The organism is Bradyrhizobium sp. Unk1, from assembly GCF_059512345.1.
Genome location: NZ_JCAMOP010000017.1, coordinates 1 through 57,671, shown reverse-complemented (window position 1 = coordinate 57,671; position 57,671 = coordinate 1). Strand labels below are relative to the sequence as shown.

At 64.6% G+C, this 57,671-nt stretch carries 45 protein-coding genes (1 of these 45 running past the window's edge); 30 read left to right on the top strand and 15 right to left on the bottom strand.

From position 1 onward, the window contains the following. From AC5ZFO_RS22540 to AC5ZFO_RS22525, 4 genes are all read right to left on the bottom strand, one after another. Window positions 1-840 carry the 5' portion of an ABC transporter ATP-binding protein gene (locus tag AC5ZFO_RS22540; RefSeq protein ID WP_282520526.1) on the bottom strand. The gene continues 780 nt to the left of window position 1, outside the view, so only the first 840 of its 1,620 coding nucleotides appear in the window; it begins with the start codon at window positions 838-840; its stop codon lies off the left edge, out of view. 2 nt (window positions 841-842) lie between these two features. Then, window positions 843-1,682: an ABC transporter permease gene (locus AC5ZFO_RS22535; RefSeq protein WP_282520451.1), complete on the bottom strand. Its 840-nt coding sequence runs from the start codon at window positions 1,680-1,682 to the stop codon at window positions 843-845. Beyond that, window positions 1,679-2,650: an ABC transporter permease gene (locus tag AC5ZFO_RS22530; protein ID WP_282520452.1), complete on the bottom strand. Its 972-nt coding sequence runs from the start codon at window positions 2,648-2,650 to the stop codon at window positions 1,679-1,681. Before AC5ZFO_RS22530 ends, AC5ZFO_RS22535 begins: the two co-directional genes overlap by 4 nt. A 276-nt stretch (window positions 2,651-2,926) precedes the next feature. Then, window positions 2,927-4,477: an ABC transporter substrate-binding protein gene (locus AC5ZFO_RS22525; protein WP_282520453.1), complete on the bottom strand. Its 1,551-nt coding sequence runs from the start codon at window positions 4,475-4,477 to the stop codon at window positions 2,927-2,929. A gap of 215 nt (window positions 4,478-4,692) precedes the next feature. Between AC5ZFO_RS22525 and AC5ZFO_RS22520 the strand changes: the two genes are divergently transcribed. From AC5ZFO_RS22520 to AC5ZFO_RS22510, 3 genes are all read left to right on the top strand, one after another. Continuing rightward, window positions 4,693-5,331 (top strand): TetR/AcrR family transcriptional regulator, encoded by a 639-nt coding sequence (locus AC5ZFO_RS22520; RefSeq protein ID WP_282520454.1) that lies wholly within the window; start codon window positions 4,693-4,695, stop codon window positions 5,329-5,331. 253 nt (window positions 5,332-5,584) lie between these two features. Then, complete coding sequence (locus AC5ZFO_RS22515; protein ID WP_496122557.1) at window positions 5,585-6,247, top strand: DUF3313 domain-containing protein; 663 nt, start codon at window positions 5,585-5,587, stop codon at window positions 6,245-6,247. Between the two features lie 32 nt (window positions 6,248-6,279). Beyond that, window positions 6,280-6,849: a DUF2147 domain-containing protein gene (locus tag AC5ZFO_RS22510; RefSeq protein ID WP_282520456.1), complete on the top strand. Its 570-nt coding sequence runs from the start codon at window positions 6,280-6,282 to the stop codon at window positions 6,847-6,849. A gap of 165 nt (window positions 6,850-7,014) precedes the next feature. Here AC5ZFO_RS22510 and AC5ZFO_RS22505 read toward each other — a convergent pair whose 3' ends face one another. Next, a complete protein-coding gene (locus tag AC5ZFO_RS22505) occupies window positions 7,015-8,565 on the bottom strand; it encodes a winged helix-turn-helix domain-containing tetratricopeptide repeat protein (RefSeq protein ID WP_282520457.1) in 1,551 nt (516 codons plus the stop codon). A gap of 133 nt (window positions 8,566-8,698) precedes the next feature. Here AC5ZFO_RS22505 and mddA point away from each other — a divergent pair, with 133 nt between their 5' ends. Continuing rightward, a complete protein-coding gene (gene mddA / locus AC5ZFO_RS22500; protein ID WP_282520458.1) occupies window positions 8,699-9,487 on the top strand; it encodes a methanethiol S-methyltransferase in 789 nt (262 codons plus the stop codon). Window positions 9,488-9,693: 206 nt separating this feature from the next. After that, window positions 9,694-10,116, top strand: a complete 423-nt coding sequence (locus tag AC5ZFO_RS22495; protein ID WP_282520459.1) for a GFA family protein — start codon at window positions 9,694-9,696, stop codon at window positions 10,114-10,116. 183 nt (window positions 10,117-10,299) lie between these two features. Here AC5ZFO_RS22495 and AC5ZFO_RS22490 read toward each other — a convergent pair whose 3' ends face one another. Then, complete coding sequence (locus tag AC5ZFO_RS22490) at window positions 10,300-11,859, bottom strand: winged helix-turn-helix domain-containing protein (protein WP_282520460.1); 1,560 nt, start codon at window positions 11,857-11,859, stop codon at window positions 10,300-10,302. A gap of 403 nt (window positions 11,860-12,262) precedes the next feature. On the opposite strand from AC5ZFO_RS22490, the gene pcaB reads away from it, so the two are divergent. Together pcaB and AC5ZFO_RS22480 are read left to right on the top strand one after the other, a co-directional pair. After that, window positions 12,263-13,624 carry a 3-carboxy-cis,cis-muconate cycloisomerase gene (gene pcaB, locus AC5ZFO_RS22485; RefSeq protein WP_282520461.1) on the top strand — a complete coding sequence of 454 codons (1,362 nt, stop codon included), beginning with the start codon at window positions 12,263-12,265 and terminating at the stop codon, window positions 13,622-13,624. A 113-nt stretch (window positions 13,625-13,737) separates the two neighbouring features. Further along, window positions 13,738-14,994: an aminopeptidase gene (locus tag AC5ZFO_RS22480; RefSeq protein ID WP_282520462.1), complete on the top strand. Its 1,257-nt coding sequence runs from the start codon at window positions 13,738-13,740 to the stop codon at window positions 14,992-14,994. A 13-nt stretch (window positions 14,995-15,007) separates the two neighbouring features. Here AC5ZFO_RS22480 and AC5ZFO_RS22475 read toward each other — a convergent pair whose 3' ends face one another. Then, a complete protein-coding gene (locus AC5ZFO_RS22475) occupies window positions 15,008-15,562 on the bottom strand; it encodes a hypothetical protein (RefSeq protein WP_282520463.1) in 555 nt (184 codons plus the stop codon). A 239-nt stretch (window positions 15,563-15,801) separates the two neighbouring features. On the opposite strand from AC5ZFO_RS22475, the gene AC5ZFO_RS22470 reads away from it, so the two are divergent. Further along, entirely contained in the window at window positions 15,802-16,257 is a 456-nt protein-coding gene (locus tag AC5ZFO_RS22470; RefSeq protein ID WP_282520464.1) for a cupin domain-containing protein, read from the top strand. 80 nt (window positions 16,258-16,337) lie between these two features. On the opposite strand, the gene AC5ZFO_RS22465 is transcribed toward AC5ZFO_RS22470, so the two are convergent. The 5 genes from AC5ZFO_RS22465 to AC5ZFO_RS22445 all read right to left on the bottom strand — a co-directional run bounded on the left by AC5ZFO_RS22465 (window position 16,338) and on the right by AC5ZFO_RS22445 (window position 21,282). Then, on the bottom strand, window positions 16,338-17,390 hold the full coding sequence (locus AC5ZFO_RS22465; RefSeq protein WP_282520465.1) for an amidohydrolase family protein: 1,053 nt from the start codon (window positions 17,388-17,390) through the stop codon (window positions 16,338-16,340). Window positions 17,391-17,501: 111 nt separating this feature from the next. Further along, the gene (locus AC5ZFO_RS22460; RefSeq protein ID WP_282520466.1) at window positions 17,502-18,023 is read right to left on the bottom strand and encodes a hypothetical protein; all 522 of its coding nucleotides are present in this window, start codon (window positions 18,021-18,023) and stop codon (window positions 17,502-17,504) included. A 65-nt stretch (window positions 18,024-18,088) separates the two neighbouring features. Continuing rightward, on the bottom strand, window positions 18,089-18,904 hold the full coding sequence (locus AC5ZFO_RS22455; protein ID WP_071916860.1) for an MBL fold metallo-hydrolase: 816 nt from the start codon (window positions 18,902-18,904) through the stop codon (window positions 18,089-18,091). 105 nt (window positions 18,905-19,009) lie between these two features. Further along, the gene (locus AC5ZFO_RS22450; RefSeq protein WP_496122556.1) at window positions 19,010-20,536 is read right to left on the bottom strand and encodes a permease; all 1,527 of its coding nucleotides are present in this window, start codon (window positions 20,534-20,536) and stop codon (window positions 19,010-19,012) included. Continuing rightward, the gene (locus AC5ZFO_RS22445; RefSeq protein WP_282520527.1) at window positions 20,533-21,282 is read right to left on the bottom strand and encodes an ABC transporter ATP-binding protein; all 750 of its coding nucleotides are present in this window, start codon (window positions 21,280-21,282) and stop codon (window positions 20,533-20,535) included. The genes AC5ZFO_RS22450 and AC5ZFO_RS22445 overlap by 4 nt, the downstream gene beginning before the upstream one ends. Window positions 21,283-21,545: 263 nt before the next feature. Here AC5ZFO_RS22445 and AC5ZFO_RS22440 point away from each other — a divergent pair, with 263 nt between their 5' ends. The 6 genes from AC5ZFO_RS22440 (at window position 21,546) to AC5ZFO_RS22415 (ending at window position 28,335) form a co-directional block, all read left to right on the top strand. Then, window positions 21,546-22,421 (top strand): branched-chain amino acid ABC transporter permease, encoded by an 876-nt coding sequence (locus AC5ZFO_RS22440; protein ID WP_282520468.1) that lies wholly within the window; start codon window positions 21,546-21,548, stop codon window positions 22,419-22,421. Window positions 22,422-22,426: 5 nt separating this feature from the next. After that, window positions 22,427-23,578, top strand: a complete 1,152-nt coding sequence (locus AC5ZFO_RS22435; protein WP_085398852.1) for a branched-chain amino acid ABC transporter permease — start codon at window positions 22,427-22,429, stop codon at window positions 23,576-23,578. After that, entirely contained in the window at window positions 23,575-24,333 is a 759-nt protein-coding gene (locus AC5ZFO_RS22430) for an ABC transporter ATP-binding protein (RefSeq protein ID WP_282520469.1), read from the top strand. The genes AC5ZFO_RS22435 and AC5ZFO_RS22430 overlap by 4 nt, the downstream gene beginning before the upstream one ends. A 3-nt stretch (window positions 24,334-24,336) precedes the next feature. Beyond that, entirely contained in the window at window positions 24,337-25,125 is a 789-nt protein-coding gene (locus AC5ZFO_RS22425) for an ABC transporter ATP-binding protein (RefSeq protein ID WP_282520470.1), read from the top strand. 90 nt (window positions 25,126-25,215) lie between these two features. Beyond that, complete coding sequence (locus AC5ZFO_RS22420) at window positions 25,216-27,054, top strand: AMP-dependent synthetase/ligase (RefSeq protein WP_282520471.1); 1,839 nt, start codon at window positions 25,216-25,218, stop codon at window positions 27,052-27,054. An 81-nt stretch (window positions 27,055-27,135) separates the two neighbouring features. Further along, window positions 27,136-28,335: an ABC transporter substrate-binding protein gene (locus AC5ZFO_RS22415; RefSeq protein ID WP_282520472.1), complete on the top strand. Its 1,200-nt coding sequence runs from the start codon at window positions 27,136-27,138 to the stop codon at window positions 28,333-28,335. A 173-nt stretch (window positions 28,336-28,508) separates the two neighbouring features. On the opposite strand, the gene AC5ZFO_RS22410 is transcribed toward AC5ZFO_RS22415, so the two are convergent. Both AC5ZFO_RS22410 and AC5ZFO_RS22405 read right to left on the bottom strand, forming a co-directional pair. Beyond that, window positions 28,509-29,633: a lysozyme inhibitor LprI family protein gene (locus tag AC5ZFO_RS22410; RefSeq protein WP_496122555.1), complete on the bottom strand. Its 1,125-nt coding sequence runs from the start codon at window positions 29,631-29,633 to the stop codon at window positions 28,509-28,511. Window positions 29,634-29,812: 179 nt separating this feature from the next. Next, the gene (locus AC5ZFO_RS22405; protein ID WP_282520474.1) at window positions 29,813-30,544 is read right to left on the bottom strand and encodes a transglutaminase-like cysteine peptidase; all 732 of its coding nucleotides are present in this window, start codon (window positions 30,542-30,544) and stop codon (window positions 29,813-29,815) included. A 620-nt stretch (window positions 30,545-31,164) separates the two neighbouring features. On the opposite strand from AC5ZFO_RS22405, the gene AC5ZFO_RS22400 reads away from it, so the two are divergent. Both AC5ZFO_RS22400 and AC5ZFO_RS22395 read left to right on the top strand, forming a co-directional pair. After that, the gene (locus AC5ZFO_RS22400; protein WP_496122554.1) at window positions 31,165-38,094 is read left to right on the top strand and encodes a VCBS domain-containing protein; all 6,930 of its coding nucleotides are present in this window, start codon (window positions 31,165-31,167) and stop codon (window positions 38,092-38,094) included. Between the two features lie 76 nt (window positions 38,095-38,170). Next, window positions 38,171-40,402, top strand: a complete 2,232-nt coding sequence (locus AC5ZFO_RS22395) for a CHASE2 domain-containing protein (RefSeq protein WP_282520476.1) — start codon at window positions 38,171-38,173, stop codon at window positions 40,400-40,402. 216 nt (window positions 40,403-40,618) lie between these two features. Here AC5ZFO_RS22395 and AC5ZFO_RS22390 read toward each other — a convergent pair whose 3' ends face one another. Next, window positions 40,619-42,214, bottom strand: a complete 1,596-nt coding sequence (locus AC5ZFO_RS22390; protein WP_496122553.1) for an ABC transporter substrate-binding protein — start codon at window positions 42,212-42,214, stop codon at window positions 40,619-40,621. A gap of 200 nt (window positions 42,215-42,414) precedes the next feature. Between AC5ZFO_RS22390 and AC5ZFO_RS22385 the strand changes: the two genes are divergently transcribed. The 14 genes from AC5ZFO_RS22385 to AC5ZFO_RS22320 form a co-directional block, all read left to right on the top strand. Continuing rightward, window positions 42,415-44,070, top strand: a complete 1,656-nt coding sequence (locus AC5ZFO_RS22385; RefSeq protein WP_282520478.1) for an ABC transporter substrate-binding protein — start codon at window positions 42,415-42,417, stop codon at window positions 44,068-44,070. A 253-nt stretch (window positions 44,071-44,323) separates the two neighbouring features. Next, window positions 44,324-45,277: an ABC transporter permease gene (locus tag AC5ZFO_RS22380; RefSeq protein ID WP_014498430.1), complete on the top strand. Its 954-nt coding sequence runs from the start codon at window positions 44,324-44,326 to the stop codon at window positions 45,275-45,277. 3 nt (window positions 45,278-45,280) lie between these two features. Beyond that, window positions 45,281-46,183, top strand: coding sequence for an ABC transporter permease (locus AC5ZFO_RS22375; protein ID WP_282520479.1), 903 nt, complete (start codon window positions 45,281-45,283; stop codon window positions 46,181-46,183). Between the two features lie 3 nt (window positions 46,184-46,186). Beyond that, on the top strand, window positions 46,187-47,248 hold the full coding sequence (locus AC5ZFO_RS22370) for an ABC transporter ATP-binding protein (RefSeq protein WP_282520480.1): 1,062 nt from the start codon (window positions 46,187-46,189) through the stop codon (window positions 47,246-47,248). Further along, entirely contained in the window at window positions 47,245-47,442 is a 198-nt protein-coding gene (locus AC5ZFO_RS22365) for a hypothetical protein (RefSeq protein ID WP_071916846.1), read from the top strand. Before AC5ZFO_RS22370 ends, AC5ZFO_RS22365 begins: the two co-directional genes overlap by 4 nt. Then, complete coding sequence (locus tag AC5ZFO_RS22360; RefSeq protein WP_496122552.1) at window positions 47,439-48,854, top strand: amidase; 1,416 nt, start codon at window positions 47,439-47,441, stop codon at window positions 48,852-48,854. Before AC5ZFO_RS22365 ends, AC5ZFO_RS22360 begins: the two co-directional genes overlap by 4 nt. Next, window positions 48,851-49,825: an ABC transporter ATP-binding protein gene (locus AC5ZFO_RS22355; protein WP_282520482.1), complete on the top strand. Its 975-nt coding sequence runs from the start codon at window positions 48,851-48,853 to the stop codon at window positions 49,823-49,825. Before AC5ZFO_RS22360 ends, AC5ZFO_RS22355 begins: the two co-directional genes overlap by 4 nt. A gap of 417 nt (window positions 49,826-50,242) precedes the next feature. Beyond that, window positions 50,243-50,512, top strand: a complete 270-nt coding sequence (locus AC5ZFO_RS22350; protein WP_282520483.1) for a GlsB/YeaQ/YmgE family stress response membrane protein — start codon at window positions 50,243-50,245, stop codon at window positions 50,510-50,512. A gap of 261 nt (window positions 50,513-50,773) precedes the next feature. After that, a complete protein-coding gene (locus tag AC5ZFO_RS22345; protein ID WP_282520484.1) occupies window positions 50,774-52,522 on the top strand; it encodes a type I secretion system permease/ATPase in 1,749 nt (582 codons plus the stop codon). Next, window positions 52,519-53,853: an HlyD family type I secretion periplasmic adaptor subunit gene (locus AC5ZFO_RS22340; protein ID WP_282520485.1), complete on the top strand. Its 1,335-nt coding sequence runs from the start codon at window positions 52,519-52,521 to the stop codon at window positions 53,851-53,853. The genes AC5ZFO_RS22345 and AC5ZFO_RS22340 overlap by 4 nt, the downstream gene beginning before the upstream one ends. Window positions 53,854-54,068: 215 nt before the next feature. Next, on the top strand, window positions 54,069-55,538 hold the full coding sequence (locus AC5ZFO_RS22335) for an AMP nucleosidase (RefSeq protein WP_282520486.1): 1,470 nt from the start codon (window positions 54,069-54,071) through the stop codon (window positions 55,536-55,538). A 120-nt stretch (window positions 55,539-55,658) separates the two neighbouring features. Beyond that, complete coding sequence (locus AC5ZFO_RS22330) at window positions 55,659-56,276, top strand: tetratricopeptide repeat protein (protein ID WP_282520487.1); 618 nt, start codon at window positions 55,659-55,661, stop codon at window positions 56,274-56,276. Between the two features lie 135 nt (window positions 56,277-56,411). Next, window positions 56,412-56,687, top strand: a complete 276-nt coding sequence (locus AC5ZFO_RS22325; protein ID WP_496122551.1) for a DUF1488 family protein — start codon at window positions 56,412-56,414, stop codon at window positions 56,685-56,687. 125 nt (window positions 56,688-56,812) lie between these two features. Next, on the top strand, window positions 56,813-57,671 hold an 859-nt coding region (locus AC5ZFO_RS22320), incomplete at its 3' end, for an IS481 family transposase (RefSeq protein WP_496122550.1).

Sequence of the window (57,671 nt, the reverse complement as noted above, 5' to 3'; positions counted from 1 at the left end):
CACCTCAACGGCCCTGGCCTGGTCGTCGAGCGGGCTGCGCGCAGGCGGGTCCATCGACGGCACGGCGGCGAGCAGCGCCTTGGTGTAGTCGTGCTGCGGATTGTTGAAGACGGAGCTAGCGGGGCCTTCCTCGACGACCTTGCCGTGCCTGAGCACCACGACCTGGTCGGCGATGTCGGCGACCACGCCGAAATCATGGGTGATGAACATCACCGCCATGTTGCGGTTGCGCTGGAGGTTGCGGATCAGCTTCAGGATCTGCGCCTGCGTGGTGACGTCGAGCGCGGTGGTCGGCTCGTCCGCGACCAGCACTGCGGGCTCGAGCGCGAGCGCCATCGCGATCATGGCGCGCTGGCGCTGGCCGCCGGAGAGCTGGTGTGGATAGGCGCGGACAATGCGCTCGGGGTCGGGCAGGCCGACCTCGCGCGCCAGCGACAGCGCCTTCGCGCGCCGCTCCTTCGGCGTCAGCAGACCGTGGGCCTCGAACATCTCCGCCATCTGGTCGCCGATCCGCATCAACGGATTGAGCGCGGTCATCGGCTCCTGAAAAATCATCGCGAGCCGGCGGCCGCGCAAATCGCGCCAGCCGTCGTCGTCGAGCTTGAGCAGGTCGCGGCCTTCGAACTGGATCTCACCGGAGGTGACGGCGACCGTATCAGGCAACAGGCCCATCAGCGCATGCGCGCACATCGACTTGCCGGAGCCGGATTCGCCGACGACGCAGACGATCTTGCCGGGCCGCAAGTCGAGCGAAACGCCGTCGACGGCGAACGGACGCTCGGCGCCCTTGGGCAGCGCGATCCGCAGATTCTTGATCGAGACGGCGGGCGGGGCGGTCATCATCAGCGCCCCTCCCGCGACAGTCGCGGATTGAGCGCGTCGTTGAGGCCTTCGCCGATCAAATTGAGGCCGAGAACCGAGATCAGGATGGCGACACCGGGAAACACGGTGATCCACCAGGCCTGGCGGATCACGGTGCGGCCGGCGCCGACCATGTAGCCCCAGGAGATCAGATTGGGATCGCCGAGCCCGAGGAACGCCAGCGAGGATTCCAGCAGGATCGCGGTCGCCACCATCAGCGAGGCCAGCACGATCACCGGCGACAGCGCGTTGGGCAGGATCTCGCGCAGGATGATCCAGGTGTTGCTTTGGCCGGTGACGACGGCGGCCTGGACATATTCGCGCGTGCGCAGCGACAGCACCTCGCCGCGCACGAGGCGGGCGACCGGCGGCCAGCTCACCACCGCGATCGAGGCCACGATCGAATAGATCGAGGGCTGCAGGATCGCGACCAGCACGATCGCGAGCGCGAAGCTCGGAATGGTCTGGAAGAATTCGGTGAAACGCATCAGGGCGTCGTCGACCTTGCCGCCGAAATAGCCGGCCATGGCGCCGATGGGAACGCCGACGACCAGCGCGACCAGCGTGGAGACGAGGCCGACCAGCAGCGAGACGCGAGCGCCAAAGATCATGCCGGCGAACACGTCGCGGCCGAGTGCGTCGGTGCCGAGCGGCACGGTCGAGAGCGTGAACGGCGGCAGGAACGGCCGCTGCACCATCCGCCAGGGCGAATTCGGGAACAGCATCGGCCCGAACACCGCGATCGAGATCGCAAGGAGAAGAATGACGAGCCCGACGACGCCGCTCGGGCTCCTCAGCATCGATTTCCAGAACTGTTTCATGAGGCGAATTCGATGCGCGGGTCGACCAGGCGGTAGACGAGGTCGGTGATGAGATTGAAGATCAGCACCATGGCGGAGCAGATCACGAAGACGCCGAGCAGGAGGTTGTAGTCGCGCTGGAGCAGTGCGTCGTACATCAGGCGCCCGATGCCGGGCCAGGCGAACACGGTCTCGGTGATGACGGCGCCGCCGATCAGCGTGCCGGAATGCACACCGGCCAGCGTCACGACCGGCAGCAGCGCGTTGCGCAGCACGTGGCGGCGCTGGATCACGGCGTCGGAGAGGCCTTTCGCGCGCGCGGTCTTGACGAAGTCGAGGCGTTTCACTTCCAGCATCGACGCGCGCGTCATGCGGGTATAGGTCGCCATGAAGAACAGGCCGAGCGTCATCGCCGGCATGATCAGGTGCTTTGCGACGTCGACTGCGTGGGCAAGGCCGGTGAGGTTGGCGCCGACCGTCTCGTAACCAAAACTCGGCAGCCAATCCATGGTGACCGAGAACAGGAGGATCCCCATCAGCGCCACCCAGAAGATCGGCATGGCGTAGAAGATGAGGGCGAACACGGTGATGGCCGTGTCGAGAAATGTTCCGGCAAAGCGCGCGGCAAACGTGCCGAAGAGAACGCCGAGCATGAGCGATATCGCGAATGCCGTCAGCGTCAGCAGCAGCGTCGCCGGCAGCCGCTCGCCGATCAGCTTCGCGACCGGCGCCTGCTGGCGGAAGGAGAAGCCGAGGTCGAGCGTGACGACGCCCTTGACGTAGATAAAGAGCTGCTCGGGCAGCGGCTTGTCGAGGCCGAACTTTTCCCGGAGTTGCTTGACGAAGACCTGGTCACTGGCGCCGGCCTCGCCCGCCATCACGACCGCGGGGTCGCCGGGCGCAAGCCGGATCAGGAAGAAATTGAGGACGACGATCGCGAGCAGGACGATCACGCCCTTCACGATACGCTGAGTGACGAAGGAGAGCATATTAGAGAGTCATATCTTGTAGCGTGACCTGGAGCCACTGGGGCAGTGCGCTCCCTCGCCCCGCTCTTGCGGGGGCGAGACGAGCTTTACTCGCTCTGAGAGCGTTGGGGTGAGGGGCTTCTCTCCACGCGGGAGAATGCTGACGGACCTGTACCCCCTCACCCGCCGCGCACGAGACGATGCTTCGCATCGCTCGGGGCGCGTCGACCTCTCCCCGCATCCGCCTTCGCCGAAGCTTCGGCGGACAAGAGCGGGGAGAGGTGAAAAGGGCAAAGCTCACTTGTCCAGCCATGCGTCCTTGAAGCCGTCATTGACCCCGATCCCCGTGGTGATCAGGTTCTTGACCTTGCAGCGGGTGATGGTCGGGAATTGCAGCTCCAGCATCCAGGCCACCGGCGCGTCCTCGACCAGGATTTTTTGCGCCTTCTCGTAGATCTCCTTGCGCTTCGAGTCCGGCGTCGCGGTCGCGCCGTCGGCGAACAGCTTGTCGATCTCCGGGTTGGAGTAGCCCTCGACGTTGTTGAAGACCTGCCCCTTGGCGATGTTGCTGGAGATATAATTGCGGCCGACGCCGAGCGCGGGATCGCCATATTGGTAGAGATAGGTGAAGGCGATGTCGTAGTCCCAGTCGCCGATCTTCTGGTTGCCGCCGGCAACGTCGGTGGCGATGGTCTCGATGTTCATGCCGACGTCCTGGAGGTTCTGCTTCACGGCTTCACCCCAGCGCTGCCAGGTCTCGCCATAGGCGAGCGGCAGCAGGCGGATCTTCTCGCCCTTGTAGCCGGCTTCCTTCAAGAGCGCCTTGGCCTTGGCCGGATCGTAAGGGTACTTCGGCACGTCGTCGGTGTAGTACTTGATGGTCGAGGCGGACGGGCCTGTCGCCACCTTGCCGAGCCCGTTCCAGATCACGTCCTTGGCGAAATCGCGGTCGATCGCGTACATGATCGCCTGCCGCACCCGCTTGTCGGCGAGTGGCCCCTGGCGGTTGTTCAGCCATAGCCAGGCCAGCGGCGAGAAGAACTCCCAGCCGGCGCCGGTGACGCAGGTGTCCTTCAGCTTGGACAGCCGCGGCACGTCGAAGTTCTCGACCGAGCCGCCGGGCAGCACGTCGACCTTGCCGGTCTCATACGCCACCGAGCGCGCGGCCGCGTCGGGAATGATCTGCCAGTAGATCTCGTCGAGATAGGGCTTGCCCTTTTCGTGGTAGTTCGGGTTCTTGACTAGGCGGATGAACGAGCCCTTCTGCCACTCCTTGAACATAAAGGGGCCGGTGCCGACCGGCGCGTTGTTGTAGGGGTTGGTCTTCCAGTCGGTGCCTTCATAGAGATGCTTCGGCACCATCGGCATCGAGCCGACCTCGAAGATGCCGAGGAAGGGGCCGAACGGCTGCTTGAGGGTGAAGACCACCGTGTAGTCGTCCGGCGTCTCGATCTTGTCGACCTGCGCCAGATTGGTGCGGGCACGCGCATGCGTCTGCTTCAGCATCTCCATCGAGAACAGCACGTCGGCGGCGGTGAAGGGCTTGCCGTCATGCCAGGTGACGCCCTTCCTGAGCTTGAACGTGTAGGTTTTTGCGTCCTCGCTGACGCTCCAGCTTTCGGCAAGCTCCGGCAGCGGCTCGAGCTTGGGGCTGTAGCGCAGCAGGCCCTCGAAGATGTTGCCCGACACCATCTGGGTCGGGCCGTTCTGGACCTGCGCAAGCATCAGGCCGGGCGGCTCGGGCTGGATCACGGCGTTGATCACGCCCCCCGTCCTCGGCTCTTGCGCCAGCGTCGAGGCCGTGAGGCCGCAAGCCAGGAGGGCACCAAGCAACACTCGTTTTGGCATGTCGTATCTTTCTCAAGCGAGACCGGCCGAAAACGCTTCGCACGTCATGGCGCGCAAAGCTCCGGCCGGCCCATCCCAGTCCCCATCCGATATCGAGGCTCACACAGTCTCATTCGGAGCCGCAAGATGAAAGTCTCGACAATGTTCGCACAAAAAATGTACAGCGCGTCCTGTTTTCACTTGATTCATGGTCTTGTCACGGAGACAAGTCGGCCATGGACAATGCCAGCCGCTCCGAACGATCCCGTAACGCCGCACTCGAAGCGGCCATCGCGATCATCGCGCGCGACGGGCCGGGCCGGCTGACGCTGGATGCGATCGCGCGCGAGAGTGGACTCAGCAAGGGCGGAGTGATGCATCAGTTCCGCACCAAGGAAGCGGTGCTGAAGGCGTTGCTCGACCGGCAGATGGCGCATTTCGAGGAGTTCGCCACCAGCACGATGGCAAAGGTGAGCGCGACCTCGGCGAATCCCAACCTGGCGACCCAGCTCGCGACCGTGCGCGAAGCGGCCACCTCGCCGAATTCTGCCGCGCTGGCGCTGGTTGCGGCCATGGTCGAGAATCCCAGCCTGATGGCGCTGCCGCGCGAGCGCGAGATGGAGAGGATGGCGGCGATCAGGGAAGAGGCCACTGATCCTGATCTCGCGATGCTGCGCTGGGCCGGCGCGATGGGACTGCTGCTGAGCTCGTTGTTCGGCATGTCGCCGCTCAGCAAGGACGAGCACCAGCGCCTGTTCGCGCGTCTGCTCGACGACGCGCAGTGGACCGGCCTCGAACGGCCGGGCGCCAAGCGCACCGCCAAATCCGGCGCGCCTTCGGCGGCGAAGGCCGCAACGCCGCGCAAGCGCGCCTGATTCATCGTTAACGATTTCTCGCCGATCACTGCCCAAAGCCGCGCCTGCGGCCAAATGTGCCAAGCCCGCGCTTTCGAACTTTACAAACCGCCCAGTCGGTTTTATAAATCGAAACACTGAGACAGCCCAAGGCTTCCGAGATGGCCCCGGACGAAGCCTTGGGTTGGCACTGGTGAGCGCCGCAGCCGCGTCTGGTCCCGTACGCGGCTGCGGTCGCCACTGCGTGGGCAGCAAGCCGCTGGAGGAGTCTGGAATGAATCGCTCGATCGCCCTGCGCGGTCTGGGAACGCTGCTGCTTGGCGCAGCCGTCGCCGGCTGCGCCACCGTCGCGCCCGTGCCGTATTCCGGGATGGCGTCCTCAGCCTACATGGCGCCGGATAAGTCGGACGCCTCCGGCCGCGTACCCTACCGCTATTCCACGCAGGTCGACTGGCGCGCTTACAATAGAGCCATCCTCGAACCGGTCGTGGTCTATCGCGGCAGGGATCACCAGTTCGGCGACATGTCCGACAAGGACAAGGCGACGCTTGCCGCCTACATGCAGACCCGTTTCGCCGAGGGTCTGCGCGGCCGCTTCGCGCTGGTGCGCGAGCGTGGGCCGGAGACGCTGCGGATCAGGCTGACACTCACCGGCGCCGTCGCCAACACGCCAGTCCTCGGCACGCTCTCCCGCTTCGACGTCGCCGGCGCCGTCTACAACGGTGTGCAGGCCGCGCGCGACGGCGAAGGCACCATGACCGGCTCGGTCATCTACGGCGTCGAGATCTTCGACGCCGTCACCGCGCGCCTGCTCTCCGCCTACGTCACCAAGCAATTCCCGGCCGCCTACGACATCAAGGCCACCGCCGGCGCGCTCGCCGCCGCCACCGCCGGCCTCGACAAGGGCGCCGACGCGCTGATGGCGCAACTGAACTGACGCCGCGACCCATCCAACGAGAGGTGCCGCTGATGAATATTGTCCTTCGCTTCGTGCTGCGCGTTGCGATCACGATCCTGATGATGGCCTTCGGCGGCCGCGTCGGCGCCGCGGCGCCGCCCGACCCCAGCGGCACCTGGCTCGTCGAGGACGGCCGCGCGCGCATCAGGCTCGAGCGCTGCGGGCCGTCGCGTGAGCGCATCTGCGGCTTCATCGTCTGGATGAAGGAGCCGGCCGACAAGCGCGGCCAGCCTTATCGCGACAAGGAGAATCCCGATCCCGACAAGCGCGCCCGCGCGCTGCTCGGCCATCAGCTCATCATGGGTTTGCAGGCGACGCCGGAGGGACGGTTTGCCGGCGAGATCTATAATGCCGAGGACGGCAAATCCTATTCGGTCTCGCTGTGGCGCGACTCCGCCGACCGCCTCAAGCTCAGGGGTTGCCTGATCAAGTTCCTGTGCCAGACCCAGACCTGGCAGCAGACCCTCGACGTGTTGTCCGGCCAGCTCGTCGGCCTGACCGGCGATCTCAACGGCCCCCGCGCCGACAAGGAATGGGCCGCCGTGCCCGCACCGAAGCCGATACAGGCCAAAGCAAAGTAGCGGATTGCTCTTTCGTCCGCCCGCTCGGCTGGGGCTTTTTCGGTGGCCGCCACCGCCAGCTCCGTCATTGCGAGCGTAGCGAAGCAATCCAGGCTGCCACCGCGGAAAGATTCTGGATTGCTTCGCTGCGCTCGCAATCACGACGTAGGAGCAGCTTACGATTGTCTACTGCAGCCCCGCGCGCCGGAACCCTTCCAGATAGTGCTCGCGATCGGCGTCACTGGCCCATGGCAGCTGCGTCGCGATCCAGTGCAGCGAGATGTTGGGCTGGGTGCGGCGGAGTTCGCCCAGCGCCATCCCGGCCAGCGCGCTGTCGCCGGTCATGCCGGCGGACACCGCGAGCACGCGGTAGGCGCCGGTGAGGTCGCCGCGATGGCGGATCGCCTCGCGCGCCAGCGCGATCGCTTCGTCGTAATGCCGTTCGGTGAAGCGCGCATAGCCGGCAATGCCGTAATAGATCGCCAGCGACGGATCGCGCGGCGAAAGCCGGATCGCCCTCTGCGCCGCATCGAACGATTCCCTGGAACGACCGGCGTAGGACAGCGCCAGGGCGTAATAGCCCTGCGCCAGCGAGAAGTTCGGGTTGAGGGCGAGCGCCTGCTCGAACTCGGACAGCGCGTCGGAAAGCCTGCGCGTCGAGAAGAAGACGCTGCCGAGCGCGGCATGCGCCCAGGCATCCTCGTGGTCATGGCGCACCGCGGCGAGCGCGGCGGCCTCCGCGATCGGCACCGTCGTGGCGAGCTCCGCCCAGCCGAGATGGACGCCGAACATGTGGCTCGCCGCCAGCACCGACAGCGCCTGGCCGTAGTTCGAGTCGATCGAGATGGCGCGTTCGAGCAATGCCTGCGCAGCCTTGTGGTCCTGCTGCGTCACCCGCCAGTAATGCGACAGCGCGCGCATCAGCAGGTCCCAGGCATCCAGGCTCGCGGGCGGCTTGCGGTCGGCGCGAAAATTCTCGGCCGCATGGATCTGCGGCTCGATCGCCGCGACGATCGCGTTGGTGATGTCGTCCTGCACGGCGAAGACGTCGACAAGCTCGCGGTCGTAGCGCTCGGCCCAGAGATGGCTGCCGGTGGTGGCGTCGTTGAGCTGCGCGGTGATGCGGACACGGTTGTCGACCTTGCGCACGCTGCCTTCGACGATATAGCGGACGCCGAGCTCCTCGGCGATCTGCCTGATATGAACCGAGCGCCCCTTGTAGGTGAAGGACGAATTGCGGGCGATCACCATGAACCAGCGCTGCTTCGACAGCGCGGTGAGAATGTCCTCGCTGATCCCGTCGCCGAAATATTCCTGCGCGGGATCGCCGCTCATGTTCTCGAAGGCGAGCACCGCAATCGCCGGGCGATCCGTCACGGCGCGCACCGGGGCAGGGCCGGGTTCCACCGGCGCAAGCGTCGCTGCCACATCTTCCCGGACTTCGCCGACGAAGCGAAAGCCCTTGCGCGGGATCGTCTTGATCAGCCGCTGCGTCGCACCGTCGTCGCCAAGCGCCTTGCGCGCGGCATTGATTCGGCTGTTCAGGGCGGAATCCGAGACGATGCGGTCGCTCCAGATCTGGCTGATCAGGTCATCCTTGCTGACCACACGGGCGCGTTGCGCGACCAGATAAAGCAGCAGATCGAACACCTGCGGCTGCAGCGGCACGGCCGCGCCGCTGCACGTCAGTTCCCGCAGGTCGCCGTCGAGCACGTTGTTTTCAAAGAGAAATCGCACGTTTCTATCGTCTCAAGCAAAAATCAAAGTCGTCTCAGGCGAAAATCAACCATCCGCGAAAGTCAGGGGGCGTCCGATCCGGCATGGTGCGAACACTAAACAGTGCCGATGCCTCGGCACAACGGAGCGTTCTATGACCCAACTTGATCACCAGCTTCATTCCATCGGCCCGGAGGTTGCGGGCTCACGCATTTTCAAGTTCATCGGCTTTCTGTACGGAATTGCGGCATATCTCGTGTTTTTCGTCACCATTCTCTACGCCATCGGCTTCGTCATGGGGCTGGTGGTGCCGAAGACCATCGACACCGGAACCGACACGCCGACGGCCGAAGCCGTCATCATCAATCTACTCCTGATGACGCTATTCGCCCTTCAGCACAGCGTGATGGCGCGCAAGCAGTTCAAGGCGTGGTGGACGCAGTTCGTCCCCAAGCCGGTCGAGCGCTCGACCTACGTGCTGTTCGCGAGCCTGTCATTGCTGCTCCTGTTCTGGCAGTGGCGTCCGCTGCCTGCGGTCGTATGGGATGTCGGAAACCCGGATCTCGCCGTGACGCTGGTCACGCTGTCCCTCGCGGGCTGGGTGCTGGTGTTCGCCTCGACCTTCATCATCAATCACTTCGAATTGTTCGGCTTGCACCAGGTGGCCAACCATCTCGTGGGCAATGAGGCGGCGCCGCCGCGCTTCAAGACGCCGTTGTTCTACAAGTTCGTTCGTCATCCGATCTATCTCGGCTTCATCATCGCGTTCTGGGCGGCGCCGGTCATGACCGCGGGCCATCTGCTGTTCGCGGCCGTGACCACGCTCTACATCTTCGTCGGCATCGCGCTGGAGGAGCACGACCTCGTCGATCTCTTCGGCGACGAATACCGGCAGTACAAACAACGGGTGTCGATGCTTATTCCCTGGCGCAGATCGGTATAGCCGTAGCATCTTTCCGCCGCGTCCGCCGAAAGGAGGACGCGCGGTGGAACCGAAGCGCGTAACTGACCTTGCCGGCCTCCAGCCTTCAGCGTCCCTCGGGGTGATACCCTCCACTCCGACGCCTCTCCCCGCATCCGCCTTTGCCGGTTTATCGGCGAGCCGGAGCGGGGAGAGGAATTTCAACCTTCATCAACGGAGACGACCCAATGAAACATGTCGGAAACTGCTTCTGTGGCGCGGTCACGATCGAGGTCACGGGCGAGCCGGCGGCGATGGGCTATTGCCATTGCCGCTCCTGCCGCTCGTGGTCGGGCGGACCGGTGAACGCCTTCAGCCTGTGGAAGCCGGAAGCCGTGCGCATCACCGAAGGCGCCCAGAATGTCGAGATCTTCGCCAAGACGCCGCTCAGCCAGCGTAAATATTGCAAGAAGTGCGGCGGTCATCTCATGACCAACCACCCGCCGCTCGACCTGATCGACGTCTTCACCGCCACCATCCCCACGCTCGCCTTCACCCCCGGCGTCCACGTCAACTATGCCGAGACGGTGCTGCCGATGCGCGACGGCCTGCCCAAGCTGAAGGACTTTCCCGCCGAGTTCGGCGGAAGCGGCGAGATGATGCAGGAGTAGGGGCGTTCTTACCCTCCCCTGGAGGGGGAGGGTCGATCGCGCAAAGCGCGAGCGGGGTGGGGTGATCTGTCCACACGGGCAGTCTTCGTTGTGGAGAGACCGTCACCCCACCCCGTCTCTCATCTTCGCTGCGCTCAGATGCGAGCCGACCCTCCCCCTCCAGGGGAGGGTGAGCAGAGCAGCCTACCTCATCCCCGCGCGCCGAAACCCCTGCAGATAGTGTTCGCGATCCTCTGCCCGCCGCATCGGCAGCTCGCGCGTGAGCCAGGCCAGCGAGATGCCGGGCTGGGTGCGTTGCAGGCCCCGCAGCGCCGACGCCGCAAGTTGAGGATCACCCAACATGCCGGCGGCGGCCGTCAGCACGCGATGGGCGCCGACGAAATCGGCGCGCTGCCGCATCGATTCCCGCGCCATCTGCACGGCGCCCTCATAGTTGCGGCCGATGAACTGGGCATAGGCGGCAACGCCGCAATAGATCGCCGCGAGCGGATCGCGCGGGCTCAGCCGCAGCGCGCGGCGTGCGGCGGCATCTCCGTCTTGCCATCTCCCGGCGTAGCATAGCGTCACGCCGTAGAAGGCGTGCGCCATCGCAAAATTCGGATTGAGTTGCAGCACCAGCTCGAACTCCGCCAGCGCGTCGTCGAAGCGGCGGCGGAACAAATAAGTGTAAGCCAGGCCGTGATGGGCCCAGGCGTCCTCGCGATCGGCTTCCACCGCCGCGAGCGCCGCGCGTTCGGCGACCGGCACGGTCATGGCCATGTCGGCCCAGCCCATATGGGCGCCAAAGATATGGCTGGTCGCGAGCAGGCCCAGCGCCTTGCCATAAGCAGGATCGATCGCGGTCGCCTGTTCCAGCAGTCCTTGCGCGGCGGCGTTGTCCTCGCGCGTGATGCGCCAGTAATGCGACAGCGCACGCATCACGAGGTCCCAGGCGTCGAGGCTGCCCGGCGGCTTCTGCTGGGCGCGAAAGCTTTCAGCGGTATAGAGCTGCGGCTCGATCGCGGCGACGATCGCCTCGGTGATCTCGTCCTGCACGGCGAAGATGTCGGCAAGCTCGCGGTCGTAACGCTCGGCCCAGAGATGGCTGCCGGTCGAGACGTCGTTGAGCTGCGCCGAGATGCGCAGCCGATCGCCGCTACGCCGCACGCTTCCTTCGAGCACATAGCGTACGCCGAGCTCGCGCGCGACTTCGTGCATGTGCACGGCGCGGCCCTTGTAGACGAAGGAAGAGTTGCGGGCGACGACGAAGAACCAGCGCAGCTTCGACAGCGCCGTGATGATGTCCTCGCTGATGCCGTCTGAGAAATAGTCCTGCTCGCGGTCGCCGCTCATATTGGTGAAGGGCAGCACGGCGATCGCGGGACGGTCGGGCAGTGCGAGCGCCGCCTGCGGCGCCCGGGCGACACGGCCCGGCTCCGGCGCGGCCGCGCCGCGCTGCGTCTGGACGGCGCCGACGAAACGAAATCCCTTGCGCGCGATGGTGCGGATCAGCGCCTGGTTGGCGCCGCTGTCGCCGATCGCTTTGCGCGCCGCGTTGATCCGGCTGGTCAGGGTGGATTCGGAGACGCTGCGCCCGTGCCAGATCTTGTCGATCAGCTCATCCTTACTGACCACCCGGTCACGGTTCTCCATGAGGTGGACGACGAGGTCGAAGACCTGCGGCTCCACGGCCACGGGAACCTGCTCGCGGCTCAACTCGCGCAGATCGGTGTCGAGAAGGTGGTCCCGGAACATAAACTGCACGTCGAAAACTCAACCCTCGCAATGACATCAGGCAATGATGAAATCAGAATGGATTTCGACTCGAAGTCTGTGAGTCCACTGAGAGGCCTGCGGGGTTCACCACGATCGCGTGATGGCTGCTATGCCGTTTTCGGGGAGGAATGCAACTTGAAATCGAATGTGGCGGGTTCGGGTTGATTGCTGGAGCTTCCTCGACATTGCGCGCGCAGCGAAGCACCGGAATCTCTCCGCGGAAGCAGTCTGGATTGCTTCGTCGCATCCGCGCAAAATTACTTCGCAATTCCGTCGCGAGCTCCTCGCAATGACGGCATTGGTTGTGGGGCCGCGCCCGAATGTCCATTGCCGAACATTTGCACCCGCGTAAGCTGCTCCCCACACAAACGCCAACCATAAAGAAACGCCCATGCCCGCTTTTCCCGCCTCGACGACCGTGCTCGATTCAATGCTGTTCCGCGACGCCTTCGGCACGTCCGAGATGCGCGAGGTGTTTTCCGATGTCGCGCTGGTGGCGCGCTATGCCGAGGTCGAGGTGGCGCTGGCGAAGGCGGAGGCGAAGTGCGGCGTGATCCCCCAGGAAGCCGCCGCCCAGATCGCGGCGCGGACCGACGTCGCCGCATTCGATTTCGATCTGCTGCGACAGGAGACCGACATCGTCGGCTATCCGATCCTGCCGCTGGTGCATCAGATGGTGAAGCAGTGCGGCGAGGCCGGCCGCTACGTGCATTGGGGCGCGACCACGCAGGACATCATGGATACCGCGGTGGTGCTGCAATTGCGCGCCGCGCTCGGGATCGTCGAGCGCGACATCGCCGAGCTGCGAAACATCCTCGCGGACCTCTCGAAGCGCTACCGCGACACGCCGATGGCCGGGCGCACCCATCTCCAGCAGGCGCTGCCGGTGACGTTCGGCTACAAGACCGCGATCTGGCTCGCGATGTTCGACCGCCACGCCGAGCGGCTCGTGCAATTGGAGCCGCGCGTGCTGGTCGGACAGTTCGCCGGCGCCGCCGGAACGCTGGCCTCGCTCGGCGGCAAGGGGTTCGAGGTACAGGAGGCGCTTTGCGCCGAGCTCGAGCTCGGCGTTCCGGCCTCGACCTGGCACGTCGCGCGCGACGGCTTTGCCGAGGCCGTGAACTTCCTCGCGCTCGTCACAGGCTCGCTCGGCAAGATCGCGCTCGACATCATGATCATGGCCTCGACCGAGTTCGCGGAGGTCTACGAGCCCTTCGTCAAGGGCCGCGGCGCCTCCTCGACCATGCCGCAGAAGCGCAACCCGATCTCCTCGGAGCTGATGCTCGCGGCGTCCAAGGCGGTGCGCCAGCATGCCGGTCTGATGCTGGACGCGATGGTGCAGGATCTCGAGCGCGCCACCGGGCCCTGGCATGCCGAATGGATGGCGATCCCGGAAAGCTTCGTGCTAACCGCCGGCGCGCTGCACCAAGCGAAGTTCGCGCTCGCAGGCCTCATCGTCGATGAAAGGAAGATGAACGACAATCTCGCCATCAGCCGCGGCCTGATCGTGGCCGAAGCGGTCATGATGGGGCTGGCGCCGCAGATCGGGCGGCAGGAGGCGCATGACGTGGTCTATGATGCCTGCCGGCTCGCCAATGAGAAGGGCATGACCTTGGCGGACGCGCTCTCGTCCGACGCCCGCGTATCGAGCAGAATCGACCGTGCCACGATCGAAGCGCTGACTTCACCGAAAAATTACCTCGGCCTTGCGCCCGCCATGGTCGACCGGGTGCTGAAATCGGCAACGCGTTGAAAACCAAAATGAGTGAAACTGCGTATCTTCTCCGTGTCGCAAGGCGCTCGCGCACTTGCGCCCTGCGATGCTAGACTTAGATTGAACGAGAGACCTTCGGCAGAGGACCCCGCATGACTGATCACCGCGATACGCCCACTCCCATCGATCCCGTGAAACTCGACCGGCTGGCCGAGGTGGCGGTGAAGGTGGGCCTGGGCTTGCGGCCGGGACAGGATCTGCTCTTGACGGCGCCCGCGATCGCGCTGCCGCTGGTGCGGCGGATCGCCGTGCACGCCTACAAGGCCGGCGCCGGTATCGTGACGCCGATCCTGTCGGACGAGGAGATGACGCTGGCACGCTACCGTCACGGCCAGGACAACAGCTTCGATCGTGCCGCCAACTGGCTCTATGAGGGCATGGCCAAGGCGTTTTCCGACAACACCGCGCGGCTTGCCATCGTCGGCGACAATCCGATGCTGCTGTCCGGCGAAGACCCTTCCAAGGTGGCGCGCGCCAGCAAGGCCAATTCGATGGCCTATCAGCCGGCGCTGGAAAAAATCGTCAATTTCGACACCAACTGGAACATCATCGCCTATCCGAGCCCGTCATGGGCGAAGCAGGTCTTCCCTGATGATCCCGAGGACGTTGCGATCGGCAAGCTGGCAGACGCGATCTTCGCGGCCTCCCGCGTCGACCGCGAGGATGCGATGGGCAATTGGGCGAGCCACAACGCGGTGCTGCGCGAGCGCACCAACTGGCTCAACGGCCAGCGTTTTCGCGCGCTGCAATATTCAGGTCCGGGCATCGACCTCTCCATCGGGCTTGCCGACGGGCACGAATGGGAGGGCGGCGCCTCGCTGTCCAAGAACGGCATCAGTTGCAACGCCAATATCCCGACCGAAGAGGTTTTCACCACGCCGCATTGCCGACGCGTCTTTGGCCATGTCGTGAGCTCGAAGCCGCTGTCCTACCAGGGCACGCTGATCGACAACATCGCGGTACGCTTCGAGGACGGCAAGATCGTCGACGCAAAGGCCTCGCGCGGCGCGGAGGTGCTGAACAAGGTGCTCGACACCGACGAAGGCGCACGGCGTCTCGGCGAGGTGGCGCTGGTGCCGCATTCCTCGCCAATCTCGCAGAGCGGGCTGTTGTTCTACAACACGCTGTTCGACGAGAACGCGGCCTCGCACATCGCGCTCGGCCAGTGCTATTCGAAATGCTTCGTCAACGGCGCGCAGCTGACGCCGCAGCAGATCGCCGCGCAAGGCGGCAACCAGAGCCTGATCCATATCGACTGGATGATCGGCTCTGCCGAGACCGACATCGACGGCATTCTCAGCGATGGCAGCAAGGTGCCGGTGTTTCGCAAGGGCGAGTGGGCGAAGTAGTCCGTTCGTTCTCTCACGCCGCCGCGTTGCGCAGCATCGGGTTGTTGTCGATGCTGAAGCGGTTGAACAGCGTCGTGAACGGGCTGCCGTCGGTGGCCCGTACGATGGCGTCGGACGTGGCGACCGCCTCGTAAAGCGCACCGATGGGATCGTCCGCCTCGGGCAGGTCGAGGCCGCCGCGAATTTCCTCGCGAGCTTCGTTGACGTCGTCCTCCTGGTCGAGTGTCGCCTCCAGCGCATCCGCCGCGCGCCGCATCTCCGTGAGATCGCCGCCGGCGGAGAATTTGAGGATGTCCAGCCAGTAGGGGCGGGCAACAACGAGCTGCACCAACGCCTCGAACGTACCGGCGATAATTCCAGCGCGGCCCTCCGATGAGACGTAGAGCACATTCCGCGACGGCAGCAGCACGAAGGTGCCGCCGCAGCTGTCACTGCCGATCTGCCGGGGGTATTCGACGCCGTCGATGGTGAACCAGTGCTCCTCTTCGGTTGCGAAGGAAACATCGAGGCTGCCGAGCCAGGCGACGACTTCGCCTTGGGCTGTCAGAACCTCCGGGGTGAGGGGCATCGGTGCGGGCTCCTTCGCTGGTCACTTTCGCGCACTTTGTCGCACCCCGGAAAAGATGGGTTCATGTGCGCGAATTTGCAGGCAAATCCCGACGTTAACCTCTTCGCACCTGCAACTTGCGGCTGATTGTCGGCGCCTGCGTAAGAAAGAATTAAAAACCGGCTACTAGCGTTCCGACATCTTTGGAAACAATCCGGGCCCAGACCCGGCCATACATATTTTATTCCCTGGGGAAGCAGATGTCGCCGTCATTGATTGAAATCAGTAGTTGCAACGTGGATCTGGAGCTGCGGCCGATCGAGCCGTCCTGGATCATCGAAGGCAATCCGGTGTCGCGCTCGCACATCCTGTCGACCAGCGCCGACGGCACTGCCTCGACCATCATCTGGCACTGCACCGAAGGGCGCTTCAACTGGTACTACGACATCGACGAGACGATCATGATCATGGAAGGATCGATCGTGCTCGAAAGCGACGGCATGCCGCCGAAGCGCTACGGCCCGGGCGACGTCATTTTCTTCCGCGACGGCGCGCATGCCAAATGGCACGTCGAAGGCCACGTCAAGAAGATCGCCTTCTGCCGCAAGACCAATCCCGTGATGATCGGATTCCTGATCCGCGCCGTCAACAAGCTCAAGCGGATGTTCGTCTCCACCGGCGAGCGCCGCCCCGCCTCGCTGTTGGGGGCTGGCTAGAGTTCAAGCATTTTCAAGGACGCTTCCCAGCGGCCACGACGGAAGAGGGGCCGAGACCAACATCCCAGCCCCTCTTCTCGTCATGACGGCAGTTCGAGCCGGTAGACATCGCTCGCCGTCTGCGAGAACAGCGCCGTCTTCTCGGCCTCGCTCAGGGGCGCAGCGATACGCTTGAAGGCATTGAAGATCACCTGGTAGCTGCACTGGCCCTTGTCCGGCGGGAAATTGCTCTCGAACATCGCTCGCTCAGGGCCGAACGCCTCGATGCAGGTCTCGACATAGGGCCGCCAGGCCGCGGCAAGCTCTTCGGATGACGGGGGCTTCGGGCGCAGATGGAAGTCATAGCCGAGCAGGCACATCGCGAGCCCGCCGAGTTTCACCGAGACGTTCTCGCACGTCGCGATCTCCTGGATCGAGGCGCGCCATTGCGGAAACACCTCTTCGCGCCGCCCTGCAAAGCGACCGACGCCGGCCGGGCCGCCGCAATGGTCGAGCACGATCCTGGTGTCGGGAAAGGCGCGCGCGAGCTCGGTCAGCTCGCCGATCTGCGGGTGAAACAGCCAGGCATCGAAGCTCAGGTTCAACGGCGCAAGGCAGGCAAAGCCCTTGCGGAAGGCTGAATCCTGCAACAATCCCTTCGGCCGGTTGGCATACATGCCTGCGACGACAGGGTCCTCGTCCCAGGCCGAGGAATGCCTGATGCCGCGGAAGCGGCCGTTGCCTGCTGCGATCTCGGCTTCCAGCACCGCCTTGGCCGCATCGCCCAGCAGCAGGTTCACGTGGCTGACGATGCCGGCGCAGATCGCGGCCGTGCCGTAGCCGCCGCTTGCGCTCATGGCGGCGACGCCGTTGGCGAACTCGACTTCGCCGACCGGCCGGAATGCCTCGGGCCCGTGCGCGCGATACATCGAACGGCAGTCGACATAGACGGTGGCGATGATGTTGTGGCCGGAGGCGATATCGGCCGCCATCTCCTCGATCAGATAGCGCTGCCCGCGATTCCAGAGATGGTGATGAGGATCGACGATCGGCCGTAACGGATCGATGATCTCCTCCTGATATTGCGCGAGCCAGTCCTCGCGCGGCTCGACGAATAGCCCGCTCGTGTTGGCGGGCGCACCGCTTGCAGCCATCGGCGTTCGCTCCCTTGGTTTTTTGTGGGGGGAGCCTAGCATCTCGTCTTCGCATCCAGCTGCGCGTGCTGCGCAACCGCACCCGTCATCGCGAGCACGGCGGCGCCGTCGTTAGCCCTTGCGCCGCTTCGCCCTCACATCGACCACAAGCCGCCAATCGGCGGCATCGGCCGGCCTCACTTCGCCGAGCCAATGGAAGAAATCATCGGTAATCTCCGTGAAACTCCAGCGTGTCAGGTCGCCCGCATCGGTCGTACCTTCCTGCACGATGTCAGCTCCGCGCGGACGGCCGATCTGCTGGCGGAAAACGCTACGACCGGGATCGAACCAGGAAATCCGCCACGCGGATATGGAGGGATCGTAGACCCGCAGCGTGGTGCCATACCAATTGCCGGCGATCGGAAACGCCGGCGCACCCGCGGGACGGGGAATGATCCAGACATCCTGAATGGCGCGTCCTTCCAGCACCCAGCCGAAATGGATTTCGCCGGGCGCGGTGTGCCTGGTTCCATCGGGCCCATGAGCGGTGATCCCGGCATCCCAGTCGCCGACGAAGCGGCCGTAGAGCTGGAGCGCCGCCGCGTGTTCGGGGTTCGGTCCGTCCGCGTGCAAAAGTCTGGCAAAGTCGGTCATGTCGATCTCCTGTCGTGAGGAGATCAGCACGACCGACCGGCAAGCGACTTGGAGAAAGTTGCGCGTCAGACGCCGTCGAGGATGATGACCGTCGGCGTCGTCGGCAGCGCGTCCCGCGACATCCGGAAGGAGCGCTCGCTGCGCCGGTCGATCTCGAACTGCCGGCCGATGAGGTGCATGAACTCGTCGAGCGGGGTGGCGAAGCGGTGCATCGGCAGCACCACAGAGGCGCGCAGCCGCTTGGTGATCTCGGAGACGCCGTCGAGCGACATGGTGTAGGTGCCGTCGATCGGCACCATCACGATGTCGAGCCGCCCGATCTGGGCGAAATGCGTTTCGTCGAGCTTGTGGTGGAGATGGCCGAGATGGCCGATGCAGAGGCCGGCGACCTCGAAGATGAAGATCGAGTTGCCGTCGCGGATCATGTCGGTGCCGGAATCGTCACCGAAATAGCGCCGGATGTCGGTCGTGACGTTGCGGATGAAGGTGTCGCCGATGCGCTCCGACACGACGGCCGGCTTGCCGTCCTCACCCCAGCCATGCAGCACATGGGGAATGCGCTTGTCGGGAAATAAAGAGTAGTGGGTGCTGTGCGCCCGGTTCATGGTGACGACATCGGGCAGACGTCCGACCTGGTAGGCGCCGCTGTAGTCGGTCGCGATGCGCAGGCCGCCGGGCGTGTCGATGAAATAGGTGGAATGGCCGGCATAGGTGATCTGGACTTCAGCCGAGCCTGCGGCCTGCCGGAAGGCTGCTGGCATTGCGCGGGGCATGGCGTTCGCCATCGCCAGGCATTCGCTCCGCTGAGGTGGCTGCTGGGCGAGAGCAGGAGAGAGGAATGCGCCGAACAGCGCCAGAGCCGCTGAAACCAGTCGCCGCATGAATCCGTCCCCGATGACTTCGGAAGAAGTCTAGCGTGCAATGCAGCGCGTGGCCAATAGACCGCGATCAACAGCGCGTCAGTGTCGCAGCCTCACTCCCGGCTTTTAGTTGCGCTTTGGGCTGAACTTCCAGGTGATGGCGACGAGGCCCGCGGTGATCAACCCGCTGACGAGGCCGGCGATTGGAAGGGCGAGCAGCAGCGCTGCGCTGGCGGCCCAGCCGATCGAGGAGAAGGCTTCGGCGAAGGTCGCGAGCCGCGACGAGGTCTGGCGGCGGCGGAATTGGCTGCGCCGGGCCTGCACCCGGAACCAGAGCTGGATCGCAGTCGCGGACGCCGCGCTGATGATGACAGCGCCGGCACTGACCGCGGCCTGGAACGGCGAGGCGAAAGTGAGTGCTGCGACCAGCGGGCAGAAGATGGCGGCGATGGCGATCAGCACCACCTCGATCTTGGCGCGGATGACGCTGGACGGCGTCAGCGGCGCGGTCGCAACCAGGTCGGGGGCGTCCTCGCCCGAGATCGTCAACCAGGCGAGCCCGCCCGCGAGCTGTCCCGCCGCCATCACGATGACAGGTGTGATCAGCGTCAGCGCCGCGGAGTTGTCGGCAAAGTTGCGCCAGAGCAGCAGCGCCGGCGGCACCAGATAGAGCAGCTGCATCAGCGTCTGCGAGATCAGCCAGGGATCGCGCCAGAGCAGCGAAAATTCCTTGCGCCGCAGCGCCTGTTGCCGCGATCCGCCGCGGAACGGGCGCTGCTTCGTGCGCTTGCTGCCGGAGGCGCCGTAAGCGGCGGCATCGATCGCGGTGTCGGCAAAGCGGCGCGAGAAGACCGCCATCACGCTGCCGAGCAGCACGAGCCCGAGCGCCAGGAGCAGCAACAGCGCCTCGCTGTCGCCCATGGTCGCCCGCGCCGGCCACCACCAGATGCTGTCGACGTCGGGCGCGTAGGCGGCGAAGCTGCCCGAGGTCAGGATGGTGAAGCGCGACAGCGTGCCATAGGACATGATCGCGGCGACCTGGAGCGCGATCACGAAGCCGGCGCCGATCATCGCGGCGAGGACCTGGGCGACGAAGCGCGTGCGCGCCGGGCCGATCAGGCGGAACAGCAGGATAGTGATGGCGATCGCGATCGCCGCGGCGGAGAGGCCCATGGCGACGACGACGCCGAACGCTGCGAGCCAGCGCGCGCCGCCGCCGATCACCAGCACGTCGATGAACGGCGTCGAGAACAGTAGCGCCATCGCGGTGACGGCCAGCGCGATCGCGGCGATGCGCACCGAGAACAGATTGGCCAGCGTCGCGGGCGAGGACATGATCAGGTCGAGATCGGCGCGGGCGTAAAACACCCGTGTCACCGATTCGATCGCCTGCGACAGCATCAGCGTCCAGGCCAGAAAGATCGTCGCCGAGATCACGATCAGCGAGGATTTGTCGAGCGGCAGCTGCAGGTCGGCGAAGCGGCCGATCACCGCCCAGGCCGGCACGTGCAGCAGTGCCGCGAAGAACAGCAGGCCGATCACCGCGGCGCGCGCCCGCTTGCGGCGGCCGCCGGTCATCATGGCGAACCATTCGCGCCAGGCGAGCCGGAGCTCGTGGCGGGCAAACCAGGACAGTGCGGTTGCCGAACTCATGCGGCTTCCGGAAGCGTCACCAGCGCGATGAAGAGATCTTCCAGGCTGGTATCGGCATGGCCGTTCTGCTGGCGCAGCTCCGTCAGTGTGCCCTCGGCGACCAGACGGCCGGAGGCGATCACGCCGATGCGATCGGCCATGCGTTCGGCAACCTCGAGAATATGCGTGGTCATGATGACGGTGCAGCCGGCGCGGACGCGCTCGCTCAGCAGCCCCTTCACGTGGCGGGCGGAGACGGCGTCGAGGCCGGTCAGCGGTTCGTCGAGGATGATGAGGCGGGGATCGTGCACCAGCGCGCCGGCGAGAGCGACCTTCTGGCGCATGCCCTTGGAAAAGCCTTCGCAGCGTTCATGCCGGTGCGGCTCGAGCCCGAGCGAGGTGAGGAGCCCCTCGGCGACCGGTTCCGAGACCGACGGCGCGATGCCCCAGAGCCCGGCGACGAATTCGAGATACTCAAGCGGCGTCAGCTTGTCGTAGATCATGGGCTCATCGGAGACCCACGCCATCACCTGCTTGGCGGCGACGGGATTTGCAAGCGCATCGATGCCGAAGATCGAGACTGCGCCGGCGTCGGGCCGCAACAGGCCCGCAACCATGCGCAAAGTGGTGGTCTTGCCGGCGCCGTTGGGGCCGACCAACGCATAGAATTCGCCGGCGTGAATGGTGAGATCGAGGCTGTCGACCGCCAGACGGTCAAAACGCTTCGTTAACCCCAGGACTTCCAGCGCCGATCTGTCCGGCTTCATGACGGCCCCACCATCCGGTTTTGCATCGCTCGCGACCATGATCCCAAGATGTTTCGGCACCGTGAATCTACGGCCCACAAATTCCGCCATCCGGTTGCTACTAATGGCAAGTCACCGTTTGTTGACAGCGCTGGACGGTTCAGGCTGAATTGCCGCCGGGACAAATGGCGCTAACGCGGCGAAACGACCGCGTAGCGACTGGACACAAGATGCAGCAAGGCGGTCGCGAAGAACCGCCGGATGTATCGGGAGGAAGCGCGGCGATGCTGGATTTCGTTCAGCAGCTGGTCAGCGGTGTTGCGCTAGGCTGCGTCTACGGCCTGATCGCGCTCGGCTTCGTGCTCGTCTACAAGGCCACCGAGGTCGTCAATTTCGCCCAGGGCGATTTGATGATGCTGGGCGGCTTCTTCGCGTTCACCTTCATCGGCATGATGGGACTGAACTACTGGATCGGCTTTGCCGGTGCGGTGGCTGCCATGGCGTTGTTCGGCATGCTGGCGGAGCGCGTGGTGGTGCGGCCGATCCTCGGCTATCCGCAATTCTCCATTATCATGGCCACCATCGGCCTCGGCTATTTCCTGCGCTCGGTCGCCGGGATGATCTGGGGCACCGACGATTTGAAGATCGAGACGCCGTTCAGCCACGGCGTGCTGCGCGTCGGCTCGCTGGTGCTGGCCTACGACAAGCTCTCGGTGATCGCCGCGACGATGATCCTGTGCGCGCTGCTCTGGCTGTTCTTCAACAAGACCACGCTCGGCACCGCGATGCGCGCCAGCTCCGAGAACATGCTGGCGGCCTATTACATGGGCATCCCGGTCAAGCGCGTGGTGTCGGTCGTCTGGGCGATCAGCGCGGCCGTCGCGACCTGCGCCGGCGTGTTGCTGGCGCCGATCACCTTCATCCATTCCAATGTCGGCCTCGTGCTCGGCCTCAAGGCGTTTCCCGCCGCGGTGCTCGGCGGCTTCGGCTCGATCCCCGGCGCAGTCGTCGGCGGCGTCCTGATCGGCGTGATCGAGAGCATGGCCGGCTTCTATCTGGCGGAGGGCTGGAAGGATGTCGCGCCCTACATCGTGCTGCTGGCCGTGCTGCTTCTGAAGCCCGAAGGCCTGTTCGGCCTCCACGTCCGCAAGAAGGTCTGAACGCCATGCGCTTCCTGTTCAAGACCGACTATGAGGACGACATCAAGCTGTTCCCGCATTCGGGCTATGTCGTCTCCTACGGCATCCTGCTCGCGCTGCTGCTGATCGCACCCTATGTGCTCTCCAGCTATCTGATGAGCCAGCTCGTCTTCGTCTGCATCTACGCGACGGTTGGCGTCGGCCTTCTGATCCTGACCGGTTTTACCGGACAAGCTTCGCTCGGCCACGCCGCGTTCCTCGCGATCGGCGCTTACACGGCGGCCTATCTGCAGAAATATAACGTGCCGTTCCCGGTCTATTTCCTCGCTGCCGGTGCCCTGACCGGGTTGATCGGCGCGATGGTCGGCTTTCCCGCCCTGCGCCTGACCGGCATCTACCTCGTCATCGCCACCATCTCCTTTGCCCTGATCGTCGAGGAGATCCTGGCGCGCTGGGAGAGCGTCACCAACGGCAACGAGGGCATGCGGGTCAAGACTCTGTCGCTGCTCGGCGTCACGGTCCCGCGCGACAGCCCGACCTTCTATTTCCTCTGCCTGGCCGTGCTGGTGTTGACCATCGTCGGCACGCTCAATCTGCTGCGCTCGCCGACGGGGCGCGCCTTCGTCGCGATCCGCGACAGCGAGACCGCGGCGCGCAGCATGGGCGTCAACGTTGCGCTGTACAAGGTGAAGTCCTTTGCGATCTCGGCGGCGATCACCGGCTTTGCCGGCGTGCTGTTCGCGCACAAGCTCTCCTTCATCTCGCCGGAGATGTTCACGCTCCAGCTCTCGATCGAGTTCATCATCGTGATCCTGATCGGCGGCACCTTCAGCCTGCACGGCGCGGTGCTGGGCGCGATCTTCATCGTGATGATCGACCCGTTCCTGACCTATCTGAAGGACGATTTGCCCGGCATCATCGCCGGCATTGCCGCGACGTTCGGGGCGGGCGCGGCGACTGCGGGCAATATCCAGTCGAAAGTCGCGGCCTTCGCTTCGCTGAACGGGCTGAAGGGCGCGATCTACGGCATCATCATCGTACTGTTCGTGCTGTTCGAGCCGCTCGGGCTCTACGGCCGCTGGCTCAAGATCAAGCTCTTCTTCCAGCTGTTTCCGCTCTACAAGCGCGCCACCTTCAAGCGGCAGAAGATCTACGTGAAGTCGGAGCGCAACCGATGAGCTATTTTCGCGCGGAGAACCTGTCGCTGCATTTCGGAGGGCTGAAGGCGGTCGATGCGGTATCCTTCGCGGTCGAGAAGGGCGAGATCCTCTCGATCATCGGGCCGAACGGTGCCGGCAAGAGCTCGATCTTCAACCTGATCTCGCGGATCTACCGGCCGACCACGGGCCGCATCTTCTTCGAAGACCAGGACATCACCGAGCAGCCACCCTACGACATCGCAAGGCTCGGCATCGCGCGCACCTTCCAGAACATCGAGCTGTTCGAGAACGCGACCGTGCTCTCCAACCTCCTGGTCGGCCGCCACCGTCATTCGACCACCCAGCTCTGGCAGGAACTGCTGTTCCTGCCGAGCGTGCGGGCGAACGAGAAGGTGCATCGCCGCAGGGTCGAGCAGGTGATCGAGTTCCTCGATCTCGAACCCTATCGCGATAAGCTGATCTCTGGCCTGCCCTACGGCGTGCGCAAGGTGATCGAGCTGGCGCGCGCGCTGTGCTCGGAGCCGAAACTGATCCTGCTCGACGAGCCGTCCTCCGGCCTGAATGTCGAGGAGACCGGCGACATGTCTTTCTGGATCCGCGACATGAAGAGCGAGCTCGGCGTCACCGTGCTGATGGTCGAACACGACATGTCGCTGGTCAACCGCGTCTCCGATCGCGTCATCGCGCTGAACTATGGCCGGGTGCTGGCGATGGGCTCGCCCGCCGAGGTGCAGCAGCATCCCGATGTCGTCGCCGCGTATCTGGGAGCCTGACGCATGGACGCCGCCGTCGCGCCCGACATCATCCTGAAACTCTCCAACATCGAGAGCTATTACGGGCCGATCATGGCGATCCGCGGCATCTCGCTGGAGGTGCCGCGCGGCCGCATCGTCACCCTGCTCGGCGCCAACGGCGCCGGCAAGACCACGGTGCTGAAGACGATCTCGGGCATTCTGGATCCGCAGAAGGGCACGATCGAATTCATGGGCAAGTCGATCCAGCGCATGGAGGCGGACCGGATCGTGCGGCTCGGCCTCAGCCATGTGCCGGAGGGGCGCGAGGTGTTCCCGTTCCTCTCGGTGCGCGAGAACCTGATGATGGGGGCCTATCCACGCCGGGATCGTGATGGCGTCGCCGAGGATCTGGAGCGCGTCTACGGCTATTTCCCGCGGCTGAAGGAGCGCATCAGCCAGCCGGCCGGCCAGCTTTCCGGCGGCGAGCAGCAGATGCTCGCGATCGGGCGCGCGCTGATGAACCGGCCGACCTTGCTGCTGCTCGACGAGCCCTCGCTCGGCCTGTCGCCGCTGCTGGTGAAGGAGATTTTCACCATCATCCGCCGCGTCAATGAGGAGCAGGGCATGTCGATCCTGCTGGTCGAGCAGAACGCCAAGGTGGCGCTGGAGACGGCGCATTACGGCTACGTGCTGGAGATCGGCCGCGTCGTGATGAACGACACCTGCGATCGCTTGATGCATTCCCAGGACATCCAGGAATTCTACCTTGGCGCCAAGGAGGCGGGCGCACGAGGCGAGCGGCGCTGGAAAAAGAAGAAGACTTGGCGCTAGAGGAAGGCGTTAAATGGATTGGCCCATCCGCAACGACAGACCGCCGGCAAGGCAGGCAGCGGAGGGGAGAGCGACAAGGAGGAGACGCGTATGGCCCGACCGGCGGTGCTGACGGTCGCTGATACGATCGCGAAGAGCTTCTTGCGCGCCGCCGAGACGCGGGGCGACAGGCCGGCCATCCGCGAGAAGAAATTCGGCATCTGGCAGCCGACCAGCTGGCGCGAGTGGCTGGAGATTTCGAAGGAGATCGCCTACGCGCTTCACGCCTCCGGCTTCCTGCCCGGCGACGTCGCCTCCGTCATCGCCAATGCCGTGCCGGAATGGGTTCATGCCGACATGGGGATTTTGTGCGCCGGCGGTGTTTCCTCTGGAATCTATCCGACCGACGCATCGTCCCAGGTCGAATACCTGGTCAACGATTCCCGGACCAAGGTGATCTTCGCCGAGGACGAGGAGCAGCTCGACAAGGTGCTCGCCTGCCGCGCGCGCTGTCCGTCCCTGCAAAAGATCATCGTGTTCGACATGGAGGGCCTCAGCGGCTTCTTCGACGACATGGTGATGTCGCTCGACGAATTCCGTGCGCTCGGCCGCAACCACATGGTCGGCCGCGAGGCGCTGTGGCAGGAGATGATCGACAGCCGCAGCGCCGGCGACCTCGCGGTGCTGGTCTACACCTCGGGTACCACCGGTCCGCCCAAGGGCGCGATGCACGCCAACCGCAGCGTCACGCACCAGATGCGGCATGCCAACGATTTCATCTCGGCGCGGGAGGACGAAGACCGGCTGATCTTCCTTCCGCTGTGCCACGTGGCCGAGCGGGTCGCCGGCTACTACATCTCGGTCGCACTCGGCTCGGTGATGAATTTCGCCGAGAGCCCGGAGACGGTGCCGGACAATCTGCGCGAGGTGCAGCCGACCGTCTTCTTTGCGGTGCCCCGCATCTGGGAGAAGTTCTATTCCTCCGTCACGATCGCGCTGAAGGACGCGACGCCGTTCCAGCAATGGGTCTACCGCCGCGCCATCGGCGTCGGTCTCCGCATGACGGATTGCCGGCTCGAGGGAAAGACGCCGCCGCTTCCGCTTCGGATCGCCAACCGCCTCGCGTATCGGCTGGTGTTCCGCAACATCCGCCGCGTGCTCGGGCTCGATCGGTGCCGCATCGCGTTCACCGGTGCGGCACCGATCGCGCCGGATTTAATCCGCTGGTATCTCGCGCTCGGCATCGACATGCACGAGGTCTATGGCCAGACCGAGAATTGCGGCGTCGCGACCATGATGCCGGCGGAGCGCATCAAGCTCGGCTCGGTCGGCACCGCCGTGTCCTGGGGCGAGGTCGCGCTGTCGCCCGATGGCGAGATCCTGATCAAGGGAGACTTCCTGTTCATGGGCTATCTGAATCAGCCCGAGAAGACCGCCGAGACCATCGACCAACGCGGCTGGCTGCACACCGGCGACGTCGGCACCATCGACAACGAGGGCTTCGTCCGCATCACCGACCGGATGAAGGACATCATCATCACCTCCGGCGGAAAGAACGTCACGCCGTCCGAGATCGAGAACCAGCTCAAATTCTCGCCCTACATCTCGGATGCCGTGGTGATCGGCGACAAGCGGCCCTATCTGACCTGCCTCGTGATGATCGACCAGGAGAATGTCGAGAAATTCGCCCAGGACCACGACATCCCCTTCACCAATTATGCGAGCCTGTGCCGCGCGGCCGAGATCCAGGACCTGATCTGGCGCGAGATCGAAGGCGTCAACGGCAATTTCGCCCGCGTCGAGACCATCAAGAGATTTTACCTGATCGAGCGCCAGCTCACCCCGGAGGACGAGGAGCTGACGCCGACCATGAAGCTGAAGCGCGGCTTCGTGAACAAGCGCTACGCCGCCGAGATCGAGACGATGTATCGCCAGCGCGCGGTGGCGTGACGAGCCTGCCAGTTCGAGAAAGCGAAGGAGCTGTGGCCCCCGCCCTTCGCGCCATACGGGCCCAAAGGAGAGGAGACGTCAATGTCGAAATCGTTCAGCACGTTCGGCCTTGCTGTGAGTGCCGTGGTGCTCACCTGTCTGCCGGCCGCGGCGCAAACCAAGGTCACCAACGAAGGCATCTCGGCATCCGAGATCGTCATCGGCACCCATCAGGACCTGTCGGGGCCGATCAAGGGCTGGGGCGTGCCGGTCGCAAACGGGATGAAGATGGCGACGGAGGAGATCAATGCGGCGGGTGGCATCAACGGCCGCAAGATTCGACTGGTCGTCGAGGACAGCGGGTATGACCCGAAAAGAGCTGTGCTGGCTTCGCAAAAGCTGATCGAGCGTGACAAGATCTTCGCGATGGTGGGGCCGATGGGATCGCCGACCGTGCTCGCCGCGCAGGACATCCTGTTCGACGCCGGCGTGCTGCAGCTCTTCCCGCTGACGGCGGCCGAGTTCACCTTCAAGTTCGATCCGGCCAAGCCGCAGGAGCGGCTGAAGTTCAACAATTTGCTGCCCTATGTCGAAAGCACGCGGGCGGCGCTGAAATACATGATGGAGTGGAAGAAGTTCCAGAAGCCCTGCATCATGCATCAGGATGACGAGTACGGTAAGAACGTGCTCGACGGCTTCAACCAGCAGCTCGCCGCCATGAAGGTGCAGCCGGCCTCGATCACGAGCTACAAGCGCGGCGCTTCCGATTTCAGCGCGCAGGTCGCCAAGATGAAGTCCGACGGCTGCGATCTCGTCTTGCTCGGCACCATCCTCCGCGAGACGATCGGCGCGATGACGGAGGCCAGGAAGCTCGGTTGGGACGTAACCTTCCTGGGCGCCTCGCCGACCAACGTGCAGGAAGTTCCAACGTTGGGCAAGGACTCTGTTGAAGGACTCTATGCAGCGAGCCTCTTCGAGATTCCCTACGAGGAGAGCGCCAAGGGCAAGGTGAAGGACTGGCTGGTCAACTACAAGAAGATGTTCAACTCCGACGCCAACACGCAGGCGATCATCGGCTACAACGCGATGATGACCTTCGCCTTCTATGCTGACAAGGCGGGCAAGGACCTGACCGGACAGAAGATGCTGGACTCGCTGGAGTCGGGCGAGAAATTCCTCGACATCTTCAACTCACCCCCGACGAAGTTCTCCAAGACCGACCACCTCGCCAACACCATCACCCAGGTGCAGCAGGTCAAGGGCGGCCGCTGGGTGTTGGTGAAGGACAATCTGATGTTTTGATCTGGCTTACCCTCCCCTGGAGGGGGAGGGTCGATCGCGCAAAGCGCGAGCGGGGTGGGGTGATCTCTCAACACGGGCAGCGCTCGATGTGGAGAGACCGTCACCCCACCCCGCTACGCATTCCGCTTCGCTACATGCGTAACGACCCTCCCCCTCCAGGGGAGGGCAAGAACCTACGATCCCCCGCCCGCCGTGCCCGAATTCACCGGCGCGAGCTCGTCTTCCCGGCAGCGCCAGCCGTCGGCGGCTTTCACGAAGGCGAAGGTCCGCTGGATTCTCAGGCGGCGCGTGACATTGAAGGCCTCGCCGGATCGCTCCTTGTTGCCGACGCCGGGCTGCGGACGGCCCGTCCTGGGGTCCCAGCAGGTGCCGGTGCAGGTGGAAGCGACCTTGCTGCACATGGTGAAGGGCGCCAGCACGACCATCTCGATCTCGCCCGTGACCTGCGCCTCCTCGTCGGTCACCTGGCTGTCGAGCGCGTAGACGCGGTTGATGCGGAGGAAATTGCCGCACGAATTGGCGGCGTGAATCCGCGCGGCGCAGAAATCGACGGCATCGGTGTCGGGCGAGCGGGCCGCGACCTGCCGGCCGAACACTTTCTTCGGATCGCCCTTGGCGGCGGCGATCTCCTCGGTCTTGCGCTTCAGATGCTCGGCGAGACAATCTTCCGCGGACGCAAGCTCGGCAAGCGGCACGTTCTCCTTGCCGACGAGATTGCACTTGCGATCGCGCTCCCTTGTCCATCGGCCGTATTCGGCGAAGGCAAAGCGGGCTGCGGTCGGGTCCAGCCTGCCGATCAGGCCCAGCACCTGGCTGTTGAGCTCGGTTTCGGCGAGCGCCAGCGACGGGTCCGCGCAGATCAGCGCGCCCGCGGCGGTGTTGGCCGCGAGACAGTCGAAATCGGGATCACGCACGATTGCGGCGCGCTCTTCGGTGACCTTGAGAAGGCACGCCTTCACGCGGTCGAAATCGTCGGTGCGGATCGCGGTCTGGCCGACGATGCCGCAGCCGAGGTTGCGCTGTCGGATCCAGATCGCATTCTCCTCGATCGCGGGCAGGCGATCGGGCAGGCGGGCGAGCCGCGCCTCGATCGCCGTGCCGAGCTTCTCGGCGGCGGCGGCCAGCTCGGCGTCACCGCAGAACAATTGATTGCCGGGATCGCGGATCTGCTGGCAGTTGTTTCGGGCAAATAGCGGCAGCCTGTCGGCGATGGAGCGGTCGGACGGGCCCGATTGCGCGGAGCCTGGTGCCGCCGGCAATACCAGCAGCGCAAGCACAGACAGCAGGATGAACCGCATTCCAGACGCCCCCGCAAAGGCGCCATGCTAGCGCCCCGGATCGCGCGGCGAAACGGCTTTGTGGCGTGACGGTTTACGTGAGACCCGTAGCCCGGATGGAGCGAAGCGTAATCCGGGAGCGGTGCGCGTGGTGAAAGTCCCGGATTTCGCTTCGCTCCATCCGGGCTACGAGAGACAGATCAACGCGCCTCGGGCGCGGCCATCGACAACCGCACGGGTTCGTCGACATATTTCATCACGGCGGACTGGTAGAGCACGAACAGCGGCTGGTAGGTCTGGGCCGCGTCGTCCTCGACCATCGCCATGCGGCGGTTGTCGAGCATGAGCCAGTGGCCGTCGAGCCTTGCTGCGGCGACCGCATGCTCTTCGCCGGCCCTGACATCACGCACCACGACGATGCGGAGGTCCTCATTGGCAACGCCGGCGAGCCGCAGCGCGGCCAGCTTGGCGATGGCATAGTCTTCGCAATCGCCAGCGCCCCGCGCGAAGGTCGCGAGCGGCGAGCTCCAGACGTCGTCGGCGCCGTCATTGGTGGCCCGGATGGCAAGATTGATGGCGCGATTGGTCTCGCCCAGCTTCGCGCGGCCGTCGCGGCTGCGGGCCTGGTCGACGATGGCGATCAGTTTGAGCGCCGCCGGCGACGCGCAATTGTCCCGGTCGCCGTCGCACAGCGCGAGCTGCACCATGTCGTCGTCGAGCTTCTGCTTCAGCGCGAACCATTTCTGCTGGAGGCTGCCGGACGAGATGGCGAAGGCAAACACGCCGAACGGCTCGGCGGATTTGCGCACGAGGACGCCGGCTCCAGGCGACAGCAGCGTGCCGGCGCGGAGCTCGGCGGCCGATCCAAGCAGGATCAATCCGCACAGCACAATGACAGCGCGCCAAGCGCGCGAGCGAGCAGCGGTCTCCATCTGACATCCCCTTCCAGCTTCGCCAGGTCCCCCTCGACCTGGTCGTGCCGGGCTTTGTTGCTTTCGCGGAGATAGTGCGAGACGGGCCGTTTTGTTCTGCTTAATGCGCCCGGCAGGGCTCCCAAAACCGTGGGACAGGCTGAAACGGGCCTGTGCAAATTGCGTAAAATTTTACGATTCGCCGGCTAGGAGGGCTCCGTCGCCGCGAAATGGAACCAATTGCGGGCTGAAGCTGCGGGAGGGCTGATTCTACCGCTTATGGCTAACAGCCCGCTATTTCACGGGTTCTGTTAGTTGGGTCACAGATTCTGCCCCGTATTTGCCGCAGGATGCTGCGGGGAACTACGAACAAAAGATGACACAAGTATCCGTCGTTCGATATGGGCGGCTGATTACTTTGGATGACTGGGAATGCGTGAAAATAAGCCGAAAACCGACCTCGGAATATTTAAAGAATTACTTCGGCTTCACTGTGAAGGCGCCGCTATTGGAGACTCCTCCAGCCAAGTGATGGGAATCACACAAGCAATAGATGGTTTCGCTAAGGACTTGGTAATGCTATTCAAGCTTAGGCGGTCGTTACTTACTTAGATTTTAACTCTTTTTGCGGTGCCCCCCGGTTGAATTACGCTGGCAAATTTGACGCCACGATTCCCCTTGATGGCGAGGGTTCCCGCTCGGCCGCGGACGTTCATGTCGATTCCTTTGCGGCCAAGCATTTTATCGCCAAGCCCGTTATCGCGAAGGCGCACGGTCACGTGCCCGACGGCACGTTCGTTGTTCCCGATGCTAACCTGATCTTCAATGGCGAGTTCAAGCGCGCAGGTCTCGACCTCGTGCTGTCCCACGAGGGGCATGAGTTCGTCGTTCACGATTATTTCAAGGGCGACAAGCGCGCAGCGATCGCCTCGCCCGATGGCGCCCATCTCACCGGCGACGTCGTCAACGCGCTCACGGGCCATGTGCAGGTTGCGCAGGCCGCGCCCGGCATCGCCGCCGCGCAGGTCATCGGCCACGTCACAAAACTCTCCGGCAGCGCGACCGCGGTTCGCAACGGCGTCTCGGTCACGCTGAACAACGGCGACAACGTCGAGAAGGGCGATGTGGTCTCGACCGGCGCGGATTCGACGCTCGGCATCACCTTCATCGACGGCACCGTGTTCGGCCTGTCCTCCAATGCGCGGATGGTGCTGAACGAGATGGTCTACGACCCCAACGGGTCGAGCAATTCCTCGCTGCTGAGCCTGGTTGCGGGCACCATCACCTTCGTCGCGGGCGAGACCGCCAAGCACGGCGACATGAAGATCGACACGCCGGTCGCCACCATGGGCATCCGCGGCACGGCGGTGCTGACCCAGATCAACTTCGTCGTTCCCGCCGGCGGCGGCGATCCGCAGCCGCAGGCGAGCTTCCAGGTGCTGGTCGAGCCGAACGGCACGACCGGCTCCTACATCCTGTTCGACAAGGTCACGCTGCTGCCGATCGCGACGGTCAACCAGGCCGGCCAGATGATCCAGATCAGCGGCGGCAATGTCTCGATCACCAACGGGCTGCTGTCGCCGGACGTCCAGAAGCTGATCACGGACGTGTTCACGCTGAAGTTCACCGACAACAACACCAACACCAAGCTGACCACGAACTTCACCGACACGATCACGCAGACCAGCGACGGCCTGGTGATCAAGACTCCGGCCGGCTACATCGCGACCGCGCTCTTCACCAACCTCGGTCAGCAGGGACCGCAGGGGCCCAGCGATCACACGACGCCTTTCAACCGTTACCCCGGCAAGCCTCTGTCTCAAAGCCTTGATCTCAACGGCAATGTGAAGACGGCGTTTGCGCTGACCGAGCGCGCGGACACGACCGGCGACACGACGCATTCCGACACGATCTCCGGCCGCATCACCTTCATCGACCAGAACCTGGGCGACAGGCCCACGGTGAGCGTGAACCTCGCCGAAGCGCCGAACTACGTCTACAAGAGCGCCGGCCAGGATGTCACCGGCACGCTCTCTGCACTTCAGAAGCAGGACATCGCGGCGACGCAGATCCAGATCAGCGTCGTCGCCGACGGTGCCAACAACAACAACGGCTCGGCGGTCTGGACCTACACGATCCCCGACCACGTCTTCGACTTCCTCGCGGCCGGCGAAACGCTGACGCTGACCTACATGGTCCGCGTCGACAACAATTTCTCCGTCAGCCCCGAGACCACCGTCATCCCGATCACGATCACGATCACCGGCACCAACGACAAGCCGGTGATCACCACCAGCGTTCCGGTCATCACCTTCGAAGGCGGCACCAGCGTGCCGGGTGGCCCGCTCACCAGCGATGTGCCGACGACGGGCACGCTGAACTTCGACGACGTCGATCTCACCGATAAGCATACGGTGTCGGTGGCGCTGACCAGCGCGACCCTGCCTGACGGCACCGTTCCGCCGGGCCCGCTCGCGGCGTTCCAGAGCGCGATGTCGGTCGCGATCGCGGCGGGCGCCGACAGCACCGGGGACGGCACCGGCACCATCAACTGGTCGCTGGCCGATCTGCCGGTCTATCTCGCCGACTTCATACCGAAGGGTGAGGTGCTGACGCTGGTCTACACCGTGACGCTGACGGATTCGCACGGCGCCACCTCGCAGCAGACCATCACCGTCACCATCACCGGCACCGACGCGCCCGCGGTGGTGTGGATCGCGACCGACAAGGCCGGCGCTCCCCCCGGCGGCTTCTGGAAGGACGCGGCGAACTGGGCAACCGGCACGGTCCCGACCATCAATGACGACGTCATCGTCATCACCGATCAGCTGCACGGCCTGACGCCGTCCTATCCGGTGACGATCGACACCGCGGCCTACGCCAAGTCGCTGACGATGAACGATTTCGGTGGCCCGCCGCCGAAGGTGATCGTCCAGAGCTCGCTGACGATATCAGGTGCGCTCAACATGGGCGCCGATTCGATCCTCACGACCGCCGCGACCGGAACGATGTCGGTCGGCGGCAAGGCCGAGATTTTGGGCACGAGCGTGCTCACCAATGCCGGTTATCTGACGCTCGCGGGCGGCGGCGATTTCGCCAGCGGCACCAAGATCACCAATTCCGGCACGATCGAGCTGTCCGGCGGCACGCTGAAGACGCTGGCCACCATCCACAATGCCGGCGGCTTGCTGAAGGCCGATGCCGGCGCGACGCTGATCGTCGATACCGCGACGGTCGATGGCGGCACCGTCAGCATTTTGGGCACGCTGGAGCTCGACGGCGCCAGCCTGATCGAGAACGGCACGCTGAACAATTCCGGCACCATCAACGTCAAGGGCACGGTCGAGTTCGCCCACGAGACCGTGTCCAACACCGCGGCCGGTGTGATCGAGGTGCTTGCCAACGGCTGGCTGACGATCCATCAGGGCTCCAGCGTTATCAACGACGGCCAGATCACGGTCGATGCCAGCGGCAAGCTGATCGTCAGCAATGCGACCATCGACGGAGCTGGTGCGGTGATCGACACCGTCGGCGGTGATGACGAGGGAGGCTCCGTCCTCAACGCCGGCATTCGCGGCGCAGGCACGATTGCCAACAACGGTGAGATCGATCTGACCGGCGATGCAGTCCTGAGCGGCGGCATTCTGAAAAACAATGCCGTCCTCAAGGCGAGCGGTGCGCGCAATGCCCTCAGCGATGAGACCGTCACCAATGCCGGCATCATCGAGGTGCTCGCCAACGGTGCGCTCGCGATCGATCAGGGCTCGACCGTCGACAATTCGAGCGGCGACGTCATCGTCGACGGCAATGCGGCGCTGACGCTGGACCATGCCACGATCAGCGGCGGCGCCATCAAGGGCGCCGGCACGATCGACGTCACCGGCGCCAGCAAGATCGACAACGGGACTACGCTTAGGATCAACGCCCTCACGGTCGAGAGCGGCGTCACGCTGACGCTGGACGACGCGACCGTTTCGGGCACCGCGATCGCCAACCACGGCACCGTCAAGGTCGATGCCAGCAAGACCACGACGTTGAACGGTGCGAGCCTGGCCGGCGGCACGCTCACCATCGCCGGCACGCTGGAATCGACCGGCGCGAGCGCCATCGACAACGCCGACGTCGGCAACACCGGCACGATCTCCGTCACCAGCGGCACGCTGACGATCGATCCCGGCATCCTTCACGCCATCACCAATCACGGTCTGATCGAGGCCGTGACCGGCGGCACGCTGGAGCTCACGACCGCCACCGTCGCCAATGCCGGCGGCATGATCTCGGTCGACGGCGCGTCAAAACTCTATCTGTCCGACGTCTCGATCAACGGCGGCAGCCTGAGCAACGCCGGCAATCTCTACAGCGTCGCCGGCCTCAACACGATCACAGGCGGCGTCACCAACACCGGCACCATCGAAGTCCAGAGCGGCACGCTCAACCTGTCCGGCGGCATCACCGGCGCCGGCACGCTGATCATCGACGATAACACGACGCTGGAGCTCGGTGGTGCGGACGCGCAGACCGTCACCTTCGCCGGCGGCACCAATAGGCTCGAGCTCGACAAGACGAGCCATGGCTTTACCGGCACGATCGCCGGTCAGGCCTCGAAGGGCGGCACGTTTACGATCACGGGCGCGGCCAACGTCACGACATCAAGCGGCGACGCGCTCGATTTCACCGCATCGGGCGGCACGAGCGGAAATGGTGGCAACATCGTGTTGACGCCGGCCGGCACGCTGACCGGCCACGACAATGGCATCGTGGTCACCCAGAATGGCGTCGGCAATATCTCGCTGACGACGTCAGGCGTCGTCACCGGCCAGAACGGCAACGGCATCGTGCTGCACGACGGTGCGAACGGTGCAGGCGATATCACGGCGACCATCGGCGGCGGCGTTTCCGGCGCGGTCGGTCTCGACATCGTCTCCCATGGCAACGGCGCAGTCACCGTCACCAACAACGGGCACATCACCGGCACGACCTCGTTCGGCATCAATGTCGACCAGGACGATGCGGGCGCGACCGGCGCGACGCACATCACCAATACCGGCTCCGTGGTCGGCGCCGGCAGTTTTGCTGCGATCTCCATCCAGGAACACGACACCGGCGCTGCGTTTATCACCAACTCCGGCACCATCGGGCCAGCCGATGCCGGCAGCGTGACCTCATCGATCTACGCCATCGTCGAGACTGGCGGCGAGATCACGATCAACAACACCGGCCACATCAACGGCAACATCTCGGTCGCCACCGCCACGTTCAATAACAACGCAGGCGGCACCTGGACGGTCGCCGGCACGAGCGTGTTCGGCGATGCGTCGTCGATCGTCAACCACGGCGACATCGATCTGAACGGGGCCTCGATTTTCGGGGCGGGGCTGAGCATCAAAAACTATACGACCATCGACAGCTGGGGCACGGCGTCGATCTCGGGCACCATCACCAATACCGGCAACATCGAGGTCCACACGGGAGCGCTGACGCTGGTCGGCTCGCTGTCCGGCTCGGGCTCGGTCACTGTGGATGCCGGCGCGACGCTGAAGGTCGAGGATGCGGTCTCGCAAACGGTCACGCTTCACGGCGATGGCGCCGAGCTTCAGATCGACACGTCGACCTTCGGTGGATCGATCGCGGAGCTGTCCGCGAACGACAAGATCGATCTGACGATGATCAAGTGGGGGCTCGGCACCAGCGCGGTCTATGTCGCCAATGCTGCTGATCCCGCGAGCGGCGGCGTGCTGACGGTCACCGGCGACGACGGCAAGAGCATCAGCCTGACCCTGGTCGGAGACTATCGCAACGCGCATTTCGCGGGTAGCGATGAGGGCGGCCACACGCTGATCACGATCCATGCGGACGACGATGCGCCGACATTCACCACCACGGATGTGGCGCAGCTGACCGCAAGCTTCTCCGAACAGCCTGATACCACCGGCTCGTCCTCGACGATCGACCCGTCGCCGGCTGCGACCGGCTCGATCGACTTCAAGGACATCGACCTGACCGACCGTCCGACGGTGACGAAGGTCGACCAGCACGTGACCTGGCTCGACGGCGCCACCGACCTCACCGCGTCGCTCACGCCCGACGAGACCGCCGCGTTGAAGAGTGCGCTGACGTATCAGCTGACCGGCAAGAACAACGGTACCGTCACCTGGCACTATTCGATCGCCGACAACGCGCTCGATTTCCTCGGTCAGGACCAGACCGCGAAGGTCGTGTCCACCATCACGCTCGCTGACGAGTACGGCAAGACCACCAAGGCCGACGTCACGGTCACCATCACCGGCAAGAACGACGCGCCGACTTTGTCTGACGGCAGTTTAGGGAAGGTCACCGACACAGCCATTGCGGACCACTTCCTTGATCTCACCGGCCAACTGGCCGCGACCGATGTCGACACTGGCGACACGGTGGGCTACGCCCTGCTGAACTCAGCTCACCACGCGGTAGCGACGGTTGCGGGTCACTATGGTGCGCTGACGGTCAATTCCAACGGCAGCTATACCTACGTTCCCGACGCGGCGTCGATCAATGCGCTGCCAGAAGGCCCCTATTCGGATAGTTTCACGGTCCAGATCTCGGATGCGCACGGCGCCGTCACCGCGGCGACATACACAGTGGACCTGACTGGTGCCAACGACACGCCGATACTCTCCGATCTCAACATCGGCAAGCTCACGGACACGGCTGCTGCCGACAGCTTCGCGAGCCTTACGGGGCATCTGACCGGGGCTGATGCCGACACCGGCGACACGCTGACCTATGCTGTGCTGAATGCAGATAGTCATGGGACCGTGGCCGGTTACTACGGGTCACTGACGGTCAATGCCAACGGCAGCTATACTTACGTTCCGAACGCCGCTGCGATCAACGCGTTGTCGGACGGACCTCATACCGATACGTTCACTGTCCAGACCACGGACGCGCATCATGCCACCGGCACGGCGACCCTCACGGTCGACGTGACCGGCGTGAACGACGCACCGGTGATCAACGTCGGCACGATGGATGTCACGCAGGTCGAGAGCCAGGTGACGGTCAGCGGCCTGTCCGTCACGGACGCCGATGCCAATGAGACATTCACCGTCGGCGCTGTCGCCGAATCGAACAGCAACGCGAGCGCCTCATTGCAATCCGGTGCTTTGTGTGTGTCCTACACCGAGCCGAGCGACGGCCCAGCCACCGACAAGATCGCGGTCACCGTGACCGACAGCCACAATACGACCGATACGGTCAACTTGATCTTCAACCTGACCGAACAAGGCCAGGTCACTCTCGCCGGAACGACCGGCAAGGACGTGTTGTTCGGGACCGGCTGCCAGGATCAGTTCGTGTTCGCGGCCAATTCGAACCACGACACGATCGTAAATTTCACGCTTGGCGACGACACCATCAACCTGTCGGCCGTGGTACCCAATATTGACGAGGCGTGGGTCAGGCAGCACGCCGCCGCCTCGCCGACAAATTGCGCGGATACCCTGATCACGATCGATACCGCTGACACCATCCTTTTGAAGGGCGTCAAGGCCGCTAATCTCCACGCGAGCGACTTCATCGTCCATTCCGGATGATCGCTCGGACGACGCTGATCGTCAGCACGTCCGATCGGTGCTGCCGTTCGCCGCGAAAGCGTGATATCCAAGCCGAATGAAACGTCTCAAGATCCTGCGGCGGTGGTTTGCGCGGAAGCTCGGCTTCGCGCGGCTGATGTGCCTTGCGCTGCTGGTCTTGTTTGCCGGCGCGCGGGTCTGGGACCCGCCGCCGATCCAGGAATTGCGGCTGCGCACCTTCGACATGTTTCAGTTGATCGATCCGCGCCACAAGGCGGCGCGGCCGGTCACCATCGTCGACATCGACGACAAGAGCCTCGCCAAGCTCGGCCAGTGGCCGTGGCCGCGCACGCGGATCGCGGACCTGATCCAGAACCTCACCAATAACGGCGCGGTGACGATCGGCTTCGACATGGTGTTCTCCGAAGCCGACCGGCTCAACCCCGATCTGGTCGCGAGCCAGATGCGCGATCTGGACGATGCCACCCGCGCCAGGTTGCGCGAGTTGCCGACCAACGACCAGATCCTCGCCGAGGCGATCAAGCGCTCGCGCGTGGTGCTGGGCGAGACCGGACAGCAGCCGATCTCGTCCGAGATCGACAAGTCGCTGCCCTTCACCGGCATCGCGACGGTCGGCGAAGAGGGCGCCGAACGCTTCCTGTTTGAATTTCCGGGCCTGCTGCGCAACGTGCCCGTCATCGAGAAGGTCGCGGCCGGCCGGGGCCTGTTCTCGATCAAGACCGAGCGCGACGGCCTGATCCGCCGCGTGCCGCTGATCATGCGCGCCCAGGGCAACATCATGCCCTCGCTCAGCCTCGAGATTTTGCGCGTCGTCACGGGAACGCCGACGCTGCTGGTCCGGACCGACAAGACCGGCATCAGGGCCGTGCGCCTCAAGGGCGTCGAGATCCCGACCGACAGAAATGGCCAGCTCTGGGTGCACTATGCCCGCCAGGATCCCTCGATCTACATCTCGGCGGCCGACGTGCTCGACAACACCGTGCCGCCGAACAAGATCGCCGGCAAGCTGGTGCTGGTCGGCACTTCCGCGGTCGGGTTGAACGATATCAAGACCACGCCGGTGTCATCGACCATGCCGGGTGTCGAGATCCATGCCCAGGTGCTGGAGAGCGTGCTCAGTGGCGCGGTGATCTCGCAGCCGAACTATGCGCTCGGCGTCGAGCTGATCGCCGCACTCGTGATCGGCCTGCTCGTCATCATCTTCACGCCGAATCTCGGCCCTGTCCGCCTGGTGCTCGCGGGCGCCCTGTTCGCCGCCATCCTGGTCGGTGTGTCCTGGTTCTACTACGCGCAGTCCCGCTACCTCATCGACTTCACCTATCCCTTGCTCTCGACCACCGCGATCTATCTGACACTGATCTTCGCCAGCTTCGTGCGCGAGCAGCGTCAGCGCGTGCAGATCCGCGGCATGTTCGCGCAATACATGTCGCCCGTCCTGGTCGAGCAGCTCGCGCAGTCGCCCGAAAAGCTCGTGCTCGGCGGCGAGGAGCGCGAGATGACGATCATGTTCTCCGACGTGCGCGGCTTCACCACGATCTCGGAGAGCTACAAGCAAGATCCGCAAGGCCTGATCGCGCTGATGAACCGCTTCCTGACGCCGCTGACCGACGTCATCATCGACCAGAAGGGCTACATCGACAAGTACATGGGCGACGCCATCATGGCGTTCTGGAACGCGCCGCTCGACGATGCCGATCACGAGGTCAACGCCTGCGAGGCCGCGATCCAGATGCTGGAGCAGATCGACGCCGTCAACAAGGAGCGCGAGCAGGAGGCCGCCGACGGCGGTCACGTCTACATCCCGCTCAATGTCGGCATCGGCCTCAACACCGGCATCGGCGTCGTCGGCAACATGGGCTCCGACCTGAAGAAGAACTATTCGGTGCTCGGCGACAGCGTGAACCTCGCCTCGCGCCTGGAGGGACAGTCGAAGGAATACGGCTTTCCCATCATCGTCGGCTCCAGGACCGCGCTCGCCGCCAAGGACAAGTTCGCGATCCTCGAGCTCGACTTCATCATGGTCAAGGGCAAGACCGAGCCCGAGGTGATCTACGCCATCGCCGGCCGCGAGGATGTGCTGCATTCGGGCGCCTTCCAGCGCCTGCGCAACGTCACCATCGAGATGCTCGGCTGCTACCGCGGCCGCGACTGGCAGGGCGCGCTGGATGCGATCGAGCGCGGCCGCCACAGCGAGGATGCCGACACGCTGGAAAAGCTGTTCAAGCTCTACGAGGCGCGGATCAAGGAATTCCAGATCAATCCGCCGGCGGAGGGATGGACCGGGGCGTATGCGCTGCTGACGAAGTAGGGCTGGGAGTGAGTGGGATCCCGCCGTCGCCCGCACTCCGTCATTGCGAGCGGAGCGAAGCAATCCAGACTGCCGCTGCGGAAAGATTCTGGATTGCTTCGCTCCGCTCGCAATGACGAGTTTGTTGAGGCGATTGCGCGCAATAACTCGGGGCGGTCGTCCCGGCGATGGCCGTGACGACCGCGTTCATTGAGGCGGGTGCTTAGGCGCCGCGCCTTACTCCGTCCCGATCGTCGTCAGATCCTGGAACCAGTGCTGCGCCTGCACGAACTGCTTGATCTTCGGCGACAGCGCGTGCGGGTTGGTGTCGTGGACGACCCAGACCAGCACGGCATCGTCGACGATCAGCGCGTGCGCCTGCGCGATCAGATCGTCCTGCTTGGCGGTGTCGAACGTCTGCTTGGCCTCGTTGATCAGCGCGTCCACCTTCGGGTTCTTGTAGCCGCCCCAGTTCACGCCGACCGGCGCGATCTGGTCGGAGGCGAAGAAGCGGACGATGGCGTAGAGCGGGTCCGAGGTGACATAGGCGATGTTGTTGGCGGTGATGCCGGCGTTCATCTCGTCGGCCGCGCCCTTGCGCCAATGCGTATATAATGTCTCGAGCTCGACCACCTTGAAGTCGATGTCGATGCCGATCTCCTTGAAACTCTGCTGCAGGAATTCGTTCATCGGCAGCGACAGCATCTGGCCGGTGCCGCCCTGGGCGATGATGAAGGTGGCCTTGAGCGGCTTTGCCTTGGAGTAGCCGGCCTCTTCGACCAGTTTCCTGGCCGCAGCCAGATCGTATTTCAGCTCGAAGCTCGGTTTGCCGAACCACGGGCTCGACGGGTCGACCTGGCCCTTGGCGGGCTTTGCCAGACCGTTCATCAGGCCGACGACTTCGTCACGATTGATCGCGAGGTTCAGCGCCTTGCGCAGGCGGATGTCGGTCCAGGGCGAGCCCGGCAGCACGCTGAGATGATAATTCCAGACATGCGGCGTGACGTTGTCGACGATCTTCATGCCGGCCGCCTTCAGCTGCGGCACGGCATCCGGCGCCGGCGTCTCGATCAGGTCTACTTGGCCTGCGAGCAGTGCATTGGTGCGCGTCAGCGCTTCCGGCATCGGCACCAGCACGATCTTGTCGGCCTTCGGAATGCGCTTCTTGTTCCAGTAGTCCGGATTTTTCGTGAGCTCGGCGAGCTCGCGCGGCACGAGCTTGGTCAATTTGAACGGACCGGTGCCGGAGGGCTGGCTCGCGAACTTGTCCCAATCCTTGCCGAGCTTCTCGTATTGCGCCGGGCTCGAGACCAGGAACCACAGCATCTGATAGGGAAAGAAGGAATCGACCGTCTTGGTCGTGATCTCCACCGTGAAATCGTCGATCTTGGCGTAGCTCGCGACCGAAGGCAGGCGGGTCTTCACCTGCGCGCTCTGCCGCTTGTCGAATTGCGGCGCCTTGTCGTTGAGCACCTTGTCCAGATTCCAGATCACCGCGTCGGCATTGAACTCGCTGCCGTCGTGAAACGTCACGCCTTTGCGCAAAGCAAACCGCCATTTGGTCTTGTCGGCATCGTCGACCTTCCACTCGGTGGCGAGGCCCGGCACCAGCTTGCCGGGGCGGTCGGCGACGTCCATCTCCCAGGCGACCAGCGGATCGTAGATCGTGTACGCCGTGAACTGATAGGCGCCGGCGCCGCGATCGGGCTGGCCCGTCGTCAGCGGGATGTCCGCCATCGAGATGCCGTAGCGCACCACCGTTTCGGCGCGCGCCGGGATCGCGGATAACGCCAGCGCAAGCACGGCGAGACAGGTCGATAGTCGGATACGCATGGCCCAAGGCTCCCAGGAGATTTCAGGGCCAAACCTGCAATCTTGATGCCAGAATAGGCAGAACGGTGCCTTTGCCGACACGTGATCACACAGACTTGTCGTCGCAGGGGCAATTTGCAGAAAAAGTTTCCCCATTGGCATAGCCATTGCATACGTTTGCATCAAAATTAGTCATTGAAAGCCGGAAGAGGACTGAGACGATGCTTATGAAGACAACCACCCGCGCGGCGCTGATTGCTGCGCTGGCTCTGACGAGTGCGGCCGTGTGGCCGCACGTGGCCAGTGCCGACACCGTGCTGCGCATCGGCATGACCGCTGCCGATATTCCGCGCACATTGGGCCAGCCCGATCAGGGTTTTGAAGGCAACCGCTTCACCGGCCTCACCATGTACGACGCGCTCACGGGCTGGGACCTGTCCTCGGCCGACAAGGCGAGCGTGGTGATTCCGGGCCTTGCGACCGAGTGGAAGGTCGACGATGCCGACAAGACCAAGTGGGTCTTCAAGCTGCGCCCCGGCGTCACCTTCCATGACGGCTCGCCGTTCAATGCCGATGCCGTGGTGTGGAACGTCGAGAAGGTGCTGAAGCAGGACGCGCCGCAGTTCGACGCCAGCCAGGTCGGCGTCACCGCGTCGCGCATGCCGACGCTGGCCTCCGCCAAGAAGATCGACGACATGACGGTCGAGCTCACCACCAAGGAGCCCGACAGCTTCCTGCCGATCAACCTCACCAATTTGTTCATGGCGAGCCCGGCGAAGTGGCAGCATTTCTACGACAAGGCGGAAGGCGCCGACGCCAAGGCGAAGTCGCAGGCTGCATGGACCGCGTTCGCCAAGGACGCCGCGGGCACCGGCCCGTGGAAGATGGCGAGCTTCACCCCGCGCGAGCGGCTCGAGCTGGTGAAGAACGCAAGCTACTGGAACAAGGATCGCGTGCCCAAGGTCGACAAGATGGTGCTGTTGCCGATGCCGGAGGCGAACGCGCGCACCGCGGCGCTGCTCTCGGGGCAGGTCGATTGGGTCGAGGCGCCGGCGCCGGACGCGCTGCCCGAGCTCAAGCAGCGCGGCTTCAAGCTCTATGCCAATGAGCAGCCGCATGTCTGGCCGTGGCAGTTCTCGCGCGTCGAGGGCTCGCCCTGGAACGACATTCGCGTCCGCAAGGCCGCTAACCTCTGCGTCGATCGCGAAGGTCTCAAGGACGGCCTGCTCGCGGGCCTGATGGTGCCGGCGACCGGCACATTCGAGCCCGGCCATCCCTGGCGGGGCAAGCCGACCTTCGAGATCAAGTACGACAAGGCGGCTGCGCAAAAGCTGATGCAGGAGGCCGGCTTCGGTCCGTCAAAGAAGCTGACGGTGAAGATCCAGACGTCTGCGTCGGGCTCGGGCCAGATGCAGCCGCTGCCGATGAACGAATATCTCCAGCAGGCGCTCGCCGAGTGCTACTTTGATGTGAAGCTCGACGTCATCGAGTGGAACACGCTGTTCACCAACTGGCGCCGCGGCGCCAAGGATCCCAGCGCCAACGGCTCGAACGCGACCAACGTCACCTATGCGGCGATGGACCCGTTCTTCGCGCTGGTGCGCTTCCTGCAGTCGGGCATGGCGCCGCCGGTCTCGAACAATTGGGGCTTCATCAACGAGCCCAAGTTCGACGATCTCGTGAAGAAGGCACGCCAGACCTTCGACCCCGCCGCGCGTGACGCAGCCCTCGCCGAACTGCACGCGGCCTCCGTCGACGATGCAGCCTTCCTCTACGTCGCCCACGACGTCGGCCCCCGCGCCATCAGCCCGAAGGTAACGGGCGTCGTGCAGCCGAAGAGCTGGTTCATCGACTTCTCGCTGGTGTCGATGCAGTAGTGAGCTGCTAGCAGCGTACTCGCTGCACCCTCTCCCCTTGTGGGAGAGGGTGGCTTCGCTTTAGCGAAGCCGGGTGAGGGGTCTCTCTCCGCGAGTGACCCTCTCTCTTATTCGATAATGCTTTATCCGCGGATAGATACCCCTCATCCGGCGCCGTAGCCGAAGCTTCGCTTCGGCGTCGTACTTAGAAACGGCCGCCGAAGGCGGCCTATGCCACCTTCTCCCACAAGGGGAGAAGGAAGAAAGAAGACCAGTGCTCGCCTATATCGCTCGCCGCATCGTCTATGTCATCCCGATCGTCATCAGCGTGGCGCTGGTGTGCTTTCTGCTCGTGCACATCACGCCGGGCGATCCGCTGGTTGCCGTGCTGCCGGCCGACGCCTCGCAGGAACTCGCGGCGCAGCTCCGCGCTGCCTACGGCTTCGACCGCCCGCTGCCGGTGCAGTTCGGCCTGTGGCTGCTTCGCGCCCTTCACGGCGATCTCGGCAATTCCATTGCCACGGGGCGCCCGGTGCTCGCCGAGGTCATGCGCGCGGTCAGCAACACCGTCACGCTCGCGATCGCGGCCGCCATCATCGGCTTCACGATGGGCATCCTGCTCGGCCTGATCGCCGGCTATTTCCGCGAGACCTGGATCGACAAGGTCGCGACCTCCTTCGCCATCGCCGGCGTCTCCGTGCCGCATTACTGGCTCGGCATGGTGCTCGTCATCATCTTCTCGGTGCAGCTGAACTGGCTGCCCGCGGTCGGCGCCGGGCCGAACGGCTCCAACTCCTGGGCCTGGGACTGGGCGCACCTGAAATATCTGGTGTTGCCGGCGATCACGACATCGGTGATCCCGATGGGCATCGTCACCCGCACGGTGCGTGCACTCACCGGTGACATCCTCAGCCAGGACTTTGTCGAGGCGCTGCGTGCAAAAGGCCTGCACGAAACCGGCGTGTTTCGCCACGTCATCAAGAATGCCGCGCCCACCGCGCTCGCGGTGATGGGGCTTCAGCTCGGCTACATGCTCGGCGGCTCGATCCTGATCGAGACCGTGTTCTCCTGGCCTGGTTCGGGCTTCCTGCTCAATTCGGCGATCTTCCAGCGCGACCTGCCGCTGCTGCAGGGCACGATCCTGATCCTGGCGCTGTTCTTCGTCTTCCTCAATCTGCTGGTCGACATCGCGCAAGCCGCGATCGACCCGCGCATCAAGCGGGGCTAGCCGATGAGCGAGCTTCCGTTGTCCGCGACCGCCGATGCCGCGCTGCAGGCCGCGCCCGCGACCAAGGCGCGCGGCTATTGGGCGACTGTCGGCCGCCGCATCCGGCGTGACAAGGTCAGCATGGCCTGCGCGCTGGTGCTGCTGCTGATCTTCCTGTCCGCGGTGCTCGCGCCGTGGCTCGGACTTGAAGATCCCTACAAGGGCTCGATGATCCGCCGCCTGCGCCACATCGGCACGGTCGGCTACCCGCTCGGCACCGACGAGCTCGGCCGCGACATGCTGGCGCGGCTGATCTACGGCGGGCGGCTGTCGCTGGTCATCGGCATCCTGCCCGTGATCCTCGCCTTCTGCATCGGCACCTCGCTCGGCCTCGTCGCCGGCTATGTCGGCGGCAAGCTCAACACCGCGATCATGCGCACGATCGACGTGTTCTACGCCTTTCCCTCCGTGCTGCTCGCGATCGCGATCTCCGGCGCGCTCGGTGCCGGCATCCTCAACTCCATCGTGTCGCTGACCGTCGTGTTCGTGCCGCAGATCACCCGCGTCGCCGAGAGCGTCACCACCGGCGTGCGCAACATGGATTTCGTCGAGGCCGCGCGCGCCTCCGGCGCGGGGCCCTTCACCATCATGCGGGTGCACATCCTCGGCAACGTGCTGGGCGCGATCTTCGTCTATGCGACCAGTCTCATTTCGGTTTCGATGATTTTGGCCGCCGGTCTTTCCTTCCTCGGCCTCGGCACAAAACCGCCGGAGCCGGAATGGGGACTGATGCTGAACACGCTCCGCACCGCGATCTACGTCAATCCGTGGGTCGCGGCATTGCCGGGCGCGATGATCTTCGCGGTCTCGATCTGCTTCAACCTGCTCTCGGACGGCCTGCGCAGCGCCATGGACATCAGGAACTAGGCCATGAGCGAGAGCAACACATCCGTTGAAATGCTGGAGCCGGTCGAAGACCGCGGCGGCGTCGCGCAGCCGCTGCTCCAGGTCAACGGCCTGACCAAGCATTTCCCCGTTCGCGGCGGATTGTTCGCCGCGAAACGCACGGTGCGCGCGGTGGACGACGTCTCCTTCTCGGTCGCGAAGGGGGAGACGGTCGGCATCGTCGGCGAATCCGGTTGCGGCAAGTCGACCACCGCGCGGTTGCTGATGCATCTGATGCCGCGCGATACCGGCGACATCATCTATGACGGCATGACCGTCGGCCAGTCGCTGTCGTTGCGCGAGCTGCGCCGCGGCATGCAGATGGTGTTCCAGGACTCCTACGCCTCGCTCAATCCGCGCCTGACGATCGAGGAATCGATCGCGTTCGGCCCGAAAGTGCACGGCATGGCCGATGGTACGGCGCGGGCGCTGGCGCGCGAGTTGCTCGGCAAGGTCGGCCTGCGGCCGGAAAACTTCGCCAACCGCTATCCGCACGAGATTTCCGGTGGCCAGCGCCAGCGCGTCAACATCGCGCGTGCGCTGGCGCTGTCGCCGCGGCTCGTAATTCTCGATGAAGCCGTCTCTGCGCTCGACAAATCCGTCGAGGCGCAGGTGCTGAATCTACTCGCCGATCTCAAGCGCGAGTTTGGTCTGACCTATCTCTTCATCAGCCATGATCTCAACGTCGTGCGCTATATCAGCGACCGCGTGCTGGTGATGTATCTCGGCGAGGTCGTCGAGCTCGGACCGGTGGATCAGGTCTGGGACAATCCTGCGCATCCTTATACGCGTGCGCTCCTTGCTGCGATGCCGTCCTCGGATCCCGATCGTCGCACCGAGAAGCCGCCGATCACCGGCGACCCGCCCAATCCGATCGACCCGCCGCCGGGCTGCCGCTTCCACACCCGTTGCCCGTTCGCGGAGCCGCTCTGCGCAAATGCAGCACCAAAGCTCACCGCGCTCGATAGAATGGGCCACGAGGCCGCGTGCTACATGGCGATACCGGGATCAGGCCATAGCCGCGCGCCCAGGGAGGAAACCGCATGACGAGACCGACACCGAAAGAGATCAAGCCGATCGCGCAAGTCGCCGGCGTCCCGGTCGACGATGAAATCGCGACGCGTATCTCCAATTCCATCGGACCGGCCTTCGAAGGCTTTGCGGCCATCGCCGGCACGCTGCCGTTCGACCTCGAGCCCGCGCTCTATCCGATCGCGCAGACGCAGAAGGTGTCGAAATGAGCCGTGAGCCTGCATTGATGACGCTCACCGAGGTCGCGCGCGCGATCGCGATGAAGCAGGTGTCCTCGCATGAGGTAACGCGCGCGCTGTTGCACCGCATCGCACAGTGGCAGCCGCATCTGAACGCTTTCATGTCGGTTGAAGCCGAGTCCGCGTTGAAGGCTGCCGAGGCAGCCGATGCCGAGCTTGCCAAGGGCAATGTCCGCGGTCCGCTGCACGGCGTGCCGCTCGCGCACAAGGACATGTATTACGACGCAGGCCACGTCTCGACTTGCGGCTCGCTGATCCGCCGCGATTTCGTGCCGACCGTCACGTCCACGGCCTTGCAGCGGCTGAAGGACGCCGGGCAGGTCCGCCTCGGCACGCTGCATCTGGCCGAATTCGCCTATGGCCCGACCGGCCACAACGCCCATTACGGTCCGGTGCGCAATCCCTGGAACGTCGCGCATATCACCGGCGGCTCCTCGTCGGGCTCCGGCTCGTCGGTCGCGGCGCGCCTGACTTTCGCGGCGCTCGGCTCCGACACCGGCGGTTCGATCCGCATGCCCGCGCATTTCTGCGGCGTCACCGGATTGAAAACCACCGTCGGCCGCGTCAGCCGCGCCGGCGCGATGCCGCTGTCGCAATCGCTCGACACGGTCGGTCCGCTCGCCCGCACCGCCGAGGATTGTGCACTGCTGCTGGCGCTGATGGCCGGTCCCGATCCCGCGGATTCGACCTGCAGCCACGAGCCGCTGTCCGACTATGTCGGCGCCACCAAGGGTTCGCTCAAGGGCCTGAAAATCGGCGTGCCCGCCTCCTTCTATGTCGACGATCTCGACGGCGAGGTCGCGCGCGTGCTGGACGAGACCATCGCGGTGCTCAAGCGCGAGGGCGCCGACATCGTCACGGTCGAGCTGCCGGACCAGCGGCAATTGTCTGTGGCAAGCCAGCTCGTGCTCGCGGCCGAAGCGGCCGCCTTCCACAAGCGCTGGATGATCGAGCGTCCGCAGGACTACGGCCCGCAGGTCCTGATGCGGCTTCAGAACGGTCTCGCCGTTCCCGCCATCACCTATCTCGAAGCCATGCGCTGGCGTGGTCCGGCACTCGCCGCCCACAATGCAGCCACGGCTGGTGTTGACGCGATCATCGCGCCGGCATCGCCGGTGCCGGCGCCGACGATCGAGGAGAGCGACGTCGGCGGCGGCCCGAACGCGCCGGCGATGGTGCAGCGACTGACGCTGTTCACCCGCCCGGTGAATTTCCTCGGCCTGCCGTCGCTCACCATTCCCTCCGGCTTCACCAAAAGCGGCCTGCCGGTTGGCATGCAGCTGATCGGCCGCTCCTTCGATGAAGCGACCTTGCTCACCATCGGCGCCGCCTTCCAGTGCGTCACCGACTACCACGACCGGGTACCCAAACTGCCGTCATGACAAAGCTCGTCGACATCTCAGGCCTCAACATCCGCTTCACCGGGGAGCGCACGGTCTATGCCGTGAACGATCTCAGTCTCTCGCTCGGTGACGGCGAGGTGCTGGGCCTGCTCGGCGAGTCCGGTTCCGGCAAGAGCGTGACCCTGCGTGCGCTGATGCGGCTGCTGCCGAAGAAGCGCACGCAGATCACGGGCAAGGTCAACGTGATGGGCCGCGACGTGCTCGCCATGAACGACGAGGAGCTGTCGTCGTTTCGCGGCCAGACCGTGTCGATGATCTTTCAGGAGCCCGCGCTCGCGCTCGATCCGGTCTACACCATCGGCGCGCAGATCGCCGAAAGCGTCGTGCGCCACGAAGGCAAGAGCCTTGCGGAAGGGCGGGCGAGGGCGCTCGAAATGCTCGAGGTCGTGCGCATTCCCTCCGCAAAACGCAGGCTCGATGCCTATCCGCACGAGATGTCCGGCGGCATGCGCCAGCGCGCGATGATTGCCCTGGCGCTCGCCTGCCGTCCGAAGATTTTGCTGGCGGACGAGCCGACCACCGCGCTCGATGCCACCGTGCAGATCCAGATCCTGCTGCTGCTGCGCGAGCTTCAGCGCGAGTTCGGCATGTCCGTCATCTTCGTCACCCACGACATCGGCGTTGCGATCGAGATCTGCGACCGTGTCGCGGTGATGTATGCCGGCCAGATCGTCGAGCAGGGGACGCTCCGCGACATCGTCCGCACGCCGGTGCACCCCTACGCCAAGGGCCTGCTCGCCTCCACCATCCACGGCGCCAAGCGGGGCGCCCGGCTGGAGACCATCCCCGGCACCCCGCCCCCGCTGGCCGAAAAGCCGAACAACTGCTCCTTCGCCCCCCGTTGTGCGGTCGCCCAGCCGCGGTGTCTGGAGCAATTGCCCGCGAATGTGGAGGTCGGACCGGGCCGAGCGGCGAGGTGCGTGCTGGCGGAGCCGGTGACGGCGTCATAGCACCAACGGTTCTCTTCGAAGCGAGCGTGGCGTCGATTTAACCCTGCCGGTGCGAGCTGAGGTGCAGCCCCGCGCACAACTGCGCTCCCTCCCCCCTTGCGGGGGAGGGCGGGGGAGAGGGGTGGCCACGAACTCAGACCTCGCCCGTGGCTGCCCCTCCCCCGCAAGGGGGGAGGGAATGAGAGAGCGGTGCGTCCCTCACTTCAAATCGCGCGCGACTTCAGAATCCCTCTACGACAACACCGACTTGTCACAGTTCACCTCGCACCACCCGCCAACTGCACCCCTACTGTGCATGGGGTTGTTTTCGACATTTTTGTTTCCATAGCCGCAACCGGATCTTGGGGAACAGCATTCAGACCCCATTCATCCCGGTTCCGGTTCCATGCCCCCGTTCATGGAGAGGGACTTCGACTTATGTACATTTCTGGCCAAGGCCTCATCGTCATCCTGTTCGTCGGCCTCGTCGCCGGCTGGCTCGCCGGCAAGGTGGTGCGCGGCAGCGGGTTCGGCATCATTGGCGACATCGTGATCGGCATCGCCGGCGCGTTTGTCGCAAGCTTCCTGTTCCCGAAGCTCGGCATCCATCTCGGCACCGGGCTCGTGTCCGAGATCATCTATTCCGCCATCGGCGCCATCATCCTGCTCCTGGTGGTGCGGCTGGTGCGTGGCGGCGGCCGGTTCTAGCGTCACATTGGCTCAGCGAGCCGGCACTTTTCGCCTCTCCCCCGCTGGGGAGAGGCCGCGATGTCTGCTATAAAAAGCCGCAAAGACTGTGAAATACCGGACTTGCGTGCGAGGTCGTCAGGGGTAGAGGTGGCCTATCAGGGACCTGGATTAATTCGACCGCGTTCGTCGCGGAGGAATACGATGTTAATCCGGGTCGCGTACCCCAGAACGACCTAGGAAATCAGGGGCGTTGCCCCTTACCCGAAAGAGATCAGACTGATGGCAGCCGTACCTGGCGTCCGCCGTTCAGAGCTCGGTGACGCCCTGCGTGCTTGTCGCACGGCGTTCGTCGGCGTGGGCTTGATGAGCTGCATGATCAACCTGCTCTATCTGACCGGGTCGATCTTCATGCTGGAGGTCTACGACCGGGTTCTGCCGAGCCGCAGCGTTCCGACTCTCGTCGGCCTGATCATCATCGCCAGCTTCCTCTATATGGCGCAGGGCGTGCTCGACATGATCCGAAACCGGATCCTGGGGCGGATCGGCACGGCGCTCGATGAAGCCCTCAACAAGCGCGTGTTCGACACGGTCGTGCGCCTGCCGCTCCTGGTCGGCAGTCGCAACGAGGGCCTGCAGCCGCTGCGCGACCTCGACAATGTCCGCTCCTTCCTCGGCGGCATGGGCCCGAGCGCGTTCTTCGACCTGCCCTGGCTGCCGCTCTATCTCGCCATCTGCTTCGCCTTCCACGTCATGATCGGCCTCACCGCTCTGGTCGGCGCCATCATCCTGGTCGGGCTGACGCTGGTCACCGAATTCATGTCCCGCCAGCCGGCGAAGGAGGCGATGGGCCTTGCCGCTCAGCGCAACGATCTCGCCGCCTCCAGCCGGCGCAACGCCGAAGTCATGGTGTCGATGGGCATGACCGGCCGGATGAACCAGCGCTGGAGCGAGGCCAACGAAAAATACCTCGACGGCAATCAGCGTGCGAGCGACGTCGCCGGCGGTCTCGGCGCGGTCGCAAAAGTGCTGCGCATGATGCTGCAATCGGCAGTGCTCGCGGTCGGCGCCTATCTCGTCATCCACCAGGAGGCGACCGCCGGCATCATCATCGCCGGCTCGATCCTCTCCGCCCGCGCGCTCGCGCCGGTCGATCTCGCCATCGCGCATTGGAAATCCTTTGTCGCGGCACGTCAGAGCTGGCAGCGCCTCACGCGTCTGCTGGAGCAGATGCCGGCGCAGGCGATGCCGACCCAGTTGCAGGCGCCCACCAGCCGGCTCTCGGTCGAGGGCATCGCCATGGTGCCGCCGGGCGATCAGCGCCTCATCGTGCAGGACGTCACCTTCGCGCTTGCCGCCGGCAATGGCCTCGGCGTGATCGGACCGAGCGGCTCCGGCAAATCGTCGCTGATCCGCGCGCTGGTCGGCGTCTGGCACCCGGTCCGTGGCAAGGTGCGGCTCGACGGCGCGGCGCTCGACCAGTGGGCCTCCGACATGCTCGGCCGCCACATCGGCTATCTGCCGCAGGACGTCGAATTGTTCGGCGGCACCATCGCGCAGAACATCGGCCGTTTCGATCCCGAGGCCACCTCTGACAGCATCATTTCCGCGGCGAAGGAAGCCGGCGTGCACGAGATGATCATCAAGATGCGCGAGGGCTACAACACGCAGGTCGGCGAACAGGGCACCGCGCTCTCCGCGGGCCAGGCGCAGCGCGTGGCGCTGGCGCGCGCGCTCTACGGCAACCCGTTCCTGATCGTGCTCGACGAGCCCAATTCCAATCTCGACACCGAGGGCGACGAGGCGCTGACCCGCGCCATCCGCGCGGCGCGCGAGCGCGGCGCCATCGTCATCGTGGTGGCGCACCGCCCGATCGGCGTCGAAGCGGTCGACCAGATCCTGGTGCTGCGCGACGGCCGCATGCAGGCCTTTGGGCCGAAGGAGCAGGTGCTTGCGCAGGTGCTTCAGCCGCGCGTGACGCCGCCGGCACCGATCAAGATCGTCAGCGAAGGCGGAGTGCCCAAATCATGAGCACGATGGCTATCGGCGGCGGAAAGCCCGCCGCGAAGAGGACCGTGCGGGATTCCATCAGGTTTCACCTGATGCTCGGACTGGCCATCGTGGCGGCCCTCGTCGTCGGCCTCGGTGGCTGGGCCTCGACGGTGCAGATCTCGGGGGCCCTGATCGCGCCGGGCCAGGTCGTGGTCGAATCCAACGTCAAGAAGGTGCAGCATCCGACCGGTGGCGTGGTCGGCGAGCTGCGCGCCCGCGACGGCGACGTGGTCAAGTCCGGCGACATCGTGGTACGGCTCGACGACACCGTCACCAAGGCGAACCTCGCCATCGTCACCAAGAATCTCGACGCCGCGCAGGCGCGCACGGCGCGGCTGCAGGCCGAGCAGCGCGGTGTCGACAAGATCGAGTTTCCGCAATCGCTGCTCGATCGCGGCAGCGATCCCGACGTCAAGAACCTGCTCTCCGCCGAAACCAAGCTGTTCGACGTCCGCGTCAACGGCCGCGCCGGGCAGAAGGCGCAGCTCCGCGAGCGTGTCCAACAGCTCAACGAGGAGATCGAAGGACTGTCCGCTCAGGAAAAGGCCAAGGACAGGGAGATCGTCCTGGTGCAGCAGGAGCTGGTCGGTGTCCGCGATCTCTATGAGAAGCACCTGGTGCAAATCTCGCGCCTGACCACGCTGGAGCGCGACAGCGCCCGCCTCAACGGCGAGCGCGCGCAATACATCGCCTCGCGCGCGCAGGCCAAGGGCAAGATCACCGAGACCGAGCTCCAGATCATCCAGGTCGACAAGGACATGGTGAGCGAGGTCTCGAAGGATCTGCGCGAGACCAACGACAAGATCGGTGAAATGATCGAGCGCAAGGTCGCCGCCGAAGACCAGCTCCGCCGCGTCGACATCCGTGCGCCGCAGGACGGCATGGTGCTGCAATCGACGGTGCATACCGTCGGCGGCGTCGTCACCGCCGGCGATGCCCTGATGCTGATCGTGCCGCAGGCGGACGACCTCCAGGTCGAGGCCAAGGTTAATCCTGTCGATATTGACAAGCTCCAGATCGGCCAGAAGACGCTGCTGCGCCTGTCCGCATTCAACCAGCGTACTACGCCAGAGCTCAACGGCGTCGTCAGCCGGGTTTCGCCCGACGTCACCACCGACCAGCGCACCGGCCAGAGCTACTATACCATCCGCGTGTCGATGTCCCCGGAAGAGGTCGCCAAGCTCGGCGACTCCAAGCTGATCCCCGGTATGCCGGCGGAAGCCTTCGTCCAGACCGGCGACCGCACCATGCTGTCCTATCTGATGAAGCCGCTGCACGACCAGCTGATGCGGGCCTTCCGCGAGAAGTGACGCGCGAAAGCGCGTCATCCCGGAGCGCGCTTAGCGCGCATCCGGGAACTCGGGCGACATACGCGATCTCGTAGGGTGGGCAAAGGCGCAACGCGCCGTGCCCACCGCTCTTCGTGTGATGGTCACGATGGTGGGCACGCTTCGCTTTGCCCACCCTACGGCTCATCGTTCTTTGCTATAGTTCGACTCAAGCCCAGCAACCCGGCGGTCGAACAATGCAATCCCCACCCTCCATCGCCACCGAAGCCTTTTCCGACGCGGCCGCGGCTGTCGCCCGCCTCGAGGAGATCTACGAGCGCAACACGAAATTCTTGCGTGACCGGTTCGAGGCCTATGTCAACGGCGAGGCGATCACCACGCGCGTGCGGGCCTTCTATCCCTTCGTCCGCGTCACCACTGCGACGTATGCGCGGCTGGATTCGCGTCTCTCCTACGGCTTTGTCGCAAGGCCCGGCGTGCATGAGACCAGCGTGACCAGGCCGGATCTGTTCCGGACTTATCTCACCGAGCAGATCGGATTGTTGATCCAGAACCACGGTGTGCCCGTCGAGGTCGGCGAGTCCAGCGAGCCGATCCCCGTCCACTTCGCCTACCGGCGGGACATCAACATCGAGGCAGCCATCACCACCAGCGAGAACTCGCCGGTGACGCGATCACTGCGCGATGCGTTCGACGTGCCTGATCTCGCCACCATGGATGATGCGATCGCCGACGGCACTTTCGAGCTCCAAGCGGGCGCGCCCGAGCCGCTGTCCCTGTTCCGGGCTGCTCGTGTCGATTATTCGCTGCGGCGGCTCTATCACTACACCGGCACCGACCCCGAGCATTTCCAGAACTTTGTCATTTTCACCAACTACCAGTTCTATGTCGATGCCTTCGCACAGCTCTGCCAGCAGCGGCTGCAATCCGGCGAAGCCGGCCTCGAAGCCTTCGTCGCGCCCGGCAATGTGATCACGCGCAGCGGCGGCGCAACCAGCGGGGTGGCACCTGCCCGCGCGCCGCAGATGCCGGCTTTCCATCTGGTCGCGCCTGGCTATCGCGGCATCACCCTGATCAACATCGGCACCGGCCCGTCGAACGCGCGCAACGTCACCGACCACGTCGCGGTGCTGCGCCCGCATGCCTGGCTGATGCTCGGCCATTGCGCAGGCCTGCGCAACACGCAGCGGCTCGGCGACTACGTGCTGGCCCACGGCTATGTGCGCGAGGACCACGTGCTCGACCGCGAGCTGCCGCTCTGGGTGCCGATCCCGGCACTGGCCGAGATGCAGGTCGCGCTCGAACAGGCGGTCGAGGACGTCACCGGCCTCGAAGGTTTCGAGCTGAAGCGCCTGATGCGCACGGGCACCGTCGCGAGCGTCGACAACCGCAACTGGGAGATCTCGGGGCCCGAGGTGATCCGCCGCATGTCGCAGTCGCGCGCGGTCGCGCTCGACATGGAATCGGCCGCGATCGCCGCCAACGGCTACCGCTTCCGCGTTCCCTACGGCACTCTGCTGTGCGTCTCCGACAAGCCGCTGCATGGCGAGATCAAGCTCGCGGGCATGGCCAGCGAATTCTACCGCCGCCGCGTCGGCCAGCATCTCGAGATCGGCCTGAAGGCGCTGGAGCGGCTCAAGCAGCAGGAATCGGAACGGCTGCATTCGCGAAAGCTGCGAAGCTTCGCCGAGGTCGCGTTCCAGTAAAGGACAACGGGACTGTCGTACGAACGCTGACGTCTCTGTGAGCGCAGCGTCCCGGAATATCGCTGCCGAGGCAGGGTTATCAATTCGTCCGGGGCCGCTTGAACAGGACAGGAGGCAGACATGATCACAGCGATGATCAGGCTCGTCACGCTCGGTACATTTGCGGCAGTGCTGTTGAGTTCGCCGGCCTTTGCCGCCGGCGGGGGCGGCGGGGGCGGTGGAGGCGGCATCAGCTCCACTGATCCCTATGCCGGAGCCTACGCGGATCAGAGGCTGCAGCCGCAGCCAGTCTACCCGAAGCGCTGGGGCACCAAGGCAACACACAAGGGCAGGAAGCCGAATAACCAGTCCAGTATCGGCGATCCCGCTTTCGCGGCCGGCTACCGCGTGGCTTATGACACCATCTACGAGCGCAACGACTATGCGACCGCGATCGCGCAATTAAAATCGCTCGGCCATGACGACCATCCGAACGTCGCCAACCTGATCGGCTATTCCTACCGCAAGCTCGGCGACTACGAGCAGTCGCAGGTCTGGTACGAGCGCGCGTTGAAGGTAGATCCGAACCACGTATTGACGTGGCAGTACTATGGACTGTGGCAGCTCGAGCGGGGTAACCGTGAGCAGGCGCTCTATCATCTCAGCCGGATTGCCGCCATCTGCGGGACGGATTGTGAGGAGTATCGATCGCTGGCCGCGGCACTCGACAAGCCGACCGGCACGGCGCTCGCCTACTGACGTTGGCGCCGGGCCGACCGATGGAAGCGCGCTGTTGATGAACATCGCATGACAGCGATGCCTCCTGGCGCGGATGGTGACAAAGCGTCAGATTTTCAGCATTGTCCCGTTCGGGGGCGCGAACGGGACAATTGGATGCCGCTGTCGCGCGACAGGATCATCGGCCACGACCTCGAACGGTTGGCCTTCCGCTTCACGATGATGCGTGAGGATGAGGTCGTGCATTGCCAGATCAGCGATGCCGCGATGGACGAGCTCGCGGGCATGCAGGGCACCGAGAGCAGCGCGCGCCAGGCGCAGTTCCTGTCCCTGCGTGAGACCATCGAGCGGCTCGCGTCGGATATCTATGACGAGGCACCGCGGGTCCAGGGATATGTGGTGCGGATCTTCATGCGGCATCTGGGGAGGTAGTGTCGACAAGCCTCCCGCTGTCATGCCCCGCGAAGTGTTTAGCCCGGACAGATCACTGACGGGTGTTCGGAGACATAGCTGACACATCAACATTGGCTGGATTGGTCCGATTCGGGAGGCCGTCCATGCCTTGGAGTGAGGTGTCAGTGATGGATCAGCGCCACGAGTTTGTGCGGCTGGCTTTGCAAGAGGGCGCCAACCGGCGCGAACTGTGCCGTCGGTTCAACATCAGTCCTGACGTCGGCTACAAGTGGATGGCGCGCTGGCAGGCCGGCGATCGGGAGCTGACCGACCGCTCCCGGCGCCCGCATGCGATGCCCAAGCGGAGTGAGGCTGCGGTCGAGGCAGAAGTCCTGGCTGTACGCGACAAGCATCCGGCTTGGGGAGCGCGGAAGATTGCCCATTGCCTGAAGCGGGGCGGGCAGACGGTGCCTGTGCCATCAACGGTGCACCAGATCCTGTGTCGGAACGGCCGGGTCAAACCGAGCGAGAATGCACCGCCCAATCCGGGCCACCGGTTCGAGAAGGAAGCTCCCAACCTGCTGTGGCAGATGGACTTCAAGGGTCACCTGCCGCTCGCCAATGGGACGCGGTGCCATCCGCTAACGATCGTCGACGATCACTCGCGCTACGTGCTGTGCCTGAAGGCCTGTGCCGACGAGCAGCGTCTCACCGTGCAGGATCATCTGACGGCGACGTTCCGCTGCTATGGCCTGCCGGAGGCCTTCTACACCGACAATGGCTCGCCCTGGGGCGATACGTCCGGCGTTCGTTGGACCGGACTGAAGGTGTGGCTGCTCAAGCTTGGCGTCAGGGTGGTGCACGCCAGGCCGTGCCACCCGCAGGCCCGCGGCAAGAACGAACGCTTCCATCGCACCCTGAAGGCCGAGGTGTTTGCAATGCGCCGCTTCCGAACTCTCCCGGAAGTCCAGCGCGCCTTCGACGCCTGGCGGCCGGTCTACAATCTGGAGCGGCCTCACCAAG

Bases quoted from the DNA above. Each gene is read 5' to 3' on its own strand.
- AC5ZFO_RS22450 (WP_496122556.1), bottom strand. From the start codon at position 20,536: ATGAGTTCGGCAACCGCACTGTCCTGGTTTGCCCGCCACGAGCTCCGG.
- AC5ZFO_RS22405 (WP_282520474.1), bottom strand. From the start codon at position 30,544: ATGGAGACCGCTGCTCGCTCGCGCGCTTGGCGCGCTGTCATTGTGCTG.
- AC5ZFO_RS22410 (WP_496122555.1), bottom strand. From the start codon at position 29,633: ATGCGGTTCATCCTGCTGTCTGTGCTTGCGCTGCTGGTATTGCCGGCG.
- AC5ZFO_RS22460 (WP_282520466.1), bottom strand. From the start codon at position 18,023: ATGACCGACTTTGCCAGACTTTTGCACGCGGACGGACCGAACCCCGAA.
- AC5ZFO_RS22470 (WP_282520464.1), top strand. From the start codon at position 15,802: ATGTCGCCGTCATTGATTGAAATCAGTAGTTGCAACGTGGATCTGGAG.
- AC5ZFO_RS22435 (WP_085398852.1), top strand. From the start codon at position 22,427: ATGCGCTTCCTGTTCAAGACCGACTATGAGGACGACATCAAGCTGTTC.
- AC5ZFO_RS22455 (WP_071916860.1), bottom strand. From the start codon at position 18,904: ATGCGGCGACTGGTTTCAGCGGCTCTGGCGCTGTTCGGCGCATTCCTC.
- AC5ZFO_RS22330 (WP_282520487.1), top strand. From the start codon at position 55,659: ATGATCACAGCGATGATCAGGCTCGTCACGCTCGGTACATTTGCGGCA.
- AC5ZFO_RS22520 (WP_282520454.1), top strand. From the start codon at position 4,693: ATGGACAATGCCAGCCGCTCCGAACGATCCCGTAACGCCGCACTCGAA.
- AC5ZFO_RS22420 (WP_282520471.1), top strand. From the start codon at position 25,216: ATGGCCCGACCGGCGGTGCTGACGGTCGCTGATACGATCGCGAAGAGC.
- AC5ZFO_RS22350 (WP_282520483.1), top strand. From the start codon at position 50,243: ATGTACATTTCTGGCCAAGGCCTCATCGTCATCCTGTTCGTCGGCCTC.
- AC5ZFO_RS22525 (WP_282520453.1), bottom strand. From the start codon at position 4,477: ATGCCAAAACGAGTGTTGCTTGGTGCCCTCCTGGCTTGCGGCCTCACG.
- AC5ZFO_RS22440 (WP_282520468.1), top strand. From the start codon at position 21,546: ATGCTGGATTTCGTTCAGCAGCTGGTCAGCGGTGTTGCGCTAGGCTGC.
- pcaB (WP_282520461.1), top strand. From the start codon at position 12,263: ATGCCCGCTTTTCCCGCCTCGACGACCGTGCTCGATTCAATGCTGTTC.
- AC5ZFO_RS22480 (WP_282520462.1), top strand. From the start codon at position 13,738: ATGACTGATCACCGCGATACGCCCACTCCCATCGATCCCGTGAAACTC.
- AC5ZFO_RS22430 (WP_282520469.1), top strand. From the start codon at position 23,575: ATGAGCTATTTTCGCGCGGAGAACCTGTCGCTGCATTTCGGAGGGCTG.
- mddA (WP_282520458.1), top strand. From the start codon at position 8,699: ATGACCCAACTTGATCACCAGCTTCATTCCATCGGCCCGGAGGTTGCG.
- AC5ZFO_RS22335 (WP_282520486.1), top strand. From the start codon at position 54,069: ATGCAATCCCCACCCTCCATCGCCACCGAAGCCTTTTCCGACGCGGCC.
- AC5ZFO_RS22365 (WP_071916846.1), top strand. From the start codon at position 47,245: ATGACGAGACCGACACCGAAAGAGATCAAGCCGATCGCGCAAGTCGCC.
- AC5ZFO_RS22465 (WP_282520465.1), bottom strand. From the start codon at position 17,390: ATGGCTGCAAGCGGTGCGCCCGCCAACACGAGCGGGCTATTCGTCGAG.
- AC5ZFO_RS22395 (WP_282520476.1), top strand. From the start codon at position 38,171: ATGAAACGTCTCAAGATCCTGCGGCGGTGGTTTGCGCGGAAGCTCGGC.
- AC5ZFO_RS22530 (WP_282520452.1), bottom strand. From the start codon at position 2,650: ATGCTCTCCTTCGTCACTCAGCGTATCGTGAAGGGCGTGATCGTCCTG.
- AC5ZFO_RS22355 (WP_282520482.1), top strand. From the start codon at position 48,851: ATGACAAAGCTCGTCGACATCTCAGGCCTCAACATCCGCTTCACCGGG.
- AC5ZFO_RS22340 (WP_282520485.1), top strand. From the start codon at position 52,519: ATGAGCACGATGGCTATCGGCGGCGGAAAGCCCGCCGCGAAGAGGACC.
- AC5ZFO_RS22445 (WP_282520527.1), bottom strand. From the start codon at position 21,282: ATGAAGCCGGACAGATCGGCGCTGGAAGTCCTGGGGTTAACGAAGCGT.
- AC5ZFO_RS22345 (WP_282520484.1), top strand. From the start codon at position 50,774: ATGGCAGCCGTACCTGGCGTCCGCCGTTCAGAGCTCGGTGACGCCCTG.
- AC5ZFO_RS22390 (WP_496122553.1), bottom strand. From the start codon at position 42,214: ATGCGTATCCGACTATCGACCTGTCTCGCCGTGCTTGCGCTGGCGTTA.
- AC5ZFO_RS22360 (WP_496122552.1), top strand. From the start codon at position 47,439: ATGAGCCGTGAGCCTGCATTGATGACGCTCACCGAGGTCGCGCGCGCG.
- AC5ZFO_RS22535 (WP_282520451.1), bottom strand. From the start codon at position 1,682: ATGAAACAGTTCTGGAAATCGATGCTGAGGAGCCCGAGCGGCGTCGTC.
- AC5ZFO_RS22425 (WP_282520470.1), top strand. From the start codon at position 24,337: ATGGACGCCGCCGTCGCGCCCGACATCATCCTGAAACTCTCCAACATC.
- AC5ZFO_RS22325 (WP_496122551.1), top strand. From the start codon at position 56,412: ATGCCGCTGTCGCGCGACAGGATCATCGGCCACGACCTCGAACGGTTG.
- AC5ZFO_RS22515 (WP_496122557.1), top strand. From the start codon at position 5,585: ATGAATCGCTCGATCGCCCTGCGCGGTCTGGGAACGCTGCTGCTTGGC.
- AC5ZFO_RS22370 (WP_282520480.1), top strand. From the start codon at position 46,187: ATGAGCGAGAGCAACACATCCGTTGAAATGCTGGAGCCGGTCGAAGAC.
- AC5ZFO_RS22415 (WP_282520472.1), top strand. From the start codon at position 27,136: ATGTCGAAATCGTTCAGCACGTTCGGCCTTGCTGTGAGTGCCGTGGTG.
- AC5ZFO_RS22495 (WP_282520459.1), top strand. From the start codon at position 9,694: ATGAAACATGTCGGAAACTGCTTCTGTGGCGCGGTCACGATCGAGGTC.
- AC5ZFO_RS22510 (WP_282520456.1), top strand. From the start codon at position 6,280: ATGAATATTGTCCTTCGCTTCGTGCTGCGCGTTGCGATCACGATCCTG.
- AC5ZFO_RS22475 (WP_282520463.1), bottom strand. From the start codon at position 15,562: ATGCCCCTCACCCCGGAGGTTCTGACAGCCCAAGGCGAAGTCGTCGCC.
- AC5ZFO_RS22385 (WP_282520478.1), top strand. From the start codon at position 42,415: ATGCTTATGAAGACAACCACCCGCGCGGCGCTGATTGCTGCGCTGGCT.
- AC5ZFO_RS22375 (WP_282520479.1), top strand. From the start codon at position 45,281: ATGAGCGAGCTTCCGTTGTCCGCGACCGCCGATGCCGCGCTGCAGGCC.